Below are 46,875 nucleotides of genomic sequence, written 5' to 3' on the forward strand. Positions count from 1 at the left end.
TGTTAACCAGGGCAAGGAGGGGCGGGGTGCTGGCCCCCCCCCCCCCCCCCCCCCTCCCCCCCCCCCCCCCCCCCCCCGCCACCGCGATCAGGCCCGTCGCGACCGCCGCCCACAGCGGCAGCCGCGACGTGCCGGGATCCGCGTGCCTGCGCGTGGTTGTGTTCACACCAGGTGTTCGACGCCGACGACGTCGCGGATTGGCCTTCGCGGCCGGACTTCCTCAGACGAGTGGAAGGACCACCACGGTCGGCGTCGTGGGCCGGGGGGATCCGCCCCTCGGCTCCACGGTCAGCCCCACGGCCTCCCGGCCGGTGAAGCCGCTCGCCAGCAGGGGGTCGGCCTGCCCGTCGGACGACGTGAGCAGCCCGGCCGGCCGCGGCCCGTCGGCGCCGATCAACCACAGCTGGTAGGTGCGGTCCTCGGGCAGTCGCGGCAGGCCGTGGGCGAGGAAGAGCACTTCGCCGTGGGCGGAGGACGCCACCACGGTGCCCGTGCCGCCGCCCGTCACCTCACCGCGGACGAGCTTGGCGTCCGGCGCGGCCAGCAGGTCGGCCATCCGGCTGTGGTAGCCGTCGACCTGTTGCAGCGCTTGCAGGTCCCGTTCCAGGCGGCGGTTGGCGTCCGCGCCCTGGATCCCCAGCGTGACGGCGACCGCGATGCCCGCCGCGGCGGCGAGCGCGGCGGTCCGGCGCCACCACACGCCCGCGGCCCCCGGCGGCTCCGGTCCGATGGGGACGGTCTTCGCCCGGACGTCGGCCTCCGGCGGGAGTTGGCGGGTGTCGGCGATGGCGGTCATCACCCGGTCGCGCAGGTGCCGAGGAGGTTCGACGGTGGCCGCACCGGCCAGCAGCGCGGTGGTCTCGCGCAGTTCGGCGGTCTCCCGCACGCAGGCCGTGCAGTGCGCGAGGTGGTCGTCGAAGGCGCGGCGCTCGGTGTCGGAGACGGCGTCGAGCACGTAGGCGCCGATCAGCGCGTGGGTGTCGTCGGTCACCGGTTCACCCCCAGGCAGTCGCGCAGCCTGATCAGGCCGTCACGCATCCTCGTCTTGACCGTGCCCAGCGGGATGCCGAGCACGGAGGCCGTCTCCGGGTAGGTGTAGCCCCGGAAGTAGCCGAGCAGGATGGACTCCCGCTGCAAGTCGGTCAACGTCGCCAGGCACCTCCGCACCTGCCGCTGCTCGATGCGCGCGGCGACCTGCTCGCTGACCGCGTCGAACGGCGTCTCCACGTCACGGCGGGCGGCCACGTCCTCCCGCCGGGTCGCGGCCTGCGCGGAGCGGACCCGGTCCACCGCACGGCGGTGCGCCATCGTCATCACCCACGCCGACGCGCTGCCCCGCGCCGGGTCGTACCGGGCGGCGGTGCGCCACACCTCCACCAGCACCTCCTGGGTGACCTCCTCGGACTGCGCGTGGTCGCGCAGGATCCGCCGGACGAGGCTCAGCACCTTGCCCGCCAGCACGTCGTACAACCGCTCGAACGCCCTCTCGTCACCGCGCGCCACCAGGCACAGCAACTCCTCGGCCGAGGCGTCACCCGCCTCACCGACACCCGCCACCGCTCGGAGCTCGTGCTCACGCCCTGCCATCGCGTCCTTCCCGATCGACCGGTCCACGACAGGCATTCGTCGCCGACCGCCCTTCGGTTCGGTCCCGCTCACGTGAGGGCACGCTGTTATCGCTAACAATTACCGAACCGCCGACCCTGCAGCCTTGTCGGGCACGAACCGGGTGCGCTACGGTGCATCTGGGAGCGCTCCCAAACTCCCTCCCCCGGCACCTGGCGACGACCACCACGCACCCTGCTCGCAAGGAGACGAAGCATGGCTCTACGTGCGCAATGGAGATCCAGGTCGCTCTCGTTCCACCGCGGACTCGGCCCGGCGCCCTTCGCGACCGCCGATCAGCGCATCTAGGAACACCTCCGCTCGACCACTTCGGCGCTTGTCGACCGCCATCGACTCAGCATTGTTCCGCCTCGGTTTGTTAGCGATAACAAGGCGTTTTGCCTGGCAATCCGCGAGAGGAAGACCATGCGAGATCACCTTGCGACGACAAGGGGCGCGGTCCGCCGCCGGCGACGGCCACCGGTGTGGGTGGCGGTGCTGTCGGTGCTCGGCACCGTTGCCCTGACGCCCGTCGCGTCGGCCGCCACGGTCGACACCACCGCCTCGTACGTGCTGGTCAACCGCAACAGCGGCAAGGCGCTGGAGGTGTACGGACGCGCCACCGCCGACGGGGCCAGGATCTCCCAGGCCACCCGCAGCGACGGCGCCTGGCAGCAGTGGCAGTTCGTCGACTCCGGCGGTGGCTACTACCGCATCCGGTCGAAGCACAGCAACAAGGTCCTGACCTTCCTGTCCACCGCCGACCGCGCCGGACTGGTGCAGAGCACCGACCTCGACCGCTCCGGCCAGCGGTTCCGGTTGGCCGACTCCGCCGGCGGCCACGTGCGCCTGCTCAACCGGGCCAGTGGCAAGGCCGTGAGCGTGCTGGGCTCCTCCACCGCCGACGGCGCCCGGATCGTCCAGCTCCCCGACACCGGTGGCGCCGGCCAGCAGTGGCAACTGGTCAAGCTCGGCGTCGACACCACGCCGCCGACCGCGCCGGCCGACCCCCGCACCTCGAACCTGACGTGCACCGGGGTGACGTTCTCGTGGTCGGCGTCCGCGGACGACACCGCCGTGGCGTTCTACGACGTCTACCACGACGGACAGCTCATGACCTCGGTGCCGGGCACGGCGCTGTCGGCCGACCTCACCGTCGCACCGGGCGCCACCTGGGGCCTGTACGTCAACGCCCGCGACGCCGCGGGCAACGTGTCCCAGGCCAGTTCCACGGTCACCATCACCGTGCCGCAGTGCCAGGCCGACACCGAGCCACCGAGCACCCCCACCGACGTGACGGCGACCGCCGCGGGCACCACGGTCACCGTGCGGTGGACCCCGGCCACCGACAACATCGGCGTCGCCGGCTACGAGGTCCTGCGCGACGGCACGCAGGTCGGCTCGGTCAGCGGCGCGTCCACGACCTCCTTCACCGACAGCGGCCTGGCCGCGGAGACCCGCTACCAGTACCAGGTGCGGGCACGGGACGCGCAGGCCAACCGCTCGGCGGCGAGCACGGCGGTCGCGGTCACCACGGGCAGCGCGTGCGCCACGGCGCTGTGCTCGGTCACCCGGGTCACCACCGAGACCGACCTGCCCTGGGGCCTGACCACGCTGCCCGACGGGCAGGTGGTCTTCGGCCGCCGGGACGCCTTCGAGATCGTCCGGCTCGACCCCGCCACCGGCACGAAGACCAGCCTCGGGCGCGTGCCGGGCGCGGCGGGCACCGACGGCGAGGGCGGGGTCCTGGGCCTGGCCGTGGCCGCCGACTTCACGGCCGACCCGTGGCTCTACGTCATGCACACCACCTCGACCGACAACCGGGTGGTGCGCATCCGCTACACCGACGGCGCGCTCACGGGCACCCCGCAGGTGCTGCTCACCGGCATCCCGCGCAACAAGTACCACAACGGCGGCAGGCTGCGGTTCGGGCCGGACGGCAAGCTCTACATCGCCACCGGCGACGGCCAGAACGGCGACTGGGCCCAGGACCGCGCCAACCTCGCCGGCAAGGTCCTGCGGATCGACCCCGACGGCACCGTCCCCTCGGACAACCCCTTCGGCACCCCCGTGTGGAGCTACGGCCACCGCAACCCCCAAGGCCTGGCCTTCGACTCCCAGGGCAGGCTGTGGGAACAGGAGTTCGGCAACTCCGTCATGGACGAGACCAACCTGATCGTCCGCGGCGGCAACTACGGCTGGCCCACGTGCGAGGGCACCACGGGCGACTGCGACGAACCCGGCTTCATCGCGCCCAAGCACACCTACCCCGTCGCCGAGGCCTCGTGCAGCGGCATCGCCGTGGTCCGCGACGCCCTCTACATCGCCTGCCTGCGCGGAGCGCGGCTGTACCGAGCCGAGATCTCCGGTGACGACCTGACCAACGTCCAGCAGTACCTCAACGGCACCTACGGACGGCTGCGCACCGTGGAACCGTCCGCCGACGGTGGGCTCTGGCTGACCACCAGCAACCGCGGCGACAAGGACAGCATCGCCGGCAACAGCAACGAGAGCATCCTCAAGGTCCAACTCGGACGGTGAACCGGCCGCCGGGTCGGGGCGACCGTCCCGACCCGGCGCCTCCTCGATCCCGCGATCGACCGGGACCAGCCCCGTCCAGGAGACGAAGGAGTCGCCATGACGCACCGCACAGCATCACGCCACCGGCGCACGCGGACGCTCACGGCGGTGGCGATCGCCCTCGCCGGCGCCGTCGTGCCCGCCACCTCCGCCGACGCCGCGACGACCTCGCCGTGCACCCCGGGCGCGTCCTACGGCCCGCCGTTACCGACCCGTGCGGTGACGGCCCAGCTCATCCGGGGAGGGTTCAACTTCCTCGAAGGCCCGACGTGGGACCGGCGGACGGGCACCTTGCTGCTGTCGCACATGCAGCGCCCCACCGGCCCGCAGGGCGTGCAGCCGTCGTCGGTGCTCCGGCACACGCCACCGGCCACCTTCGAGACGTTCATCGCCGAGTCCGGCAGCAACGGCCTCGCGGTCTCGCCCGACGGCACGCGGTTGCTCGCCGCCACCCACGACAACCGCACGCTCTCCTCCTACAGCCTGACCGACCGCAGCCGCACGACCGTCGCGGCCAACCACCTCGGCCGCGCCTTCAACTCCCCCAACGACCTGACCACCGGCCCGGACGGCACCACGTACTTCACCGACCCGAACTACCAGCGCGCCAACCGCGCCGACGAGCAAGGCGGTCGAACCGCCGTCTTCCGCGTCCGCGACGGCGTGGTCGGCCTCGTCGACGACACGCTGCGACAGCCCAACGGCATCGTCCTGTCACCCGACGGCAAGACGCTCTACGTCGGGGCCACCGCCGACAACACGATCGTGAAGTACACCGTCAACCCCGACGGCACCACCGGCGGCCGCACGACGTTCGCGAGCATCCGCACGCCCGACGGCGCGACCGTCGACTGCGCGGGCAACCTGTACTGGGCGTCCTACGACGAGGGCCTCGTCCACGTCTTCTCCCCGTCGGGCGAACGGCTCGGCGCCATCTCCGCCGGCCGCAACAGCACCAACGCGGCGTTCGGCGGGCCGGACGGGCGGACGCTGTACATCACCTCCGGTGTCCCCGGCGGGTTCGGCCTCTACCAGACCTACCTCAACGTGCCCGGGAACCCGTACTGAACCCGAGCCTCACGGCCTCGCCGACGTGGCCCGCGCGACGTCGTTGTACCCGTGGTCGGCACGGGCGACCCGCAACGGCACGCCCGCCCGCACGTCGGCGAGCACCCCGGCCTCCATGGCGGCCACCCGCGTCACGGTGTCGACCACCTCGGCCACGAGGTCGGCCGGCACGACGACGACACCGCTGCCGTCGGCGGTGACGAGGTCGCCGGGGCGCACGGTGATCCGCTCCCCCTCGGCGCCGATGGTCACCGGCTCCTGGGTGGCCGCCATGCGCACGCGGTTCTTGCCGGAGCGCATGAACGCGCCGTGCGCCCACACCGAGTAGTCGAGCGCGCGGATGCCGTCGACGTCGCGGCAGTAGCCGTCGATCACGGTCCCGGCGACGCCCCGGGCCACCGCGACCTCGGTGAGGATGTCGCCCCACACCGTGCAGCGCGGGCCGTGGTTGGCGAGCACGACGACCGAGCCCGGTGGCACGTCGTCGACGTAGTCCGCGGCGGCGGCGCGCTCGCCCTCGGCCACCGGCTCGAAGGTGACGGTGAACGCGGGGCCGACGACCACGCCGGAGCCGGACTGGCGCGTGGGGCCCCACAGCGCGCCCGACACGCCCAGGACGTCCAGCGCGTCGCTGACCGCCGACGTGCCGAACGCCGCGAGCCCACGGCCGACGTCCGTCATGAGCCGTCGCCGATCACGTGCACGGCCAACTTCCGGCCTCCCTGGAAGATGTTGACCTTGGCGTGGCGGCTCGCCTTCGACCCGAAGCCGGCCACCTGGCCGCCGAGCAGGTACGTGTCCAAGCTGATCGGCATGGCCTGCACGTGATCCGAGCCGGCCTCCACCACGGGGTAGCCGGTGGGCGCCACCCGCCGCTGCACGAGGTGCCCCGCGCGCAGCCCGGCCGCGACGGCGTCGCGCCACGCGTCCGGAGCGCAGTCGTGGCCGATGGTCACGCCGTCGCCCCTGATGTCGTACGGCTGCTTGAGCACGAACTCGCGCGGGTCGGCGAGCAGCCGGTCGACCAGCGGGCCGCCGTCGTCGTCGACCGCGGCCGGGGTGAGCTTGCGCGACCACGGCAGCAGCTCGGCGACCAGTGCTCGTTCGTCGGCGGTGAACAGGTCGGCGAACTCGGGCTGCTGCACGAACGCCAGCGTCAGCTTGTTCTCCGCGACGTACCGCGCGCCGAACGGGTTCACGTGCACCATCGCGGTGTCCCGCACGGCGTGCGCCCACCGGTCGACGAAGGCCGGGTCGGCGCAGTGCGGCAGCCACGACACCGTGTTGACCTTGTTCCAGCACAGGTCGACGGCCTTGCCGTCGAACCGCACCCGGTCACCGTCGACCTCGATCGCGCGCGGGTCGGCGAGGAACGCGTCCACGCCGGCGGCCCGCAGGCACTCCACCAGCTCGACGCTCTCCGCGCTCGGGGCGCCCGCGCGCTGGAGGACCGCGATGTGCGACGGGTCGGCGCAGCGGCCCGCGTCCCGTTCGGCGGCGGCACGCGCGGCGGCTCGCAGCGCGTCGAGGAAGCGGTGCTCGCCGGTGTACGTCATCGCGCTCGGCGAGCTCGACCGGATCCGGGCGACCACGTCGTTGATCCGCGCGGTGAACAGGGTGCCCGCGGGCGAGTCGGCGTTGTTCTCCAGCACCCGCAGCCGTTCCGAGCCCGCCTCCAGGTAGCCGTCGAGCCGGCACACCCACGGCGCGTCGCCCACCGCGCGGTCGGCGTCGACCAGGAGGTCGGCGGCCGGGCCGAGCCGGTAGAAGTCGCGCACCTCCGGCCGCGCCCGGTACAGCGCGACGACCTTGCCGAGCAGGTCGACGTAGCGGGTCAGCAGCGGCGCGAGCCGTTCGGCCCGATCGGCGCGGACCAGCACCGGCACCGGCGAGAGCGGGAACTCCTTGTTCCGGAACACCGGTCCGGCGGCCACCGCGCGCTCGGTGGCCGTGCGGGTCTCCGCCGGGCGCGCCACCGCGTCGTGGGTGGCGAGCAGGGCGGCCGGCCAGTCGATCAGACCGGTGACGCTCACGACGGCCGACCCGGCAGGCCGAGGTCGACCCCGGTCGGCACGGCGGCGCCACGCGCCTGCGCGAAGTACGCGTCCACCAACGCCTTCGTGACCGGGCCGGACGGCCAGCCGCGCAGGGGCACGCCCGCGACCTCGCGCACCGGGCCGAACTCGATGCCCGTCCCGCACAGGAAGACCTCGTCGGCCGCGGTGAGCCGCTCCTCGGTGACCGCGTCCTCGACGGCCTCGTGGCCGAGCGCGGCCGCGGTCGCCAGCACCCACGCCCGCGTGACACCGGGCAGGACGTGGTCGGAGAGCCTGGGTGTGACGACGCGGTCGCCCTCGACGAGGAACACCGTGGCCGTCGGCGCCTCGCTGATCAACCCGTCGGCGGTGCGCAGCACGCACGAGTCGTAGCCGTCGCGCTTGGCCTGCGCGAGCGCGAGGCGCGGCCCGGCGTAGGCCGAGATGTTCTTGGCGGCGCTGGGGAACACCGCGTCCGAGGGCCGCTGCCACGCGCTGATCCCCAGCCGGATGCCCTCGTGCTCGGCCAGCCAGCGCTTGCGGCCCGACGGCGTGATCGTGACCGTCAACGCGGTCACGGCGGCCTGGCCGATGTCGCCGCCGTTGGCCGCGCTCGCCGCGACCCGGACGTAGCCGTCCGCGTCGATCCGCTGCGCGGCGACGAGCTCGTCGACGATCGCGGGCACGTCGGCCGCGCAACCCTCGTCGAGGCCCATGAGCCGGCACGAGTTGCGCAGCCGGTCGAGGTGCGGCCCGGGCAGCCAGGGCGCGACGCCACCGGAGTCCTGCCGGTAGAGCCGGATCCCCTCGAACACCGAGATGCCGTAGCGCAGCGCGATGCTGCCGACCGGCAGGGTCGCCTCGTCGCGCGGCACGAGCCGGCCCCGGTGGTGGGCAAGCGGCCAGACCGCGTGGCCGTCGGCGGCGAGGGACGTCATGCGGTGTAGCGGAACACCGGCTCCGCCGGGTCGTACGCCGTCCGCAGGATCATGTCGAAGTGGCGGTGCCGCAGTTCGAGCGCGGCGGCCAGCGCGGCGATCGCGTCGCGCCGCAGCTCGGGGGTGTCGCAGTAGCGGCGGAGCAGCTCGCGCGCGGCGGCGGCGTGCTCGTCCTCCAGCTCGCTGACCGCGTCGTCGCCCTCGTCGGCCGAGGCGTGGTGCACGAAGAACTCGTACCCCTTCGCCGGCAGGCCGTAGACGTCGCGCATCACCGAGAGCATGCTCTTGCCGCCCTGGTCCACGATCGGCGGCTGGCCCTCCATCAGCAGCAGCACCGACGCGACGCCCTGGGTGAAGTGGGTCTCGGTGTTGCAGACCCGCACGTTGTGCTCGACGACCGCCGCGGTCTCCGGCACGACCGGCGCGTCGGCGAGCTCGTCGGCGGTGACCCCGACGGCCGCGCCGAAGTCGGCGAACGTGTCCAGGTGGCGGCCGGAGCCCGACAGCCTGCCGGTCTCCTCCTCGTAGATGTTCTCCACGAGCAGGACGCGCAGCCGGTGGTCCTCGATCCGCGAGGCGATGCCCAGGATGTTGCGGGTCCAGAAGCTCTTGATCGGCCAGCGGTGCAGCACGAAGTCGTGCAGCAACCGCCGGGTGGCCTTGCCGGCGAGGATCGTCTGGTAGAGCCCGCTGGTCATCTTCTTGCGCTCGTCGATCATCCGGTCGAGCTCGAGGACGAAGTCACTCATCGGCACCTCCGTGGTCGTTGGCGGGTTCGGCCGGCGGTCGCCCCCGACCGGTCAGCGTCAGGATCGTCGCGTCGAGCCCGTGGGCCGCGACCAGGTCGGAGAAGTGGGCCGCGCCGTCCAGGTTCACGTCGAGCAGCCCGCTGACCACGGTCTTCGAGCCGCCGTCGGCGATCATCCGCAACTGGGTGGCCAGCGTGGTGCGGTCCGCGGCGATCGGGTCGAGCCGCAGCTCCGCGCCGTGCCGCACGATCAGGTGCGCGACGATGACCTCCAGCCGCAGGTTGCCGCCGCCCTTGCCGATGCCCGCGATCGACGCGTCCACCGCGGTCGCGCCCGCCGCCATCGCGGTGGTCGTGTTGACGAACGCCAGCCCGAGGTTGTCGTGCGCGTGGAAGCCCACCGGCACGGGGCTCGCGCCGACCGCCGCGCCCACCCGCTCGGCCACCGAGCCGGGTTCGAGGCTGCCGTTGGAGTCGGCGAGGTAGACGACCTGCGCGCCCGCGTTCGCGCAGTCCTCGACCGCCACGGCGAGCCGCTGGGGGTCGCGCTCGCTGACCCGCGTCAGGTTCATCGCCACGTCCAGACCCGCCGCGCGGGCGGCGGCCACGTACGGCTCGGCCGCCTCGACCGAACCGCCCGTGACGAGCACCCGGACCATGGCGACGCCCCGGTCGGGCAGCTCGGCGATGCGTTCGAGCGGCGCTTCGCCGGGGCGCACCATCACGACGAGCTCCGGTCGCCCGGCCACGGCCGCGAGCGCGTCCAGGTAGGCGGGCGGACAGCTGGCCGTCGGCCGTCCCGGGTCGTGCGCCTGCCGCAGGTAGCCGATTTCCGCGTACGGCACGCCGGCGGCCCCGACGGCGCGCACGATCGACTCGGCTTCGCGGGTGGTCCAACCGTGGTCGTTGAAATAGCCGCCGTCACGCAAGGTCACATCGAGGAGAATGGGCGTCGAATTCACGTTCACCGCGCGGTGCGGCCGGGTGAAAAAGCTTCGGCTGCGCAGAGCACAATCAACCGCCCTTTCGGCCCATCGCCATGGTGGATGACTTCAGCCTAACCGGCCGTCACCTCACGTGGCAACCTTCGGCCACGCACCTCCGGGCATTGACCCGATTGTCGTACCGATTCGACGTCCGGCCGCCGAAAACTCCCTGACCAGCGAATATGGATTAGGACCACGGTCGCCCGCGCAACCGCGCCGGGCCCACCCCGGCCCGACCGATCCGGGCCGACCCGAACCCCGTCAGCCGATTACCGGGGTCGCGCTCCCGGGATGCGGCACTGGTTCACGCCGGCCGCGTGCGCCCTTCGGCGTCACCCCGCTGAGCAATACGGCCGCGACGGCCGCCCATTCCCTTCGACCACCCACAGGATCCCCCTGTTCGAGTTCCGACAGCCCGACGTTAGGCCCTCGATGCGGGCCCGCGGCCCGTTCGCCCTGTTCGGGTCTGTTCCGAACGGGCGGACGGCGGCGGACGCGTTCGGCAACACTCGACCTGACCGCAATTCGGCGGGAACGCGGCGCGAGCGGCGCATTGTGACGTGGCGATCTGGGGAAGTTCTGGGATCCGCCTTGTCGACGGCGGTCGGAGTCGGTAGGCCGGTGTCAGGAGGGGGGACTTCGGGTGGCGGTGTCGTTCGAGTTGCTCGGCGAAGTGCGGATGCTCGTCGACGGAGTCGCGGTCGGCCTCGGGCACGCCCGCCAGCGGTGCGTGCTGGCGGCCCTGCTGGTGGACCCCAACCGGGTCCAGTCACCCGAGTCGATCGCGGCGAAGGTCTGGGCCGACCGCGCTCCCCGGCAGGCGCGCACCACGCTCCACGGCTACGTGTACCGGTTGCGGCAGGCGCTGGGCGGTGTTCCCGGCCTGGTGATCGACCGGACGTCCGCCGGCTACGTGCTCCCCGTCGACCCGGACAGCGTCGACCTCCACCGGTTCCGAAGGCTGGTCGAGCGGTCGCGCTCCGGCGCTGACGCCGAGGCGTTCGCCCTGGTCGAGGAGGCGCTCGGGCTGTGGCGGGGCGAGGCGCTCGGCGGGCTCGACGGCAGCTGGGCCGACGCGGTGCGGCAGGGCCTCGACCGCGAGCGGTGGTCGGCGACGGCCCACCGCAACGACCTCGCGCTGCGGCTGGGACGGCACGAGTCGCTGGTGGCCGAGCTGTCCACGCTGGTGACCCGCGACCCGCTCGACGAACGGCTGGCCGCGCAGTTCATCCTGGCGCTGCACCAGTCCGGCAGGCAGGCCGAGGCGATGGCGCACTACCAGGTCGTCCGACGGGCGCTGTCCGACGAGCTCGGCGCCGACCCCGGTGTCCGGCTGCGCGAGCTGTACCAGCAGATGCTGGTCGGCGAGGTGGCCGCACCCGTGACCGGACGACCGCCCGTGCCGCGGCAGCTGCCGGCCCCGCCACGGCTGTTCGTGGGCCGCGACGACGAGTTGACGTCGATGGACAAGGCGTTGGCGCAACCGGGAGAACCACTCGCGGTCGTCGGGCCGGGCGGCTCCGGGAAGACCGCGTTGGCGTTGCACTGGGCGCACCGGGAGCTGGACCGCTTCCCCGACGGGCAGCTGTACGCCGACCTGCGCGGGTTCGACCCGACGGGCCCGCCGGCGTCGACCTCCGCGATCCTGCTCGGCTTCCTGGACGCGCTCGGCGCCGATTCGCCTCCCGCCGACGTGGACGCCCAGGCCGCGCTGTACCGGAGCCTGGTCGCGGGCCGGCGCCTGCTGGTGGTGCTGGACAACTCGCGTGACAGCGACCAGGTGCTCCCCCTGCTGCCCGGCGGCACCACGTGCACGACGCTGATCACCAGCAGGCACCGCCTGAGCGCCCTCGCCGCCTCGCGGGCTGTGCCGACGCTCGCGCTCGACGTCCTGCCCGACGATGTCGCGCACGCGTTGTTGGCGGGCTACCTGTCGCCGCAACGGATGTCGGCCGAGCCGGAGGCCGTCGCGACCCTGTTGCGGCACTGCGCGGGACTTCCGCTGGCCGTCGGCATCGTGGCCGCGCGTGCCGCCGCGCACCCCGACTTCCCGCTCGCCGCGCTCGCCGACGAGCTGGGCCGGGCCGACGGGCTCGACGGGCTGGACACCGCGGAGTTGAGCACCAGCCTGCGGGCGGTGTTCGCCGCGTCGTTGCGGGCGCTGCCGGCGGACGCGGTGAGGCTGTTCGCGCTGCTCGGCATCGCGCCCGGCCCGGACATCGGCCTGCCGGCGGTGGCCGCGCTCGCCGACGCGCCGGTGACGCGCGTTCGGTCGTCGCTGGAGAAGCTCGAAGCCGGTCACCTGGTGCGGCAGCACGTGCCGGGGCGCTACCGGATGCACGACCTGGTGCGGCTGTACGCCGCCGAACGGGCGCACGGCGAGGAGGCGGCGCTCGCGCGGGTGATCGCCTACTACGTCGGGTCGGGCCTGGCCGCCGAGCGGGTCCTCTACCCGCACGACACACCGGCCGCCGTGTCCTCCGACCAGCCCGGACCGGCCGACGACGGCGCCGCCCTGGCCTGGCTGGCCACCGAGTACGTGTGCGTGACCGCCGCTCAGGAGGCCGCCGCACGGGTCGGCGACCACCCCGCGGTGTGGCGGCTGGCCTGGGCCCTGGACACCTTCCAGCGCCGCCAGGGTCACCTCCACCACGACCAGATCACCGTGTGGCGGGCCGGGCTGGCAGCCGCGGACGCCGCCGACGACCTCGACGCCCGCGCACTGGCGTCGTGGCGGCTGGGAGCCGCCCTCGCCCGTGCCGGCGACATCGACGAGGCGTCCGCGCACCTGGACCGCGCCCTGCTCCTCAGCCGGGAAGCGGACGATCTCTCCGGCGAGGCCGCCGTGCACCAGTCGCTGGCGTGGGTCCGGGAGACCCAGGGCGACGACCGCCGAGCCCTGCGCCACGCGGTGAGCGCCCTCGACATCCTGAGCACCTTGGACCGCCCGATCCGCCAGGCCCACGCCCTCAACCAGGCGGGCTGGTACGCGGCCCGGCTGGACGACCTCGACCGGGCCCGCCGCTACTGCGAGGCCGCCCTGGCCCTGGCCCGCGCGCACGCCGACCGCGACGCGGAGGCGCGGACGTTGGACAGCCTGGGCTACATCGCGCACCGCGCCGGTCACCACGACGAGGCCGTGGCGCACTACGAGCTGGCCCTCGCGCGCTTCGAGGACGTGGGCGCGACCTACGACTACGCCGACACCGTCGAACGGCTGTCCGACGCCCACGCGGCCGGAGGTCGCCGGGACGAGGCCCGCGAGCACCGGCTCAAGGCGCTGACCCTGTTCCTGCACCAGCGCCGCACCGCCGACGCCGATCGCGTGACGCTGACCATCGAGGACGCCACGTGAGCCGAGGTGGCGCGGCCGGGCGTGGTGAGCGAGCAGGCGTCCGGCGTGACGTCGCCCGAGCGGGTCCGGCCGTCAGCTGTCGGGCAGCTTGATCGACAGGGCGTGGTGGAACACGTCACGCGGGTCCCAGCGCGCCTTGACCTCTTGGAGCCTGCGGTAGTTGTCCTTGTAGTACAAGGCGTGCCACGGGACGCCGGACGTGTTCCACGTCGGGTCGGCGGTGTCGATGTCCGGGTAGTTGATGTACGAGCCGTCGTTCACGCCGTTCGGCACCGGCACGCCTCCGGTGTCCTGGTACATCTCGCGGTACCAGCGCCGGATCCAGTCCATGCTCGCCCGCTCGCGGTCCGGGTCGGTCCAGGTGGCGATGTAGACCGCTTTCATGATGCTGTCCCGCTGGGGCACGGCGGTCGCGTCCGGCGCCACGGTGTTGACCTGGCCGCCGTAGGACACCAACAGCAGCAACGCGCGCTCGTTGTCGTGGTCGGTGCTGGTGAGGTAGGTGTACGCGGTCCTGATCTGCTGGTCGGTGAACCGCTTGCGCAGGTAGGCCGCTTTCGCCTTGAACATCCCGGACTCGTCGGCCTGGCTCAGCGACCCGGCCTCCACCGCCGCCAACCACGGCAGCCGGTGGGGTGGCTGCAACGTGATCGTGCCCGGGACGCCCTCGGTGACCTCCGCCAGGTAGTCGTCCAGCAGCTGGTCGGCGTCGGGCCGGCTTCCGTCCACTGTGGCCACCAGGGCGATCGCACCGGGGTCGGCGCCGGTGTTGCGCCGGCTGACCAGCATCGGGCTGAACAGGCTGGCGTAGCGGGAGCCGGGCGCGCTGTTGCGCTCGTGCCACTCGCCGTAGTTGCGCAGCAGCCGGTGGAACGACTCCTCGGTGACGTCCCGCCAGCTCCACCCGATCGTCGCGCCGAGCGTCACGGCGGGTGGCTTCGGCAGCAGGCGGGTGGGATCGTCGCCGGTGGCGCCGGGCGTGCGCATCCAGTACCGGGTGACCACGCCGAAGTTCCCGCCACCGCCCCCGGTGTGCGCCCACCACAGGTCCCGGTTCGCGTCGCCCGGCTCGCGGGTCGCGACCACCGCCCGTGCCCGTCCGGAACGGTCCACCACGACGACTTCCACGGCGTGCAGGTAGTCCACCACCGAACCGAACTGCCGGGACAGCGCGCCGTACCCGCCGCCCTGGATGTGCCCGCCGGCGGCCACACCGCCGCACTGGCCGCCGGGGATCGTGACGCCCCAGCCGAGGTAGAGCCGCTCGAACACCTCCCAGAGGCTCGCGCCCGGCTCGATCGCGAACGCGTTGCGGCGCCGGTCGAACCCGACCTGCCGCATCGCGGACAGGTCGATGACCACCTCCGCGCCGTCGCCCACGAAGTTCTCGTAGCAGTGCCCGCCACTGCGGACGGTGACCCGCTTGCCCGCGCGCACGGCGTCGTCCACCGCGCGCACGACCTGCTCGGTCGTGGTGGGCAGCCGGAAGTACCGCGGCCGGGGGAAGAACCGCTCGCTCGTCCGGCGCAGCACGAGGTCCTCGTAGCGGGGGTCACCCGGCAGGATCGCGGCCGACTCGAGCCCGCTCCCCTCCGCCGCCACGTCCGCGGTAGCCGGACTCCCGATCAGCGCCGCACCTCCCAGAGCCGCGGTGCCGGTGATGAACCCACGACGGGTAGGACCAGACATCCTCGTCCAATCTGTTCGTTGGTGTGCCGGGGAAAACGCTAGGAGCGGCCGGTCGGCGAGACCACCTGCAGAGGCCGACTGTCAGGGAACCAGCAGGAAACCGTCAGGTTCGCGCACCGGCGGTGCGCCGCGCGGACCCGGCAGGATGGTGTGATGGAGGACGTGGATCGCATCCTGGTGGTGGACGACGACCCGGGCCTGCGGGAGCTGTTGCTGTCGGCGCTGCGGTTCTCGGGGTTCGAGGTCGAGGCGGTCGGCGACGTGCCCGCCGCGCTGGCCGCGATCGGGGCGCGCACGCCCGACGCGATCGTGCTGGACGTGATGCTGCCCGGCACGAACGGCTTCGACCTGCTGCACCTGCTGCGCTCGCGGGAGGTCCACGTGCCGGTGATGTTCCTGACCGCGCGCGACGAGGTGGACGACCGGGTGCGCGGGCTGCGCCTCGGCGGCGACGACTACCTCACCAAGCCGTTCCACGTGGTGGAGGTCGCCGCACGGCTGGAGGCGCTGCTGCGGCGTGCCCGCCGCGTGCCGCCGGTGGTGCCGGAGGGCGTGTGGCGCTGCGACGACCTGGAGCTGGACGAGGTGCGGCACGTGGTGACCAGGGGCGGGCAGCCGGTCGAGCTCTCCCCCACCGAGTTCCGGCTGCTGCGCTACCTGTTGATCAACTCCGGGCGGGTGGTCTCCAAGGCGGACATCCTGGACCACGTCTGGCAGTACGACTTCGGCGGCAACGCGAGCGTGGTCGAGCGGTTCATCTCCAACCTGCGCCGCAAGATCGACTTCGGCGGGCCGTCGCTGATCCGCAGCGTGCGGGGGTTCGGGTACAGCCTGCGGCCGGTGCGGCCGTGAAGCGGCCGTCCCGGTGGCGGCGCGCCCTCGTCCTGCTGCTCGCCGGTCCGGAAGCCGCGGTCGCCGTGGCGGTCAAGCAGGCGTTCGACGCCCAGCGGCGCGCCCAGGACCGGCTGCGCAGCTTCGTCGACGACGCGGGCCACGAGCTGCGCACGCCGCTGGCGACCGTGCAGGGCTGGATCGACCTGTACGTCCAGGGCGCGCTGACCGACCCCGACCAGCTCGACCACGCCATGGCGCGGATGCAGGCGGAGGTGGGCCGGATGCGGCTGCTGGTCGACGAACTGGCGCTGCTGGCCCACCTCGACGCGGCCCTTCCGCTCGACCGCGAGCCGGTGGACGTGGTGGCCCTGGCGGGCGAGGTGGTGGGTGACGCGCGGGTCGTCTGCCCCGACCGGGTCATCACCCTGCGCGGGGCGGCGGAGGCGGTCGTGCGCGGGGACGGCGCGCGCATCCAGCAGGTGCTGCACAACCTCGTCGGCAACGCGGTGCAGCACACCCCGCCCGGCACACCGGTCACGGTCACCGTCAGCTCGCACGACGCGGACGTCGTGATCGCGGTACGTGACGAGGGCGACGGGATCGGGCCGGAGCACCTGGCGCACGTCTTCGAGCGCTTCTACCGCGCCGACCCCGGCCGCAGCCGGGCCGGCGGCGCCTCGTCGGGCCTGGGCCTGGCCATCGTCGAGGCGATCGTGACCGCGCACGGCGGCACGGTCGGCGTCACCTCGGCGCCCGGGCAGGGCACCACCGTCCGGGTCACGTTCCCCCTCGACCGCGCTACGTGACCGGACGCCGCCTCGTCAGGAGCTCTGCTCGTCCGAAGAGGACGACATGTCCTCCAGGTTCCCCAGTGCGGCGGCGGAGAGCTGGTTCTGCCCGGCCAACGCCGTGTTGTAGACCTGCGCCCCGTGCTCCTGGGCCAGCGGGAACAACTCCCTGAACCGCTGCCACCCGCCACCGGTCGCCCCCACCTCGTCCAGGGCGCTGCACGCGGCCTTGACAGCACCCGGCGTCCTGGCGTTCTCGGATTCGCGGATGAGCCCGTAGAGCACGGCGGCGGCGCGCTTCTCCGTCGCGGTCATGGCGGCGAGGACGGCCTGGTCCAGCGCCCGGCCGCGCAGGGCTTCCGCGACGAGCGGCAGGTGCTGCTGCTGGAGCTGGGCGAACACCTCGACGTAGAACGTCCCGACGGACGAGGACCGCGGGTGCTGCCGGTTGTTGGACGTGATGTACCCCTGGTGCCCGTACCCCGATTGCACCGTGTAGTTCCCGAACGGGCTGGTCCCCTGGCCGGGCTCGACGCGCGACGCCTGCCCGCGCTCCACCTCCCGCTGGTTCGCCCTCCGCAACCGGCTCAACCCGTCCATCGGCTTGTCCTCCAGCGGGCCCTGCCCCGTGCCGCCCTCGGACGTGCGCTGGACGGCCACCGGCTCGAGCGCCGCCGCGACGGCCGCGTTCCCGACGGTGCGCTGCAGGGCGAGCACCGCGTTCGGCGTCATCGGCCGCCCCCCGGCAGGCGGGGCGTCGGCAGTGCTCGGCGGGTGCACGTGCCCGGCGTGCGCGTCCTCCCGTTCCGGAGGCCGAACGTGCTTGCGCATCCACATCACCTCGTTTCGTCAGGGCCGGCAGCGGCGCACCGACAGCGGGTCAGCCGTTGTCCCACGCTCCGGGAGCACGGGGGTCCTCGGCAACGGTCGCAAGGGCAAGCCACGGGCAGACCCGCTGCCCGTGCCGCCAGACGGCCGGGAGCAGTGGCCCGGTCGGCGAGGACCTGGGACGATCGAGGCATGCGACCCGCCACCACCTCCGGAGCCGTCACCGCGAGCCGTCGCCGAGGCGTGCAACTGGTCACCGGCACCGCCGTCGTGGGCGGCTTGTGGTCCGCGGCCGCCCCGTGGTGGGCGTGGGCCGTCCTGCTGTCGTGTCTGCTGCTGCTGGCCACCGGCTTGCGCCGGATGAGCCCGACGGAGCTCCTGACCAAGTGCAGCGGCTAACGGCCGGCTGCACGTGATCGATCGCCGGCCGCCGGGAACCCCCCGCTCGGGAGGTCGCTGACCGGACCGGTCGACGGCGTCCTCAGACCGGCGGGAACTCTATTCGATCTCGATCAAGTCGATGCCGTACCCACGCCGCACGCTCTCCACAAAACGCCTCGATCCACCGTTCACCATGCCCCGAGCCCACCAGAATTCCTTCGGAATCCCAGGGAAAACGTCCGCCGTCAGAAGTGCGCGAAATCGTGAATCGATCCTCTCCACACGCGCGCGCAGACGGGACATTTCAGGGTGGATCTGCAACTCGACAGAAGCAAGGGCCCGCTCCAAGGCATCCCTCGAGGTGAGATCGTTGAAGTAATCTTCAGCGTCGTGCGGGTAACCCCGCACGCACTCGTCGACGAACCTCGACCACCGCCCCAGGAGCGCGTCCGGAGCAGTGTCCCGCCACCGTCCCGACGCCTTGACGAAGCTGGAGAATTCCTCGTCGAATGCGGCAACACCCGAGTTCATCGGGCCGTCTCCCTCGAGATCGACAGCCGGGTCACGACCAGCACGTGCCCGCCGGCACCACGGCCACCACGACCGAGTTCGACCCCTTCCGCACCCGGAAGACCAACGGCAGGGATCACGGAAGACAAGCGAGTCGCGCTTGGCCTGGAAACAGCTTCGCCAGGACCCCCGTCATCACGATCGGCGGAGGGGTCCTCGTCACAGAGGATCGAACACCCGTGTTCCACGGGAGCGACGAAGCGACGCAACAGTTCACCCACGGTCAGTCCGGGCAGCTCTCGAGCGCCGCGACGAATTCGTCGAACGACGCGGCGACGCGGCGAGGCACCCGGTCCTCGTCGATGTAGGCCACGGACGGCTCGCCGGTCGGGCCGCACTCCGAGTAGTCGAGCATCACGGTGTCGTGGCCCGCCGACGGGGTGTCGCAGATGACCACCCCGATGTCCGGGTAGCCCCACTCCCCCACCAGGTACCGGCTGCCCAACTCCGCCGAATCCACACCCCAGGCGCCGCCGAGGCCCCGCAGCCCGCGGATCTCGAAGTGGTCCGGGGCCCACGACGTCGGGAACGGGGTGGGCAGGCAACGGCGGCGTGGGGTGCCGCCGTTGCGCCGCGCCAGCAACGCGAGATAGGCCCGCGGGAGCCGGACGCCCAGGTGGGCCTCCGCCGCGCGGACCATCCCGTCGGTCAGAGGAGGACCCGTGTAGTACGGGTCCTCCTCGAAGAACGGCTCACTCATGCAGCTTGACCGCGTGCCCTCCCGTGTGGCCCGTGGCGGCGTGGACGTCACGGCGGATCAACTGCATCAGACCACTGTCCTGGTGGTGGTGCCAGGTGTAGTCGGACGGCGTGTTCTTCAGCCCGGCCGCCTCGTTGGCCAGCCGCTCGTCCACCTTCCGGTTGCCGGTCAGCTTGATCCGCACGTCCGGGACCTTCGGGTGGCGCCACTTCGAGAAGTCCGGGAAGCCGTTCTTGTCGAACGGGACCCCGGTCTTCGGGTGCTTGCCGCCGGCCAGGTGCTTGTTGCGGATGACGGGACCACCGCAGTTGTGCACCAGGACGTCGACCGCACCCGCCGCCACGTGGTAGGTGTGCAGTCCGTCGACGGTCAGGTTGTGCACCCGCTGCTGCTGCGTCCACGCCCTGACCGCGACCACCTGGACGTAGGTGCCGCTGCCGGTCCGCAGCAGCGTCCCGACCCGGAGGTCCTTCGCGTCGACCCACGACCCGAGGTCGGCCGCCCAGAACGGGTGGCCGTCGGTGGCGATGACGGCGCCCTTGCCGGCACCGGTGTCGACGGTGATCTCGACCAGGTCCTTCGAGCCGTCGCCGACGATGAGGTCGGTCACCGGTCGGACCTCGGTCACGCCCGTCTCCGGGTCGGTGGCCACGACCAGGTCGCCGACCTCCACCTCGCCGATCGGCTTGCGCGTGCCGTCGGCCATCAGCACCGGCGTCTCCGGGGTGAAGCTGTTGGGCACCGCGCAGGGCACCGACGTGGTGCGCGCCGCCTTGGCCGCGTCACCGCCCTTGTCCGCGGCACGGGCCGTGGCCTGGACGCCTTCGACGACCCGCTCCGCGTCCCGTGCCCGGTCGGCGGCCCGGACCACCTCCACGCCCTTCTCCGCCGCGCGACCGGCCTTGATCAAGGCGCCCGCACCGCCCGGCACGACGGGCAGCACCAGCGCCGCGCCGTCCGCGACGATGCCGACCGCGTCCAGCGCCGCGCCCCACCCGTTGCCCTCGCGGACGTTCTGCACGAAGCTCGCCACGCCGATCCCCAGGCTGATGGCGTCCCACGCGCTCTCCACGTACCGACCGTCGGGGTCGGTGAACTTCACCGGGTTGTTGTGGGCGTAGGTGTAGGCCGCGAGGTTGGCCGGCCGGTGCACGCCGCCCGCGGGCCCGCCGTCGAGGTAGGACTCGATGATCGGGTCCGGGCTCTGCCAGACCTGCGTGCGCGGGTTGTAGTAGCGGGCCCCGTAGTAGTAGAAGCCGGTCTCCTCGTCCAGCTCCTTCGACCCGTACAGGTACGGGACCGGTGTCGGCTGCGCCGGGTGCTCCTGCACCCACGGCTCGCCGAACGCGAAGTACTCAGTGTGCTCGGTCAGGTTGCCGTGCTCGTCGGTGACGTACCCCGACGAGCCGAGGTGGTCGGCGTGGAAGTAGAAGTGGTGGTTCTCGTAGGTGGAGTCGGTCTTGACGGTCTTCGTCGCGATCCGGGTGTCACCGACGAACACGTGCTTGAACGACGTGCCGTTGCGCTCGCTGAACGCCCGGTTGGGGTAGATGTGCTGCGGTCCGGCGTTCTTGACGACCCGGTTGCCCTCGTCGTCGTAGACGTACCTGACGGTCGCCGGCTGCTGCGGGCTGGTGCACGCGTCCGGGTGCTGGGCGACGGTCTTGTTGCGGCTGTGGTCCTGGTTGCAGGCGAGCCGGTTCTCCTCGTCCCACACGAGCTGCCGCCGCTTGCCCGGCGCGGGCGGCAGGGTGTTGACGGAGTCGACCAGGTTGCCGTTGGCGTCGTAGGACTCGTTGACGGGACCGACCGCGCTGGGCGCGTGCGGCTTCCCGCTGTGGTAGGCGTAGGCGTAGTCGTAGGTGGTCTTCTTCTGCTCCTGCGCCGTCGTCGCGGCCTGCACCGAGTAGGCGACCGGCTCGTACGCGGGTTGCGTGGTCGGCGCGGGCTCGGTCTGCGAGACCTGCTCGTCCTCGGGCTCGATCGGCCCCAGCGGCGGCAGGGCCTCGCCGGTCGCCGGGTCGGTGACCGGCTCGTCCGCCAACGTCGTCGTGTCCTGCGACAGGGCGGACGTGGAGCCGGACTGCACCAGGATCTCGTGCCGCTGGCTCTTGGCCGTCAGGTTGTGGATGGAGTCGTAGCCCAGGGCCATGGAGTACCGGTCGAGCTTGTTGTCCTTGTTCCGGTACTCGCCGGTGGCCGAGGTGAGCCGGTACAGGTCGTCGTAGCCGTAGGTCTGCCTGCTCGGACCGCCGATCGGCTTGCCGTGCGGCAGCGGCACGGTGTTGGTCAGCGACAGGACGTTGCCCACGTTGTCGTACTCGTAGCTGATGTCCTGGAACTGGTGACCGTCGGCCAGCCGCGACTTCAGGTTGCTCAGCTGCCGGTCGGCCGGGTCGTAGGCGAACGTGGTGCGCACACCCGTCCCGGTCTCCTGGAGCAGGCGCTGGCCGAACTTGTCGTAGTCGAGCCGCGTCAGGTACGGGTAGTCGAACCCGGCCTTGTGCCCGGTGGCGCGGGTGACCTGGCCTCCGGAGTCGTACTCGTAGGTGAGCACCTCGCCGTCGGGGTAGGTCAGGTCCAGCACCCGGTTGAACGAGTCGTACCGGTACCCGGTGGTGTAGCTCCGCGCGGGGGTGGTGAGCGCGGTGACCTCGCGGGTCTCGCTCGTCTTCTCGCCCAGCGCGCCGTACTTGCGGGTCACGGTGCCCGCCGCGTCGCGGACGGCCACCACGCGGTCCGCACCGTTGTCCGGCGCGCCCGGCCCGCCGTAGGTGTAGGTGACGTCGTTGCCGGAGAACACCGGGTACCGGATGCCGGCGAGCCGGTTGTACTCGTAGTCGTACTCGACGGCCTTGCCGGCCGCCCGCAGCTTCGCCGTGACCTTCGCCGTCTTGTTGCCCGCCAGGTCGTACCGGGTCTCGGTGCGGCCGGAATCGGGGCTGTCGACGACGGTGCGGCGGCCGAAGTTGTCGTACTCGGCCCTGGTCGTGTTGCCCTTGTCGTCCACGACGGTGGTGAGCTGACCCATCGGGTCGTAGCCGTAGCTGGTCCAGATCGCCGTGCCGGCGTTGAACTCCTGCACGGCGGTGGTCAGCACCCGCACGTCGGTGTAGGTGCTGCGCTGCTTGCCGTTGGCGTCGGTGGCGACCGTCCGGAACCGGGTCTCGCCGGAGCGGTCGGCGCCGAAGCCGTAGGCCAGCTCGTTGGACGTGCCGTCCGGCAGCACGGACTTCACGCTGCGGTCCACCACGTCGTAGCTCAGCCTGGTCGGTGCGACCGCGTCGTAGGCCGCGTTGAACGCCGTGTTGCCCGCGCCCTTCGGCTCGGTCACCGGGTAGTACTGCTCGACGACGCGGCCCAGCGGGTCGAACGTGACCCGGCCGGACACCACCATCACGTCGGCCGGCGCGCTGCCCGCGGTGTCGGCCACGGAGCCGTCCTGCTTGCTCTGCACCGGTCGGGCCAGGCCGTCGGCGAACTGGACGGTGTCGATCGTGTCGTCGCGGACGCCGGTGGCGGTGCGGTCGAGGTGCCGGGTGACGGCGTACGGGACGGCCGCCTCCGGGTGGTACTCGAAGTCGATCGTGGCCCGGCCGGAGCCGATCTCGTACGGCCCGACCACCTCGTCCACCCGGCCGACGCTGTCGTAGGACATGCGCAGCGACTGGCGGTTCTCGTCGACGGTGAGGTCCGGCAGGCCGAACCGCAGGTCGTGCGTCGCCGAGGACTCGTAGCCGAAGCTGTCCTTGATGGACTCGACGTGCACGCCGACGACGCCGTCGTAGCCGTACTCCTGCCGGTAGCGCTGCCCGTTCTTGTTGGCGGGCCCCGTAATGGCGAGCAGGTTGCCGTTGTCGTGGTAGGTCAGGTCGCTGACCGCGGCCGACCCGTCGGGCAGGATCTCGCGCACCGCCAGCACGTCACCGGTCGCGCAGTCCAGTGTGGACTCCCGGTGGCGCATCAGGGTGCGCGGGGTGGCGCCGTGCTCGCGGACGAGGTTCGCGACGCCGATGATGTTGCGGTCGCGGCACGCCGGGATCGAGGACGTGTAGCCGAACTCGGCCTCCACGTCGTCACCCGGGCCGGTGTCGGCGGCGTCGAACGACCGCACGAGGTTGCCGTGCTCGTCGTAGGCCATCTCGGTGTAGGTGGACTTGCCGGGGTTCGCCTGGCCCTCGTGGTAGTGCTTGTCCACGCGGGCCAGCAGCGGGAAGACCCGCGCCGTCGTCGCCTTCGGGTTCGCGTCCGCGCCGGTGGCGACGTCGCGCAGCCGGTAGGTGTTGACCGTCTCCTGGAACAGCCCGCCCGACGCGTCCGCGGTCGCCGACCGGGTCACCAGGCCGCGCAGGTAGTAGCTGTCGGTGCGGTACTCGCTGGTCAGCGCCCGCAGGAGGGCGTCGCCCGAGCCCGCGTCGCGCTGCTCGGAGACCACCTTGCCGTAGCCGAGGAACTCGCGCTCCAGCCGGTCGTACCGGCCCGCCTCGTAGCGGAACGTGGACAGCTGCACGTCCTGGCCGTCACCGGGGTGCCCGTCGTGCACGGCGGAGCGGGAGAGCACCCACTTCGAGTCGGGCTGGTCCTGCGTGTTGCCGGACCGGGTGTAGTCCAGGTCGATCCGGGCGCCCAGCGGCCGGGACACGGTGCGCAGCAGGTTCGTGCGCCCGGTCTTGTTGGCCGCCACCACGAGCTCGTCGTCGCGGGTGGAGCGGACGTGGTCGGCGTAGCCGTCGCCGTTGACGTCGCGCAGCGCCACCTCGGCGCGGCCGATGCCGGTGGAGACGTCGGCGCCGGGGTTGAAGACCAGGCAGCCGAAGAAGAAGCAGAACCCGAACGTGAAGTACACGCCGCCGCCGAGGGTGGCGTTCTCGTCCTTGCCGACGTCGCCCGCGCTGCCGCGGAACGGGGTCGGCGCGCCGAACCCGTTGCCGGTGTTGACGGCGACGCCGACGGGGTTGTCGCCGTTGGCGAACACGCGGTCGGCCAGGCCGTCGCCGTTGACGTCCAGCAGCGTGGCGCTGGTGACCGACGAGCCGAGCGCCGCCGACACACCGCCCGCGAAGCCGTAGTAGTTGGTGTTGAAGCCCAGGTTCACCCCGGCGCTGGTGGTCTTGCCGTCGTTGACCGGGCCGCCCGGCCACGGCTCGCGCGCGGCGAACGAGTAGCCGAGGTTCAGCGCGGCGTCGCCGTTGTCGAACACCTTGTCCGGCAGGCCGTCGCCGTTGATGTCGATCAGGTCGTGCCCGGTGTCGGACTCGCCGCCGCCGACGTTGCCGCCCACGCCGAGCGCGGGCATCTCCGGGCCGGACTTGGCGCTGTTGGCGTTGCGGCTGCCCGAGGGCGCCGCCTCGCCGCGACCGTTGCCGCTGGTGCGGGCCGGGCTGCCCGCGTTGGCGTTCACGCCGTAGGCCAGCGAGTCGGACTCGCGCACCGCGCCGCCGACGCTGCCCCTGGTGTCGCCCAGACCGCCGGTCATGTCGGAGTACTGCACGCCCGCCGACCCGACGACGTCCGGGAACCGGTCGCCGTTGAGGTCGAGGAAGTCGAGCTGCCCGGTGGAGCGGCCCTTCGCGACGCTCGCGCCACCGCCGATCGGGACGCCGGGGATGCTCGCGCCGAACGTGGTCGAGATCTGCTGCGTGCGCCCGCGCCGGGACACGGCCGCCGCACCCGCGACGTCGCCGTCGGTGAGGACGTCGATGGTGTCCAGACCGAGGCGCGAACTGGCCGAGGCGTCCCGCGAGACCCACGTGTTGTCGTCCGCGCCGGCCCAGCGGTCCTGCGCGGGAAGCGGTGCGAACACCACCACCCTGGGCTGCTTGACCTGCGGGTTCTCCGTGAAGCCCGGCACGTCGTCCTCGGTCGGCCCGTCGGGCAGCTCGTCGCGGTAGCTCTCGTCCAGGACGAGGTCGCCGCGGCTGATCGGCTTGGTCGCCCGGTCGCGGTTGCCCTGGTAGCCCACGGCGCCCCAGCCCCGGTACGGCTGCGCGAACGCGCCCTGCTCGGCGGAGGCGTGCAGGGCGCTGGGCACGGCGGTGAAGTTCGTGCCGTCGTGGGAGAGCGACGCCGACTGGCCCGTCAACCGCGAGGGCAGGGCGGTGTCGAGGGTGGCGAAGTCGAAGAACAGCTCGTCGCCCTGGGCGACCTCGGCGGTGACGCGCAGCGAGGCCGGGTCGGGCACCTGGCCGTCCACGACGTCGATCACCCGCTTGGCGAGCAGCCCGCCGCGCTTCTTGACCGTGAAGACGACCCGGGTGTCCGGGGTCTGGCCCGCGAAGTCGAACGTCAGCGCGGGCTCCACGGTGACGGTGCCGCCGTGCGTCGCCGTGTACGACGCCTGCGGCGAGGTCAGCGTGGAGACCGGGTACATGTCCAGGTCGTACGGCGGGTGGATGACCAGCGTCGGGTTGCCGTTGTCGTCCACCACCGAGTCGACGCCCTGCGCCGCCGTGTAGTGGGCGCACGGCACCCAGCGCAGCGTCCCGGCGTCGACCGGCGAGTCGACCTTCAGCCGCCACGACAGCGTGTCGTCGGCGGTGACCGGGACGTCCAGGTCGATCGACGCGGTGCCGGCAGCGCCGCGGGCCAGCGTGTGGCTGTAGACGTCGGAGCCGTTGCGGGTCACCACGACCGTCACGTCGTCGGTCGTGGGACCGGACTTGGCGACGTCACCGGACAGGTGCAGCGTGCCGGTCAGCGGCGCGACGACGACCGAGGGCCGGCCGCCGAGGGTGAAGTCGCGGGAGGCGAGGTAGGTGTCGTTGGCCAGGCCGTTGACGTCGGTGCTCGCGGGGACGCCGGTGTAGGTGACCCGCGGGTCCCACGCGACCGCGTCGAAGCGGCCGTCGAGCACGGACTGGACGCGGAAGAACAGCGCTTCGCCCTTGCGCACGGCGATGTCGTCGGTGCCCGTCGGCGCGAACTCGATGTGGTCGTCCGGGCCGATGCGCTGCGACCACAGCTCGGTGTCCTGGTGCTGGACGGCGACCCGGACGCCGTCGGCCGAGCGGTACGCCTGCCGTTCGGGGCTCGTGTCCTGCACCAGCTTCACGCGGCCGTCCACGCGGACCGTGCCGTCGAACGGCGCCACCCAGCGGCGGACGCCGTCCAGCAGCGGGAACGCGTCGACCTGGCGCTCGAACTCGGCGGTCTGGTCGCCGACGATCGTGCCGGACGCGGTGCCGTCGCCGACGGGGACGCCGGTGTCGCCGCTGTCGGCGCTGTAGGCGGGCCGGCCGTCGGCGTCCAGGTGGCCGAACAGGACGCCGCCGTTGTTCACCAGGTCGGTGATGCCGTCGCCGTTGACGTCGGTGAAGTAGCGGTCGGAGGTCGTGGTGGTGGAGACGTAGTCCAGCTGTGCCGCCACGCCGAAGTAGGACTCGATGCCGACCGTGCCGGACCGCGTCTTCTCCGACGAGATGCCCGGCAGGTTCGTCAGGCGGATCGGGGTGTCGCCGAACCTGGCCTGGCCGTCCGGTCCCGACTCGTTGGGGCGGTAGAACACGCCGCCGTCGGAGCGGAACACCTTGTCCGGCAGGTTGTCGCCGTTGACGTCGGCGAGCGCGAGCAGGCCGTCGGAGGAGCCGGAGTTGTAGCCGACCTTGAGCCCCGCGGAGTTCGACTTGCTCACCGAGGTCGGGTTGTAGCCGACGTACAGGTGCCCGCCGGCGCTGGTCGACGTGGTCGCCGAGAGGGCGCTGGCCTCGCCGTCGCGGATGTTCACGCCCAGGTCGTCGTCGGCGACGGCCCAGTTGCCCGCCGCGTCGAACGCGTCGTACCCGCCGGAGGCGTCGCGGATGTCGTCGAAGTAGTCGAACGCGTGGGTGTTGAAGCGGGTGTTGCCCGCGTCGAACTGGCTGACCGAGCCGAGCAGCGTCTTGGCGAACGCGCCCTGGCGGTAGTCCAGCTCGTAGGCGCGGATCAGGGTGTCGTCCACCTTCACCTCGACCCGCCGCAGCAGGTCCGCGGTGACCCGCTTGAACCCGGAGCGCGCCTCGATCTGGACGTCGCCGCGGCGCGGCTCGCCCCGGTCGCGGTCGCGGGTGAAGGTGACCGAGTAGCGGCCCTCGGTGTCGCCGTGGCCGGTGTAGGTGATCTTCGCGGGGTACAGGTTGGCGCCCGGCACCGATCCGCCCGCGACACCGGCGTCCTCGACGCGGACGTTGTGGTAGCGCACGAAGTTGTCGTTGGTGTCACGGGTTTCGCGCAGCGCCCAGGTGGCGATGTTGCCGGACGCGTCGGCCAGCGTGGCGGTCTCCTCGCCGCCGAAGACCGACCGCGTGCCTTCCCGGTCCACGACCTCCCACCAGTAGTTGGTGGGGTGGTCGCCGTGCCGGACGATCTTGTCGAACCGCCCCTCGACGCGGGTGTGGAACACCTTCTCGGCGGTGCGCGCCTGGAGCTCGCCGCGGTGCGCGACGGGGGTGAGCTGCTCGCCGTTGAGCAGGTAGGTCTCGGTTTCCAGGCCGGCGTGGTAGCGGGGCACGCCCCAGCGGGTGTCCAGGGTGATCGCGGCCTGGGCGAGGTCCCAGCCGACGCCGGTCCAGCCGTTGCCGCCGGCGGAGTTGTACTGGACGACGAGCTGCGGCTGCATGCCCGCCCGGCCCGGCGGCACCTCCAGCGGGTACGACAGCCGGGCGTCGCCCAGGTTGTTCGCACTGGGCGCGGAGACGAGGTTGACCCCGCTGCTCGGGTCCGCGGCCTTGATGCCCTTGAGCTGGTTGGGGTTGAACGCGGCGCCCTCGGGGTGGTCCGGCGCGGTCACCGAGCCGCTGCCCGCCGAGGTCGGGCTGACCCGGTCGTACAGCTCGGGCGGCGTCAACCCGATGCCGACCAGCGCCAGGAGCGCGAGGAGGGCGGTCGCGGCACGTCCCCTGGACCTCGGTCTGCGGCGTAATCCGGCGCGAGCGAACATGCGGCGTCCCCCTCATCAGGCGGCGGTCTTCCCTAGCCTGTTCGGGGAGCGGCGTCCCGGTCGTTACGCGAGCGCCCGTCCGTCACTCGTCCGGCCTAGCAACACGACGGCGGTGGTGGTGTCAGTGGCGGTCCAGGCCCCAGTTCCCGATCGGGCTCAGGCGGCGGTGTTGCAGCGTGCCTGGCCGAACACCAGGTAGCCGCGCTGCACACCGGAGCTGTCGACGTTGCCGTCGCAGTCGATCGCCCGGTAGCCGTTGAACTGGGTGTGCTCCGGGTCGGCGTACCACTGGTACAGGCACGCGTAGCCGCTCTTGCACACCGGGATGGCCTGGGCGGAGGCGGGCGCGAGGGCCACGACGCCGAGTGCCGCCACGACGGCGACCAGCAGCCGACGGATCACGGTGGACCTCCTTGCTCCGGGAACGGGTCCCGGGACGCGCGGTGCGGGGACGCCGTCCAGGATGGCAGCGGGACCGGAAACCGCAGCACCACCGATCGGCAGATCGCTTCGGGACGACCGAAGCCGTGCACCGCCGCACGGCGTCACTCGCGCTCCGCGCAGGTCGCGGGCGGCGGTTCGCGCACGGGGAAGTCGTGGGCGATCACGTGGCAGAGCCGGTCGATCGCCTGCTCCACCCCGGTGGTCCACGGGGTGATCGTCCGGTCCCGGCTGCTGCTGGCGACCGTCGCGCCGTCCGGGCTCCACGACAGGTCGGTCACGGACCCCGTGTGCCCGCTGAGCTCCGCCCAACGGGTGTAGCCGTCCGTCTCCCACAGCGTCACCGCGTGCTCTTCGCCGAACGTGGCGATCAGGCGACCGTCGGGGCTGAACGCCAACCACTCGATCGGACTCGTGCGGCTGACCAGCTCGCCCTTCCGCTCCCGCGTGGCGACGTCCCAGACCACGACCTCGCCCTCGCCGTCGATCGTGGCCGCCTGTCCCCCGTCCGGGCTGAACGCGACCATCGGCACCGGCCCGTCGCCGACGTCCAGGGTCCCGCGCGGCTCCAGGGTGGTCGCGTCCCAGAGCAGGACGCGCCCGCGCGAGGTCGCGACCGCCAGCACGCTCCCGTCGGGGCTGTACTCCATGTGCAGCGCGGATTCCCCCTCCACGGTGCGGCTCACCCGCGGCCGCCCGGCCACGTCCCACAACGCGACGGTCCGGCCGTTGGTCAGCAGCGCGAGGGTGCGCGAGTCCGGGCTGAACGCCGCGCGCCGCGCCACGACGCCGTCATCGCGACCGGTCACCACGGCCACGGTCCGCAGCGTCTCCGCGTCGCGGATCGTGACCTCGCCCTGGTGGCCGGCGGCGAGCAGTCGCCCGTCCGGGCTCTGGACCGGACCGATGGTGTCCAGGGAGGTGTTGCCCGAGCCCGCGACGGTCGCGCGCGGCGTGCGGTGCTCCCGGTCCCAGACCACGAGCGTGCCGTCCGCGCTGCTGCTGGCCAGGGTGGCGCCCTCGGGGTTGAACGCCACGCCGCTGACCGTGTCGACGTGACCCACGAACGGGAACCCGGCGCGGTCCCACAACAGGATCCGGCCACCGCTGCCCGCGATGAACCGCCCGTCGGGGCTGAACGTCGCGCTGGCCACCCCGCGGCTCTTCGACTTGACGAGCTGCCCGATCCGCGTGCGGCGCGGGACGTCCCACAGCAGCGCGTCCCCGCCGATGTCGACGGCGACGAGCCGGTCGCCCTGCCGGCTGAACTCCACCCGGCGCACGCTGTCGACGTGGTCGAGATCGGCGACGTGCCGCCGGGTCGCGGTGTCCCACAGCCGGACCACGCGACCGGGACCGGCGGTCGCGATGGTGGCGCCGTCGGGGCTGAACGCCACCGACAACGACCGCCTGGTGTCGTCGACGGGGATGCGGTCCACCGCCCGGGACGTCGCCACGTCCCACAACGTGATCCCACCGCCCTCGCCGGTGAACGCGAGCAGCTTCCCGTCCTGGCTGAACGCCAGGTCGGAGGGACCGCGGTCCACCAGCGTGACGAGCGGCCGGCCGGTCGCGGCGTCCCAGAGGCGCACCCCCGCGTCGCCGGCGGAGGCGAGCAGCCGCCCGTCCGGGCTGAACCTGATCTTGGTGATCGAGCCGGGGGCCTTGCCTTCCAGGGCGACCGACCGGTCGGCCACGTCCCAGACGACGAAGCCGCCGTCCGCCGTGCCGTGCGCCAGGCGGCGGCCGTCGGCGCTGAAGTCGACCGTCAGCGCCTGCCCGGGCCGTCCGCTCAGGACGCCCGACTTCGTGCGGCTGCCCACGTCCCACAGGTCGACCTCGCCGGCGGCGCCGGGAGCGGCCAGCAGGCGGCCGTCCGGGGAGAAGGCGGTCTCCGCGGGCATCCCGGCCGAAGGGGACAGCTCGGCGGCGTAGTGGCGCCGGGACGCGAGGCTGAGCACGGCGCTGCGCGCTTCGACGGTCGGGTGGCTCCGGTAGGCGTCCAGGGCGCGCCGCATCGCCGCCCCCACGTCCTGGTCGGCTTCGGTCATGGCCTCGGCGGCCAGCTGGCGCGACGCCGTGATCAGCCCCTGGGCGATCGCGTCCTGGCGTTGGCGCACGGCCACGGCGGTCATCGTGATCGCGGCCACCAGCAGCACCGCGAGCGCTCGGGACGACCACCGCAGCTGCCGGGTGCGGCGTCGGCGGGAGGCCTGCTCGCGTTCGTCGGTGGTGAGGCTGGTGCGCAGGAACGACGCCTCGTCGGTGGTGAGGTTGCCGCTGTGGCGCTGCGCCCAGTCGCGGGCCGCCACCAGCCGTGAGCCGCGGTACAGCGCGCCCGGGTCGCGGTCGAGGGACAACCACGTCTGGGTGGCCTCGGTGAGCTGGCGGTGCACGCGCAGGCCGTTGCGGTCCTCGGCCAGCCAGCCGCGCAGTCGCGGCCAGGAGCGGACCAGCGCTTCGTGCGCCAGCTCCACGCCGTCGTGGTCGACGGTCACCAGCCTCGCGTCGACCAACGTCGCGAGCACGGCGGTGGTGTCGGGGTCGTCGTCGAGCTCGCCGCGCCGGACGCGACGCTTGGTGTCCTCGGTGCCGTCGCCGAGCGCGATCAACCGCAGCAGGATCTGCCGCGCCAGTTCCCGACCGCGGTCACCCAGCGCGGTGTAGGCGTGCTCGGCCGTCTGCGCGACGGCGCCGCGGATACCGCCCGCCATCTCGTACCCGTGCACGTCGAGCGTGTTGCCGCGGCGGCGCCGCCACGTCTCCAGCAGGGCGTGCGAGACCAGCGGCAGCGTCCCGACCTGGCCGGTCACGTCGGCGACGATCCGGGCGAGCAGCGCGCCCTCCACCGCGTACCCCGCCTGGACCGCCGGGCTGGTGATGGCCTGGCGCAGCTCTTCGGCCGTCATCGGGTCGACGGGCACGTGCGCGTCCGCCAGGAACGCGGCGAGCCCCGGGTGGGCCGCGCAGTGCCCGTAGAAGTCCGCGCGCACCCCGAGCACGACGCGGCAGCGGCTGTTCTCCGCCTGTGCGGCGACCAGCAGCGCGTCGACGAAGTGGTTCCGCTCGTCCTCGTCGTGGCAGAGCGTGAACACCTCCTCGAACTGGTCGACCACGAGCAGCAGCTCCACCTCCGGCGGCTGCTCCGCCAGCGCCTGCCGGACGAACAGGTGCAGGTTGCGCGGGTCCGCGGCGAACTCCGCCCGCAGCTGCCCGGCGGTGCGCCCGTCGAGCCGACCGAGGTGGATCGCGCACTCCTCCAGCGGCCGGGCCCCCGGCGTGAACAGGACCGCCTGCCACCCGTCGGCGCGCAGCCGCGGCAGCACCCCGGCGCGCAGCAGGGAGGACTTGCCCGCCCCGGAGACGCCGGACACGACCAGGAACCGGCCGCCCGCCACCCGCGAGGTCACCTCGGCGACGAGCCGGTCGCGGCCGAAGAACCGGTGCGCGTCCTCCGACCGGAAGGGCGCCAACCCCACGTACGGCGAACCGGTCGTCTCCGCGGGCCGGTCGCGCTCCCGCGCGGCGGCCGTCGCGGCGGCGAGGTCGTGCCACCGCTGCTCCCACTCGGCCTGGTCGCCGTCGCACGCGCGGACGTAGGCCAGCGTGACCGGCAGGCTCGGCAGCTTCCGCCCCGCCGCGGCGCTCGACAGCGCCGTGGCGGAGAAGTGCGCACGCCCGCTCAGCTCCCGGTAGGTCGGGCTGCCCGCCTTCTCCCTCAGCCGGCGCAGGTCGGCCGCGAACTCCACCAGCGCGTCGTCCCCTGCCTCGAGCGGGCGCTCCCGACGTGGCAATGCCGTCCCCCAGGCATCGGTGGCCATTCATCAGACCTTGTTGTACACCGTCCGGCCACCGACAGCGATCAATTCCGCGGCACTACGGATGAGGTCGACGGGCGCGACACCGTCGAGATCGACAACCGTGAGAGGCCGGTGCTGACGTTGACCGAGTTGACCCGCCGTGCGTTCCTGGGCACGACCACCGTGACGGGAGGCGCCGCCCTCGGGCTCATCGGCGCCAGGGCGTCCGCGAGCCCTCAGCTGCGCTTCCCACCGCAGGGAGCGGTCGCGGTGGGACCGGACGACCTGCGCTACCAGGACCTGGTCAACCGCGGTTTCAACGCCCGGTTCGCGGCGCGGCCCGAGTGGATCCGCCTGGTCCACACGACCGGGCAGGTCGTGCGGGTGGTGGACGAGGCCGTGCGCGCCGGCAAGCGGATCTCCGTGCGCAGCGGCGGGCACTGCTTCGAGGGCTTCGTCGACGACCCGTCGGTGCAGGTGATCGTCGACACCTGCGAGATGAACGAGGTGTACTACGACCCCGAGCGCAGGGCGTTCGCCGTCGAGGTCGGCGCCACGCTCGGCCAGGTGTACCGGACGCTGTACCTCGGTTGGGGCGTCACGGTCCCCGGTGGCGAGTGCCACCAGGTGGGCGTCGGCGGGCACGTCGTCGGTGGCGGGTTCGGCCCGCTGTCGCGCCGGGACGGGTTGATCGTGGACCACCTGTACGCGGTGGAGGTGGTCGTGGTGGACCGCTGGGGGCGTGCCCGCGCGGTGGTGGCGACCCGTGACGCCGACGACCCGAACCGGGAGCTGTGGTGGGCGCACACGGGTGGTGGTGGCGGGAACTTCGGCATCGTGACCAGGTACTGGCTGCGGTCACCGGGGCGCACCGGCGACGATCCGGCGACCGCGTTGCCCGAGGCGCCGGGAACGCTGCTCAAGGCCGAGGTGACCTGGCCGTGGAGCCGGATGACCGAGCAGGCGTTCACCCGGCTGGTGCGCAACCACGGCGCGTGGCACGAGCGGCACGCCACCGACCAGGCGCCGTGGTCGAGCCTGTGGAGCCAGCTCACCCTCACCCACCGCGCGCTGGGCCGGATCGGCCTGATCGCCCAACTCGACGGCGCGCTGCCCGGCGTCCGGCAGTTGATGGACGGCTACCTCGCGGCGCTGGCCGACGGCGTCGGTGTGCCGCACGAGGTGCGGATGTCGTTCACGCCGTGGTTGAAGGCCACCATGGGCAACGGCTTCGACACCACCGGCATGAACCGCACCAAGTCCGCGGACGCCTTCCTCCGCCGGGCCTGGACCGAGCAGCAGATCGCGACCTGCTACCGGTACCTGGGGGACGGGCGGCAGACGGGCATCGGTGCGGTGTTCCTCTACTCGTACGGGGGGAGGATCAACGCGGTGCCGTCGTCGGAGACCGCCGTGCCGCAGCGCGACTCGGTCCTTCGGGCCTGGGTCACCTCGTTCTGGGCGGCACGGGAGCAGGACGCCGACCAGGTGGCGTGGGTCCGCGAGTTCTACCGCGACCTCTACGCCGCGACCGGCGGCGTCCCCGTGCCCGACACCGCGACCGACGGCGTGGGCGTCAACTTCCCGGACGTGGACCTCGCCGACCCGCGCTGGAACACCTCCGGCGTGCCGTGGCACACGTTGTACTACAAGGCGAACTACCCCCGACTGCAACGGGTCAAGGCCCGCTGGGACCCCCGCGACGTCTTCCACCACGCCTTGTCCGTCAAGTCGACGTGACGGCCCAACCGATCACCGCGCGACGCCCGTTCACCCCGCGACGTCGGCGAAGAAGGTCACCGCCGACCAGTAGCAGAACGCGAACAGCGCCAGGTAGATCACCGACGACTGCGCGAACTGGTGGCGCAACGGCACGGCCAGCGTGTCGCCACCCTGGCCCGGGACCGTCGGCAACCACCGTCGCACTTCGTCGGCGTGCGGGGTGAGCCAGGCCAGGGCCAGGAAGACGTTGACGAGCGCGCCGAGCAGGATGATGCCGAACTGGCTGTCGAACGACAGCAGGAACTGGAGCTGGGTGACGTACAGGACGACCACGACGGCGTTCAGGCGTACCCGGAACCGCGCATACGTGGTGCGGGACGACGCGAGTTCCATGGCCAGCCAGAAGAGGTAGAGGCAGCACGGCACGCAGATCCAGAACATCAGCTTGGCCACCTCCGGGACGAGGCGGCCCACACCCTCGTCCTGGATGAAGCTGCTGTACACCCGGCCCTCTCCGAACAGGGTGACGGCCAGCAGCCAGGTCGCGCACAGCCTCATCGCGTGGCTCTTGTACCACACGGGTCCGGGCACGACCATTCTCGTCAACCTCTCCGGGAGGGCCGGGAAGGAGTAGGCGGCATTCGTCGCCGGACCCTGTCGGATGGAGCGCGCGAGCAGGGCGAGCTTGTCGGGCGATCGCTCGCGGTAGTCGAACCACTGGTGGCGGTTGAGCAGTTCCAGGGTCTCGACGTGCCGAATGGTCGTGCACACCACGTAGATCAGGTCGGGGTTCTCTCGCTCGACGCGCTCCAGCCAATCCAGCGGGGTGCGGTTGGACAGCAGGACGACGGCGACGTCGCGCTGTTGCGAGCCGCCACCGTCGGCAGCCGCGCTCTCGGCCAGTGCGGCCTCGATCTCCGTTGCGACGTGACCATCGGCGGGCTGGTGCAGCAGTCGCCACGGCCGTTCGGATGCGGTCCGCGGCGGCTCCGGCGGTGTCCCCCCGCGCTGCGATCGTTCGGCGGACCGGGGCGGGTCCACCGCGAGCGCGCCCCGGTGCTCGTTGTGCTGGAGTCGTGACCTCTCGGGCGCGACGCCGGTGGCGAGCCAGCGGTACAGGGAGGCGGAGCGCCGTGATCTCACGTACGCGACCACCGCGAGCCCGAGGAGCAGCAGTGTCGGCCAGCGCCACTGCGCGCTCGTGGCCGTCAGGTACGGCGCCGCGTCACCTGCGGAGAGAAAGGCGGATCCGTACTCGAAAGAAGATGACGAGCTGTACTCCACGTACTGCGCGAGGAGCATGTCGTCGAGGTCTCACCAGGCCGAGGAGTGCAGGTTGGCCGGCGTCGACATGAAGCCGCCGCCGATGCTGACGATGACGTGACTGGTCGAGTGGTCGATGAAGCTGGTGTTCAGGTAGAGCCAGCAGGAGCCGAGCAGCGCGAGCGGGACCAGGGGGAAGGAGAACCTCCGCCGGTAGAGGATCGCCACCAGGAGGAACGCCACCAGACCCGTGAGCGTCAAGGTGATCACGGCGATTCCCAGGAATGCGTAGACCTTGCTGGAGAGCCCGTGGAAGGTCAACCCGAGCAGGTGGGTCGTGAAGCCCACGTCGGCCTCTTCGGGAATGTTCTTCTCGTGCGGCGTGGTGATCGCCACCAGGGTTCGGAGGTTGAGGACGTCGAAGAACACACTCGTCGCGAGCACCAGGACCAGGGTGGCCGTCGTCAGGAAGACGTCCGGCGGCAGGCGCAGCGGAAGGCCCAGCGGGTTTGCCCTCGGGACCCGATCGCGATGGTGCCGGGGCTCGGCCAGCAGTTCGACCAGTGTCCGCACCTTCGGTTCGAACCGGCTGCGCAGGTCGACGACCGCCACGGCCGCACGGCTCAACTCGGGTGGAAGATCGACCGCTTCGAAGAGGACGACGTATATCCGCTTGCCGTTCTCCAGGGCCGTGCGCCATTCGTAGTCGACGTTCTTCGACGCCAAGGCGTCACGTGACGCCACGAGCACCAGGGAGTCGCACGCCGCGAGACCCCGATCGATGCTCTCCCTCCAGTCGGCACCCGCCTGGATCCGGTGCGTGTCGAACCACACGGACACCGAACCACCCGTCAAGCGCAGCATCAACGACTCGGCGAAGTAGAACTGCCTCCGCGAATAACTGAGGAACACGTCGGGATCTCCCACCTGGTCTTCCCGCCCCGCACCTCGCCCGACATCGGAATCCGGCGGCACATCGCCCGCGCCCATGTCGTCGAGGCCGTCGTGGAAGCGAGTGCGGAGGTAGCCCAGGACGATCGGGCTGACGGCCGCCGACACCACGAGCCAGCCGTCCAACGACGTCTCGACCAGCAAGGCGATGACCACTCGCAACGCCTCGGCGGAGACCGCTACGGCGAACCCGGGACCGCGCCGGGCGAAAATGAGCAGGACACCGACCACCTCGATGGCGGACACCACTCCCAGCACCGGATCCCAAGGTGACGACGAGCGCCCGTGGTCGATGTCGACCTCGAATTCGGTGACCGTGATGTACATCGCCCAAGCGGCCTGCCCGAGAACGAGGCAGAGCAAGGTGATCGGTAACGCCCCTTCTCCCCGGGACGAGCCTGCGCCGGCGCTGTGGTGCATGGTCCCCCACTCGTCGAACAGCCGCGACAGTCGACGTCCTGACCGAACTCGCCCCCCGGCATCCTCCCGTGCAGGCGAGGCGGTCGAGGACTTGGCGACACAGTAGCGTCGAGGACTTGCCCACGGGACCGCATCGGGTGAGAGCAATCGGAAGGAGCAACCGGGCCGCCAGGACGATCGGCACGCCGCCTCACGCTCGGACAATTCCAGGTGACGTCTGACAATTCACACTTTCCAGTGAAGATACGAATCGTTCGGCCGGGCAGGCGGAGCCTCCGACATCATGGGGACACCGCCACCGGCACGGCGGCGGACGACCGCGCGATTCCCTCCGCTGTCGCATATTTCCGGACGAAGAGAAGGAAACATGAACCATCCTCAGGCGGCACTGAGCCGGGTCGACGTCGTCTTCGCGCTGTTCGACGCCAACGGCTCCGGTGAGATCGACGCGAGCGACTTCGAGGCCATGGCCCGCCGGGTGGTCGAGGCGGCGCCGCAGTCCGACGCGGCCGCGAAGGACGCGATGACCGCGGCGTTCCACCGCTACTGGAAGACCCTCGCCGAGGAGCTGGACGACGACCGCAACGGCCGCGTCAACCGGGACGAGTTCGAGGACATCGTGCTGTCGCCCGAGCAGTTCGAACCCACCGTCGACGAGTTCGCCCGCTCGTTGGCCCGGTTGGGCGACCCGGACGGCGACGGCCTGATCGAGCGGGAGGTGTTCACCGCGCTGATGACCGCCATCGGGTTCGAGCGCCAGAACATCGACGCGCTCTTCGCCGCCCTGGAGCCGGACCGGGACGACCGGATCGCCGTGTCGGACTGGGTGGACAGCATCAAGGACTTCTACCGACCGGAAGCGGCCGGCATCCCGGGCGACCGCCTGGTGCCGAGCGCCGGATGACGGCGGAGGTCGGACTCGCCGTGGGTCGAGGCACGGGGCCTGAACTCGCGGACGTCTTCGAACGGGTGGTGGACCGGCTCGGCCAAGCGCACGGCGGCGCGCCGACGATCACCCGCTCACCCCGGGTCTACCACTCCTACCACTCGTTACGCGCGGAGGCCGGCGGGATCGCGGACCTGCGCCGGCTCACCGAGGACGACGCCGGGCACTACGAGCGGTTCTGCCGGACCCTGGCCAGGCGCGGCGCCGGCGCGGTGTTCCGCACGGCCGTCAACGCGCAGTCGCTGTACCTGGTCAGGCAGCGCCTGCGGGCGGTGAAGGTCGACGTGATCCCGACGCCCGGGTCCTCGCCCGACGAGGCGCTGCTGCTCGTCCGGGACGAGGCCCAGGGCTTCTACACCGGCGAGAACCGGCACGCGCCGGGCGTGCTCACCCGCACGATGCGGTTCAGCCGCGAGGTCACCGACGACGTCATCGCGCACGCCTTGGCCCGAGCGCGGCAGCAGTGGCCGGACGGCGGCGCCGACCGGATCGTCATGGCCTACAAGCACCACCTGCTCGACGGCGCCTTCGACGACTGGGTGCGCGCCGCGGCCGAACGCCACGGGGTGCGGATCGAGCTGAGCCAACCCGACACCGTGAACCGCAACCTGATCCAGCACGGGTTGCCGAGGCGGGCGGTCGTCGTGGCGGGCAACGAGTGGGGCGACATCATGCACGTCGTCCTGCTGGACCGCTACGGCGGGCAGAAGCAGGAGAACCGCTGCACCGAGAACGTCTACCTGCACCCCGAGCTGCACGGGCTGGTGGAGTACCAGACCGTGCACGGCTCCGCCGACGACCTGGCCGGTCGCGACACCGTCAACCCGGTGGCCACCGTGCGGGCCGCGGCGGCCGTCGTCGAACGGCACTGCGACGGCGCGGGCGCGATCGAGTCGACGGAACGGGCCCTCGCCGCCGTGACCGCCCGCGGCGTGCTCACACCCGACCTCGGCGGGCGGCACTCGACCACGGCCGTGGTCGACGCGCTGCTCGCCGAACTGCCCGACCGGCGCGTCGGGCGGTCGGCGAGGCTGGAGGCGGGTTCGTGACCCGGACGGCACTGGTCGTCGTGGACCTGCAGAACGACTTCTGCACCGGACCGGTCGCCACGGCCAGGTACCCCGGGGATCCCGCACACCTGGACGCCGTGACGACCAACGCCGCACGCGCGGTCGACCTGGCGCGAGACCGCGGCACGGAGGTGGTGTTCGTCCGCTTCGTCGGCGACGCGGAGCACCAGGGCCCGAGTTGGCGCCGCCGCAATGAACGCGCCGGTCGGACGCCGACCTGCCGTGAAGGCACCTGGGGTGCGGAGTTCTGCAAGGTCGCCCCGGCGCCCGGCGAGTTCGTGGTCACCAAGCACGCGTGCTTCGACGCGTTCCTGACCCCCGGCTTCGAGCAGCACCTGCGGCGGCGCGGCATCGAGCACCTGGTGTTCGCCGGCGTCTACGCGGACGTGTGCGTGGACTCGACCGCCCGCACCGCCTTCCAGAAGGGCTGGCACATCACGCTCCTGGTCGACTGCACCACCAGCCTGCGGCAGCGCGACGAGGACACCGCGCGGTTCATGGCCGACCTGTACGGGGCCCGCACCACCACCCACGACCGTCCCGACACGTGGTGCGATCCCCTCGGGCGAGAGGACGGGCGGTGCTCGGCGACGGCGTCGCGCTGACCGCGCTCATGATCGCGGCAGCCCGCGCGATCGAGACCCACCGCCCGGACTCCTTGGCCCGCGACGACTACGCCGAGCACTTCGTGCGGGCCGCACCGGCGTCCGCGAACTGGCCCGTGCGCCCGCGCGACGTGCCGGACGGCGAGGCGAACCCCCTGTGGGGCAGGCTCGGCCGCTACTTCGGGCTGCGCACCAGGGTGCTGGACGACGTCGTGCTCGCCGCGGGCAACCGCCAGGCCGTGCTGCTCGGCGCGGGCCTGGACACCAGGGCGTTCCGCCTCGACTGGCCGCCGGACTCCGTCGTCTTCGAACTCGACCAGGCCCCGGTGCTGGCCTTCAAACAACAAGTGCTGGACAGCCTGGGCGCACAGCCGCGCGTCACCCGCCGGCCGGTGACCGCGGACCTGCGCGACGACTGGGCGCGGCTGCTGCCCGGCTTCCGACCGGACGAACCCACGACCTGGCTGGCCGAAGGCCTGCTGCTGTACCTGCCCGGCGACGCTGAACGCCGCCTGATCGACACCGTGGACCGGCTGTCCGCACCCGGCAGCACCCTGGCCTACGAGGTCAAGCTGGTCCGGGAACACCCCGCGGTCCGCCGCAACCCCGTCTACACCTCGACCAAGGCCCAGACCGGCATCGACCTGCTCGCCCTGTTCGACGACGACCCCCGCCCCGACTCGGCCGCCACCCTCGCCGCCCGCGGCTGGACCACCCACGTCCACACCCCGTTCGACTTCACCCACCGGCACGGCCGCGGACCACTCCCCGAACCCCACGACGCCCTGGCCGCCAACCGCTGGGTCACCGCCACCAAGACCTGACCCCGCGGCCCTGCCTTCACCGTCGACTACGCCGTCACGCTCACGCGGGTCAGTCGGTGCAGCGTCCACCTCCACATCGGCGACGCCGGCCGTGCACTGTCGGCGACCGTGCCGCGGAGTCAGGTTCCTGATAGGGCCATGACGCCGATGGATCGGGTGAACCCGCCGTTGCCCCCTCCAACCGGGCGGAGGACGGCGTTAGCGTCCTTCTGGAGCAGTTGTCGATTTCGCGAGGAGGTCGGCCGCACAGCCATCGAACAGCGGGCGCGGTCGACGAACCAGGATCTCGTTCAGCAGGGAAGGGATGTGCGACATGCTGCTTTCCAGGCTCGTCGGAGCCGCTGTGCTCACGGCGAGCGCCATGCTGCCGATCGTCGGAGTCGCGACCGCGCAGGACGACCGCGACTGCGCGGACTTCAGCAACCAGGCCGAAGCACAGCGGTTCTTCGATTCCGCCGCGACCAACTACCACCGGCTCGACGCGGACAACGACGGCATCGCTTGCGAACAGCTCCCGGCGCCCAGCCATGTCCCGGCAACCCGTCGGACCCAAGCGCCCGAGCCGCCCGTCGGCGCGATCGACACGGGTGACGGCTCCACAGTGAAGGACCCGACCGCTGACGACTCGGGCGCCCTGCCACTCCTCCTCGGGCTGGCCGGGCTCGGCGCCGTCTCCGGCACCGCTGTCGTGGCTCGGCGTGCGCGCAGGAGCAGTTAGGGCATGCGCGACCGCTCACGCCGCCATCCCCGCCGGAGCGCGAGAGCTCGACTGGTGGGGATGGCGGCCGCGGTGGGCCTGGGTGTTCTGACGGGCATCGACCACCCGGCCGACGACGTCCACGCGGTCGGCACGACCCCCGCCGCGGCGGCGCACCAACCGGCCGGAACGGACTTCGCACCCGCACCGGGCACACCGCCGGACCCACCGTCGACAGGGGCGCTCGGCGCATCCCGACCGACGCGGCTGACCATCCCGGCGATCGGCGTCGACACCGCCGGTCTGATCGACCTCGGGCTGCGCGCCGACCACACCATGGAAGTCCCGGCCGACGCGGAAACCGTGGGCTGGTACACCAATTCGCCGACTCCGGGGGAGAACGGGCCCGCGCTGCTCGCCGCGCACGTCGATTGGCAGGGGCGGCTGGGGGTCTTCCACGACCTGCGCAAGCTGGAACCCGGCGACCAGGTGACCGTGCAACGGGCCGACGGCTCGGCCGCGTCGTTCACGGTCCAACGGGTCGAGCAGCACCCGAAGGACCGTTTCCCGACCCAAGCGGTGTTCGGCCACGTCGAGAGCCCCGAGCTGCGGCTCGTCACCTGCGGCGGCCAGTTCGACCGGCAGGCGGGCAGCTACCGGGACAACATCGTGGTCTACGCCCGGCTGACGGGAAGCCCGCATCGCGCCGGATCCTCCGGGTGAGGTCCCGCCGGCAGCGCGGAGGACCTGATCCCCACCCCGGTTGACGCGGTCTACCTGGTGGTCCGCGAACGCGCATAGGCCGTTCGGGCGTTTTAGCACGCAAACGGTGATCGTCGCGGTCGGACCGCGCCTAGTGTGCGGCAATGATCACCGGTGAGGGACGTGCCGGGCCATTCCCCCACGGGACGGAGGAGTGGCGGGTGCGGCTTCGGTGCCGCGGACGCCGCGGCGTGGTGGGCGCGGGTGTGCTGCTGGACAGCGAGCACGTGCTGACGTGCGCCCACGTCGCGCTGGCCGCCGAGGACCTCACCGTCGAGCTGGTCGGCCTGCCGGAGATGCCCGTGAGCGCCGCTCACATCGTGGAGCACGTCGAGCCGCAGCACGAGCGCGGCGACGTGGCGCTGCTGCGCCTCGCGACGCCGCAGCCGGGCGTGCGCCCGGCGACGTTGCACAAGGTCGCCATGACCTGGAACAGGTCCGTGCACGCCCAGGGCTATCCGGGTGGCCTGGAGGAGGTCGGCGCCTGGGCGACTATGACGCTCTCGGGTATGGCGGGCGCCGAGTGGCAGCAGATGAACAGCAACGGCGGGCACCGGGTGCAGCGCGGGTTCAGCGGCGCCGGGGTGGCCGACGACGCGAGCGGGCACGTGCTCGGGATCGTGGTCAGCGAGTACAACGCCGACGGCGCCGGGCTGTCGTGGATGATCCCGGTCGCGGCGGTGGAGGCGCACCTGCCCGTGCTGTCGCGCTGGGTGCTCGGCGACGACGGGATCGACGAGCGGTTCAAGAAGCGCGCGGCGCACTACAACGGCAGGGTGCGAGAGCTGATGGACTGGCTCTCGCGCCGGCAGCACGGCGGCGCGGTGCTGATCATCGTCGGCGAGGACCTGGAGCACCTGCAGGACGCGGTCTCGTTCTCCGCGGTGGGCGAGTCGCCCGCACCCGACCTCGCGATCAACGTCGAGGGCCTGACCACCGAGGAGGTCTCGCGCCGGGTCCTCGACCGGGCCGGCCTGGTCAGCCGCGGTTCCAGCACCGAGCGCGTGCGGGAGGGCACCCCGCCGATGACGGTGGTGATCGACGGCGTCGACGCCGCGCGCGACCCCCGGTCGCTGCTGCAGGACATCGGCGGGCCGATGGTGGCGAGCGGGGCGCGGCTGGTGCTGGGCTTCCGCGACGGCGACGCCGCGGACGTGGTCGCCGCACGTGAGCTGGCCCGGGCCGCGGTCGTGACGCGGCTGGACGGGCTGGTCGAGCGGGTGACCGCGCTGATGCGGGAGGACCCCGACACCGCGGCCACCAAGCTGCGGCTCGGGCTGAGCGCGTTGCGCCGCGCCGCCGCGGCGGACTGGCGGCTGGTCGAGGGGAAGCTGCCGCGGTTCGACCGGGCGATCACGCGGGCCGAGCGCGAGCGCGCGGCGCTGCGGCGCGTGCGGGCGGAGGTGTCGGTGCTGCGTGGGAGGCTCGCGTCGGCGCAGGCGCGTGCCGCCTCGGCGGGGTTCGCCGAGGACCTCGAGCTCGACCGGCACCGCCGAAGGGCGCACGCGGCGCTGGAGGCCGAACCCCTCGACCTGGCGGTGGCGCTGCGGGCCGTGCAGGCCTGCGAGGAAGCGGTGCGGCGGCGGTTGGGGAGAGGGGATCAGGCATGACGGCGTGCACCCACTGCGGTGGGACCGTTGACGACACCGGGTTCTGCGTCGACTGCGGCGAACCCGCGGTGGTGCGCGGCAGCTCCACCCGGGCGGCGGGCCGGACGTCGAGCGCCACGGCGAGCAGCCGCCGTTCGCACACCGGCGACCCGATGTCGTTGCCCGTCTTCGACTTCAAGGACCCGACCAGCCGGATCATCACCGATCCGCGCGTGCCGGTGCGCACCCGCCTGTGCCCCAACGACCAGTGCCCCGACCGGACCGCGCTGCCCCAGCGCGACTCGGGGTTCTGCCTGGCCTGCGGCACGCCGTTCTCGTTCCTGCCCAGCCTGGAGCCCGGTGCGCTGGTGGCCGACCAGTACCGCGTGGTCGGGTGCTTCGCGCGCGGCGGCCTCGGCTGGATCTACCTCGCCAGGGACACGCACCTGGACGACAACCCGGTGGTGCTCAAGGGGCTCATCGACGTCGCCGACCTGGAGATCTCGACCAAGGAACGCCAGGCGCTGACGCTGCTGGACCACCCGAACGTGGTGCGGATCTACAACTTCGTCAGCCACCCGGACGCGCACACCGGCGAGGACCGCGCGTACATCGTGATGGAGTACGTGGACGGGCTGGTGCTCGAGGAGGTCGCCGAGATGTCGGCGCGCGGCTTGGTGCCGCTGGGCGAGCCGCTGCGCACCGAGCACGTCCTCAGCGCCGGGCTGCAGCTGCTGGCCGCGTTCGACTACCTGCACGAGCGCGGTTTCCTCTACTGCGACCTCAAGCCGGACAACGTGATCATCCGCTCCGGCAAGGTCGGCGAGCGCGGCAACCGGGTGAAGCTCATCGACCTCGGCGCAGTGCGCCGGATCGGCGACCGGAGCAGCAAGATCGTCGGCACCCGGCCGTACCAGGTGGACGAGCGGGAGATCGCCGAGCGCGGTCTGACCGTGCGGTCCGACCTGCACACGCTCGGGGTGATGCTGCGCAGGCTCGACTACGCGACCGCCGACCACGACGAGCCCGAGCGCTCGCACCTCGCGGTGGGGCTGAACTCGTTCCAGCGCGCCTACGAACGGGCCATGCACCCCGACCCGGACCAGCGCTACGGCTCGGCGGCGGAGATGGCCGACCAGCTGCGCGGCGTGCTGCGCGAGGTGGCGTCGTTGCGCGACCGGACGCCGCGCCCGGAGCCGTCCGCGGTGTTCGTGCACACGACGACGCTGCTGGACGCCGGGCTCGGTGCGGTGCCGGCGCTGGCCACGTGGACCGGGCGCGCGGTCGACCTGCTCACCGAGAGCGCGCTGTCCGACGGCAGGCCGGCCGCCGACGTGGTCGCGGTCGGGTTGCCGGTGCCGCGCGCCACCGCCGACGACCCGGCCGCCGACGTGCTCGCCGCCGCCGACACCGAGGACCCCCGGCGCCTGATCGCGCGGCTGGACAGCGACAACGTGACCTCGCCGGAGACCGCGCTCGTGCGGTGCAGGGCGGCGCTGGCCGCGAACGACGTCGCCGCGGCCCGGGAGAGCCTGGTGCCGGCCCGCGGCCTGCTGGGCGACGACTGGCGGGTGAGGTGGCACGAGGGCCTGATCGAGCTGGCGAGCGAGGACATCGGCGCGGCGCGGCAGGCGTTCGACGGCGTGTACTCGTGGCTGCCGGGTGAGGACGCGCCCAAGCTCGCGCTGGCGTACTGCGCGGAGCACGAAGGCGACCTCGACCGCGCCGAGGCCCTGTACGAGGCGGTGTGGCGGCGCGACCGGTCGGTGGTGAGCGCGGTGTTCGGGCTGGCCAGGGTGCGGCTCGCGCGCGGCGACCGGGGTGGTGCGGTGGCGTTGCTGGACGAGACGCCGCAGGCGTCGCGGTACTTCGACGCGGCGCGCATCGCGGCGGTCCGCGTGCTCAGCGGCGGCATCCGGACCGAGGGCGGGCTCCTCGCGCCGACCGACGCGGATCTCGCCGCCGCCACCGCCCGGCTGCGCGAGCTCTACCTCGACGGCGGTGCGCCCGCGGGCGAGTCGCGCGTGCGGCTGGAGACCGTGGTGCGGGAGGCGGCGCTCGCCGTCTCGCTGTCCGCCGGCGCCGACACCACGCGGTTGCGGCTGCTGGTCGAGCACTCGTACCGCGCGCTGGCCCGGCAGGCCACCAACCGCGCGGACCGCTCGTCCCTGGTCGACCGCGCGAACCACCACCGGCCGATCACCAGCCGCTGAGAGGAAGCCATGGAGCCCGGTTTTTCGCTGTCGGTGAGCCAGAACCCCTACCTGGCCACGGAGGAGGGCGAGATGGACGCGGTGCTGACCGTGTCCGGTCAGGGCGTGGTCGGCGGCGCGGCCGCGCCGGAGGTGGCGCAGGTGATCGCCATCGACTGCTCCGGCTCGATGTCCTACCCGCAGAAGAAGATGGCGTCCGCGCAACGGGCGACGAGCGCGGCGATCGACGCGTTGCGCGACGGGGCGCTGTTCGCGGTGATCGAGGGCACTCAGGCCGCCCGGGTCGTGTACCCGGCCGGGCCGCGGCTGGTCGCGGCGACCGCGGAGACCCGCCGTGCCGCCAAGAACGCCGTGCGACAGCTGAGAGCCGGTGGCGGCACGCGCATGGGCGAGTGGCTGGAGCTGGCGCGCGGCCTGCTGTCCGGGCACCCGACCGCGGTGCGGCACGTCATCATGCTCACCGACGGGCAGAACAACCCCGGCGACTCGAAGCTCGACCAGGAGCTCGTGGCATGCTCCCGGGTCTTCACCTGTGACGCGCGCGGCGTCGGCGCGGACTGGGACAAGCGCGAGCTGCTGCGGATCGCCGAGGCGCTGCACGGCACCGCGGACGCCGTGCGGCAGCCGGAGGACCTGGTCGCCGACTTCGAGGTGATGACCAGGACGGCGATGGAGAAGGTGATCCCCGAGGCGCGGCTCGTGGTGACGACGACGGTCCGCTCGTCGGTCGACGTCCTGCGGCAGACGTTCCCGACCGAGGCCTCGATGGCGGGCGATCCGCTGGCCGAGCGCAAGACCGCGTTCCTGACCGGCTCGTGGGGCGCCGAGACCCGCGAGTACTTCCTGCGGCTCTCGGTGTCGTCGGCCGGGGCGAGGCTGAACCACGACGTGCGGGTGGCGCGGGTCGACCTGGAGGTGCGCAAGCCGGGTTCGACGGAGTTCGAGCGGGCGTGCGACCCGGCCGTCGTGGTGGCACAGTGGACCAACGACCTGAAGCTGTCCAGCGTGATCGACCCGAAGGTCGCGCACGTGACGCGGCAGACCGAGCTGGGCCAGGCGGTGCTGGCGGGCTGCGACGCGCACGACGTGGGCGACCTGGACGGGGCGGCCCGGCACTGGGGTCGGGCGGTGGCGCTGGCGACCTCGCTGAACAACGAGAAGGTGCTGGGCCGGTTGCTGCGGCTGGTCGACGTGGTCGGCGACCCGGCCGACGAGAACGTGCGGATCCGGTCGGGGCTCCGGCCCGAAGAGCTGTTGTACACGGGGATGAGCTCGGTCATGTCGAGCATGAGCCCTTCGGTCGAGCCTGCCGCGGTCGCCGAAGACCCCGCCGCGGCGGCCCTCCCGGACCTCGTCTGCCCGAAGTGCGCGCAGCGGTGGGAAGGCAGGTACAAGTTCTGCGGCGCGTGCGGAGAACCGCTGGCCGGATGACCCCAGGGGGCTTTCCAGCCTGTCGGCTAGTAGTGCTTTGTTAGGTTTCGGCGTGTCGGGGGGGCACCGGGGCGGGCTGGGCGGTTTCATGTCCCGGTGACCCCTGATGAGCTTGCTCATG

Annotated in this window: 32 protein-coding genes; 16 read left to right on the forward strand and 16 right to left on the reverse strand. The window is 72.4% G+C overall.

Features of this window, described 5'->3' with window-relative positions; genetic code table 11:
• Window positions 1-220: 220 nt before the first annotated feature.
• Window positions 221-991, reverse strand: coding sequence for an anti-sigma factor (locus tag ACZ7GX_RS33370; RefSeq protein ID WP_498782603.1), 771 nt, complete (start codon window positions 989-991; stop codon window positions 221-223).
• Window positions 988-1,587 (reverse strand): ECF RNA polymerase sigma factor SigK, encoded by a 600-nt coding sequence (sigK, locus tag ACZ7GX_RS33375; RefSeq protein ID WP_498782605.1) that lies wholly within the window; start codon window positions 1,585-1,587, stop codon window positions 988-990. The genes ACZ7GX_RS33370 and sigK overlap by 4 nt, the downstream gene beginning before the upstream one ends.
• A 444-nt stretch (window positions 1,588-2,031) precedes the next feature.
• Between sigK and ACZ7GX_RS33380 the strand changes: the two genes are divergently transcribed.
• Together ACZ7GX_RS33380 and ACZ7GX_RS33385 are read left to right on the forward strand one after the other, a co-directional pair.
• On the forward strand, window positions 2,032-4,146 hold the full coding sequence (locus ACZ7GX_RS33380) for a PQQ-dependent sugar dehydrogenase (RefSeq protein WP_498782607.1): 2,115 nt from the start codon (window positions 2,032-2,034) through the stop codon (window positions 4,144-4,146).
• A gap of 96 nt (window positions 4,147-4,242) precedes the next feature.
• Window positions 4,243-5,253, forward strand: a complete 1,011-nt coding sequence (locus ACZ7GX_RS33385; protein ID WP_498782609.1) for an SMP-30/gluconolactonase/LRE family protein — start codon at window positions 4,243-4,245, stop codon at window positions 5,251-5,253.
• A 9-nt stretch (window positions 5,254-5,262) separates the two neighbouring features.
• Here the strand turns inward: ACZ7GX_RS33385 and ACZ7GX_RS33390 are convergent, their stop codons facing one another.
• Genes ACZ7GX_RS33390 through ACZ7GX_RS33410 form a run of 5 tightly spaced genes read right to left on the reverse strand, consistent with a single transcriptional unit; the run spans window position 5,263 to window position 9,910 of the window.
• Window positions 5,263-5,934 (reverse strand): RraA family protein, encoded by a 672-nt coding sequence (locus ACZ7GX_RS33390; RefSeq protein WP_498782611.1) that lies wholly within the window; start codon window positions 5,932-5,934, stop codon window positions 5,263-5,265.
• Complete coding sequence (locus tag ACZ7GX_RS33395; protein WP_498782613.1) at window positions 5,931-7,286, reverse strand: hypothetical protein; 1,356 nt, start codon at window positions 7,284-7,286, stop codon at window positions 5,931-5,933. The genes ACZ7GX_RS33390 and ACZ7GX_RS33395 overlap by 4 nt, the downstream gene beginning before the upstream one ends.
• Window positions 7,283-8,227, reverse strand: a complete 945-nt coding sequence (locus ACZ7GX_RS33400; RefSeq protein ID WP_498782615.1) for an aminotransferase class IV — start codon at window positions 8,225-8,227, stop codon at window positions 7,283-7,285. The genes ACZ7GX_RS33395 and ACZ7GX_RS33400 overlap by 4 nt, the downstream gene beginning before the upstream one ends.
• Window positions 8,224-8,976 (reverse strand): iron-containing redox enzyme family protein, encoded by a 753-nt coding sequence (locus ACZ7GX_RS33405; protein WP_498782617.1) that lies wholly within the window; start codon window positions 8,974-8,976, stop codon window positions 8,224-8,226. The genes ACZ7GX_RS33400 and ACZ7GX_RS33405 overlap by 4 nt, the downstream gene beginning before the upstream one ends.
• Window positions 8,969-9,910 (reverse strand): hydroxymethylglutaryl-CoA lyase-like TIM-barrel protein, encoded by a 942-nt coding sequence (locus tag ACZ7GX_RS33410; protein WP_498782619.1) that lies wholly within the window; start codon window positions 9,908-9,910, stop codon window positions 8,969-8,971. The genes ACZ7GX_RS33405 and ACZ7GX_RS33410 overlap by 8 nt, the downstream gene beginning before the upstream one ends.
• Before the next feature lie 694 nt (window positions 9,911-10,604).
• Here ACZ7GX_RS33410 and ACZ7GX_RS33415 point away from each other — a divergent pair.
• Complete coding sequence (locus ACZ7GX_RS33415; protein WP_498782621.1) at window positions 10,605-13,316, forward strand: AfsR/SARP family transcriptional regulator; 2,712 nt, start codon at window positions 10,605-10,607, stop codon at window positions 13,314-13,316.
• 72 nt (window positions 13,317-13,388) lie between these two features.
• Here ACZ7GX_RS33415 and ACZ7GX_RS33420 read toward each other — a convergent pair whose 3' ends face one another.
• Window positions 13,389-15,005, reverse strand: a complete 1,617-nt coding sequence (locus tag ACZ7GX_RS33420; protein WP_498782623.1) for an FAD-binding oxidoreductase — start codon at window positions 15,003-15,005, stop codon at window positions 13,389-13,391.
• Between the two features lie 153 nt (window positions 15,006-15,158).
• On the opposite strand from ACZ7GX_RS33420, the gene ACZ7GX_RS33425 reads away from it, so the two are divergent.
• Together ACZ7GX_RS33425 and ACZ7GX_RS33430 are read left to right on the forward strand one after the other, a co-directional pair.
• Window positions 15,159-15,857: a response regulator transcription factor gene (locus ACZ7GX_RS33425; protein ID WP_498782625.1), complete on the forward strand. Its 699-nt coding sequence runs from the start codon at window positions 15,159-15,161 to the stop codon at window positions 15,855-15,857.
• The gene (locus ACZ7GX_RS33430; protein WP_498782627.1) at window positions 15,854-16,645 is read left to right on the forward strand and encodes a sensor histidine kinase; all 792 of its coding nucleotides are present in this window, start codon (window positions 15,854-15,856) and stop codon (window positions 16,643-16,645) included. The genes ACZ7GX_RS33425 and ACZ7GX_RS33430 overlap by 4 nt, the downstream gene beginning before the upstream one ends.
• 15 nt (window positions 16,646-16,660) lie before the next feature.
• Here ACZ7GX_RS33430 and ACZ7GX_RS33435 read toward each other — a convergent pair whose 3' ends face one another.
• Complete coding sequence (locus tag ACZ7GX_RS33435; RefSeq protein WP_498782629.1) at window positions 16,661-17,458, reverse strand: hypothetical protein; 798 nt, start codon at window positions 17,456-17,458, stop codon at window positions 16,661-16,663.
• 189 nt (window positions 17,459-17,647) lie between these two features.
• On the opposite strand from ACZ7GX_RS33435, the gene ACZ7GX_RS33440 reads away from it, so the two are divergent.
• On the forward strand, window positions 17,648-17,854 hold the full coding sequence (locus ACZ7GX_RS33440; protein WP_498782631.1) for a hypothetical protein: 207 nt from the start codon (window positions 17,648-17,650) through the stop codon (window positions 17,852-17,854).
• 99 nt (window positions 17,855-17,953) lie between these two features.
• Here the strand turns inward: ACZ7GX_RS33440 and ACZ7GX_RS33445 are convergent, their stop codons facing one another.
• The 5 genes from ACZ7GX_RS33445 to ACZ7GX_RS33465 form a co-directional block, all read right to left on the reverse strand.
• On the reverse strand, window positions 17,954-18,367 hold the full coding sequence (locus ACZ7GX_RS33445; RefSeq protein WP_498782633.1) for a hypothetical protein: 414 nt from the start codon (window positions 18,365-18,367) through the stop codon (window positions 17,954-17,956).
• A 262-nt stretch (window positions 18,368-18,629) separates the two neighbouring features.
• Complete coding sequence (locus tag ACZ7GX_RS33450) at window positions 18,630-19,106, reverse strand: SMI1/KNR4 family protein (protein ID WP_498782635.1); 477 nt, start codon at window positions 19,104-19,106, stop codon at window positions 18,630-18,632.
• Window positions 19,099-28,020, reverse strand: a complete 8,922-nt coding sequence (locus ACZ7GX_RS33455; RefSeq protein ID WP_498782637.1) for a SpvB/TcaC N-terminal domain-containing protein — start codon at window positions 28,018-28,020, stop codon at window positions 19,099-19,101. Before ACZ7GX_RS33455 ends, ACZ7GX_RS33450 begins: the two co-directional genes overlap by 8 nt.
• A 156-nt stretch (window positions 28,021-28,176) precedes the next feature.
• A complete protein-coding gene (locus tag ACZ7GX_RS33460) occupies window positions 28,177-28,422 on the reverse strand; it encodes a DUF6289 family protein (protein ID WP_498782639.1) in 246 nt (81 codons plus the stop codon).
• A 143-nt stretch (window positions 28,423-28,565) separates the two neighbouring features.
• A complete protein-coding gene (locus ACZ7GX_RS33465) occupies window positions 28,566-32,282 on the reverse strand; it encodes an nSTAND1 domain-containing NTPase (RefSeq protein ID WP_498782641.1) in 3,717 nt (1,238 codons plus the stop codon).
• 111 nt (window positions 32,283-32,393) lie between these two features.
• Here ACZ7GX_RS33465 and ACZ7GX_RS33470 point away from each other — a divergent pair, with 111 nt between their 5' ends.
• A complete protein-coding gene (locus ACZ7GX_RS33470) occupies window positions 32,394-34,001 on the forward strand; it encodes an FAD-binding oxidoreductase (protein ID WP_498782643.1) in 1,608 nt (535 codons plus the stop codon).
• Window positions 34,002-34,031: 30 nt separating this feature from the next.
• Here the strand turns inward: ACZ7GX_RS33470 and ACZ7GX_RS33475 are convergent, their stop codons facing one another.
• Both ACZ7GX_RS33475 and ACZ7GX_RS33480 read right to left on the reverse strand, forming a co-directional pair.
• Entirely contained in the window at window positions 34,032-35,285 is a 1,254-nt protein-coding gene (locus tag ACZ7GX_RS33475) for a hypothetical protein (protein WP_498782645.1), read from the reverse strand.
• 12 nt (window positions 35,286-35,297) lie between these two features.
• Window positions 35,298-36,764: a toll/interleukin-1 receptor domain-containing protein gene (locus ACZ7GX_RS33480; protein ID WP_498782647.1), complete on the reverse strand. Its 1,467-nt coding sequence runs from the start codon at window positions 36,762-36,764 to the stop codon at window positions 35,298-35,300.
• Between the two features lie 220 nt (window positions 36,765-36,984).
• On the opposite strand from ACZ7GX_RS33480, the gene ACZ7GX_RS33485 reads away from it, so the two are divergent.
• The 9 genes from ACZ7GX_RS33485 to ACZ7GX_RS33525 all read left to right on the forward strand — a co-directional run bounded on the left by ACZ7GX_RS33485 (window position 36,985) and on the right by ACZ7GX_RS33525 (window position 46,754).
• Window positions 36,985-37,521, forward strand: coding sequence for an EF-hand domain-containing protein (locus tag ACZ7GX_RS33485; protein WP_498782649.1), 537 nt, complete (start codon window positions 36,985-36,987; stop codon window positions 37,519-37,521).
• A complete protein-coding gene (locus tag ACZ7GX_RS33490; protein ID WP_498782651.1) occupies window positions 37,518-38,612 on the forward strand; it encodes an isocitrate/isopropylmalate family dehydrogenase in 1,095 nt (364 codons plus the stop codon). Before ACZ7GX_RS33485 ends, ACZ7GX_RS33490 begins: the two co-directional genes overlap by 4 nt.
• On the forward strand, window positions 38,609-39,238 hold the full coding sequence (locus tag ACZ7GX_RS33495; protein WP_498782653.1) for a cysteine hydrolase family protein: 630 nt from the start codon (window positions 38,609-38,611) through the stop codon (window positions 39,236-39,238). Before ACZ7GX_RS33490 ends, ACZ7GX_RS33495 begins: the two co-directional genes overlap by 4 nt.
• Window positions 39,214-40,062, forward strand: a complete 849-nt coding sequence (locus tag ACZ7GX_RS33500; RefSeq protein ID WP_498782655.1) for an SAM-dependent methyltransferase — start codon at window positions 39,214-39,216, stop codon at window positions 40,060-40,062. The genes ACZ7GX_RS33495 and ACZ7GX_RS33500 overlap by 25 nt, the downstream gene beginning before the upstream one ends.
• Before the next feature lie 313 nt (window positions 40,063-40,375).
• The gene (locus ACZ7GX_RS33505) at window positions 40,376-40,780 is read left to right on the forward strand and encodes an excalibur calcium-binding domain-containing protein (RefSeq protein WP_498782657.1); all 405 of its coding nucleotides are present in this window, start codon (window positions 40,376-40,378) and stop codon (window positions 40,778-40,780) included.
• A gap of 3 nt (window positions 40,781-40,783) precedes the next feature.
• Window positions 40,784-41,482 (forward strand): class F sortase, encoded by a 699-nt coding sequence (locus ACZ7GX_RS33510; protein ID WP_498782659.1) that lies wholly within the window; start codon window positions 40,784-40,786, stop codon window positions 41,480-41,482.
• A gap of 143 nt (window positions 41,483-41,625) precedes the next feature.
• Window positions 41,626-43,131, forward strand: coding sequence for a S1 family peptidase (locus ACZ7GX_RS33515; protein ID WP_498782661.1), 1,506 nt, complete (start codon window positions 41,626-41,628; stop codon window positions 43,129-43,131).
• Window positions 43,128-45,323 carry a serine/threonine-protein kinase gene (locus ACZ7GX_RS33520; RefSeq protein ID WP_498782663.1) on the forward strand — a complete coding sequence of 732 codons (2,196 nt, stop codon included), beginning with the start codon at window positions 43,128-43,130 and terminating at the stop codon, window positions 45,321-45,323. The genes ACZ7GX_RS33515 and ACZ7GX_RS33520 overlap by 4 nt, the downstream gene beginning before the upstream one ends.
• A gap of 9 nt (window positions 45,324-45,332) precedes the next feature.
• Window positions 45,333-46,754, forward strand: coding sequence for a vWA domain-containing protein (locus ACZ7GX_RS33525; RefSeq protein ID WP_498782665.1), 1,422 nt, complete (start codon window positions 45,333-45,335; stop codon window positions 46,752-46,754).
• Window positions 46,755-46,875 lie beyond the last annotated feature (121 nt).

It is taken from the genome of Actinosynnema sp. NPDC037264, from assembly GCF_055603705.1.

Bases quoted from the DNA above. Each gene is read 5' to 3' on its own strand.
- ACZ7GX_RS33465 (WP_498782641.1), bottom strand. From the start codon at position 32,282: ATGGCCACCGATGCCTGGGGGACGGCATTGCCACGTCGGGAGCGCCCG.
- ACZ7GX_RS33520 (WP_498782663.1), top strand. From the start codon at position 43,128: ATGACGGCGTGCACCCACTGCGGTGGGACCGTTGACGACACCGGGTTC.
- ACZ7GX_RS33385 (WP_498782609.1), top strand. From the start codon at position 4,243: ATGACGCACCGCACAGCATCACGCCACCGGCGCACGCGGACGCTCACG.
- ACZ7GX_RS33435 (WP_498782629.1), bottom strand. From the start codon at position 17,458: ATGCGCAAGCACGTTCGGCCTCCGGAACGGGAGGACGCGCACGCCGGG.
- ACZ7GX_RS33440 (WP_498782631.1), top strand. From the start codon at position 17,648: ATGCGACCCGCCACCACCTCCGGAGCCGTCACCGCGAGCCGTCGCCGA.
- ACZ7GX_RS33510 (WP_498782659.1), top strand. From the start codon at position 40,784: ATGCGCGACCGCTCACGCCGCCATCCCCGCCGGAGCGCGAGAGCTCGA.
- ACZ7GX_RS33490 (WP_498782651.1), top strand. From the start codon at position 37,518: ATGACGGCGGAGGTCGGACTCGCCGTGGGTCGAGGCACGGGGCCTGAA.
- ACZ7GX_RS33405 (WP_498782617.1), bottom strand. From the start codon at position 8,976: ATGAGTGACTTCGTCCTCGAGCTCGACCGGATGATCGACGAGCGCAAG.
- ACZ7GX_RS33445 (WP_498782633.1), bottom strand. From the start codon at position 18,367: ATGAACTCGGGTGTTGCCGCATTCGACGAGGAATTCTCCAGCTTCGTC.
- ACZ7GX_RS33400 (WP_498782615.1), bottom strand. From the start codon at position 8,227: ATGACGTCCCTCGCCGCCGACGGCCACGCGGTCTGGCCGCTTGCCCAC.
- sigK (WP_498782605.1), bottom strand. From the start codon at position 1,587: ATGGCAGGGCGTGAGCACGAGCTCCGAGCGGTGGCGGGTGTCGGTGAG.
- ACZ7GX_RS33380 (WP_498782607.1), top strand. From the start codon at position 2,032: ATGCGAGATCACCTTGCGACGACAAGGGGCGCGGTCCGCCGCCGGCGA.
- ACZ7GX_RS33515 (WP_498782661.1), top strand. From the start codon at position 41,626: ATGATCACCGGTGAGGGACGTGCCGGGCCATTCCCCCACGGGACGGAG.
- ACZ7GX_RS33475 (WP_498782645.1), bottom strand. From the start codon at position 35,285: ATGCTCCTCGCGCAGTACGTGGAGTACAGCTCGTCATCTTCTTTCGAG.
- ACZ7GX_RS33425 (WP_498782625.1), top strand. From the start codon at position 15,159: ATGGAGGACGTGGATCGCATCCTGGTGGTGGACGACGACCCGGGCCTG.
- ACZ7GX_RS33390 (WP_498782611.1), bottom strand. From the start codon at position 5,934: ATGACGGACGTCGGCCGTGGGCTCGCGGCGTTCGGCACGTCGGCGGTC.
- ACZ7GX_RS33485 (WP_498782649.1), top strand. From the start codon at position 36,985: ATGAACCATCCTCAGGCGGCACTGAGCCGGGTCGACGTCGTCTTCGCG.
- ACZ7GX_RS33420 (WP_498782623.1), bottom strand. From the start codon at position 15,005: ATGTCTGGTCCTACCCGTCGTGGGTTCATCACCGGCACCGCGGCTCTG.
- ACZ7GX_RS33505 (WP_498782657.1), top strand. From the start codon at position 40,376: ATGCTGCTTTCCAGGCTCGTCGGAGCCGCTGTGCTCACGGCGAGCGCC.
- ACZ7GX_RS33525 (WP_498782665.1), top strand. From the start codon at position 45,333: ATGGAGCCCGGTTTTTCGCTGTCGGTGAGCCAGAACCCCTACCTGGCC.
- ACZ7GX_RS33450 (WP_498782635.1), bottom strand. From the start codon at position 19,106: ATGAGTGAGCCGTTCTTCGAGGAGGACCCGTACTACACGGGTCCTCCT.
- ACZ7GX_RS33455 (WP_498782637.1), bottom strand. From the start codon at position 28,020: ATGTTCGCTCGCGCCGGATTACGCCGCAGACCGAGGTCCAGGGGACGT.